The 57,671-nt window shown below is 62.2% G+C and carries 41 protein-coding genes (2 of these 41 cut by a window edge); 18 read left to right on the forward strand and 23 right to left on the reverse strand.

The window, feature by feature from the left end; translation table 11 throughout:
- A protein-coding gene (locus C0456_RS05745; protein WP_291049437.1) for a N,N-dimethylformamidase beta subunit family domain-containing protein crosses the window boundary here: on the forward strand, positions 1-822 show its 3' portion. It extends 717 nt beyond the left edge of the window; only the last 822 of its 1,539 coding nucleotides appear in the window; its start codon lies beyond the left edge, outside the window; its stop codon occupies positions 820-822.
- Between the two features lie 99 nt (positions 823-921).
- On the opposite strand, the gene C0456_RS05750 is transcribed toward C0456_RS05745, so the two are convergent.
- Together C0456_RS05750 and C0456_RS05755 are read right to left on the reverse strand one after the other, a co-directional pair.
- A complete protein-coding gene (locus C0456_RS05750; RefSeq protein WP_291049440.1) occupies positions 922-2,289 on the reverse strand; it encodes an MFS transporter in 1,368 nt (455 codons plus the stop codon).
- A gap of 52 nt (positions 2,290-2,341) precedes the next feature.
- Positions 2,342-4,597 (reverse strand): TonB-dependent receptor, encoded by a 2,256-nt coding sequence (locus C0456_RS05755; protein WP_291049443.1) that lies wholly within the window; start codon positions 4,595-4,597, stop codon positions 2,342-2,344.
- Positions 4,598-4,709: 112 nt separating this feature from the next.
- Here C0456_RS05755 and C0456_RS05760 point away from each other — a divergent pair, with 112 nt between their 5' ends.
- A complete protein-coding gene (locus C0456_RS05760; RefSeq protein WP_291049446.1) occupies positions 4,710-5,417 on the forward strand; it encodes a TetR/AcrR family transcriptional regulator in 708 nt (235 codons plus the stop codon).
- Between the two features lie 13 nt (positions 5,418-5,430).
- Here C0456_RS05760 and C0456_RS05765 read toward each other — a convergent pair whose 3' ends face one another.
- Genes C0456_RS05765 through C0456_RS05775 form a run of 3 tightly spaced genes read right to left on the reverse strand, consistent with a single transcriptional unit; the run spans position 5,431 to position 7,408 of the window.
- Positions 5,431-5,634: a DUF2892 domain-containing protein gene (locus tag C0456_RS05765; protein WP_291049449.1), complete on the reverse strand. Its 204-nt coding sequence runs from the start codon at positions 5,632-5,634 to the stop codon at positions 5,431-5,433.
- 22 nt (positions 5,635-5,656) lie between these two features.
- Positions 5,657-6,112, reverse strand: a complete 456-nt coding sequence (locus C0456_RS05770) for a thioredoxin domain-containing protein (protein WP_291049452.1) — start codon at positions 6,110-6,112, stop codon at positions 5,657-5,659.
- A gap of 24 nt (positions 6,113-6,136) precedes the next feature.
- A complete protein-coding gene (locus C0456_RS05775; RefSeq protein WP_291049455.1) occupies positions 6,137-7,408 on the reverse strand; it encodes an FAD/NAD(P)-binding oxidoreductase in 1,272 nt (423 codons plus the stop codon).
- Between the two features lie 137 nt (positions 7,409-7,545).
- Between C0456_RS05775 and C0456_RS05780 the strand changes: the two genes are divergently transcribed.
- The 6 genes from C0456_RS05780 to C0456_RS05805 all read left to right on the forward strand — a co-directional run bounded on the left by C0456_RS05780 (position 7,546) and on the right by C0456_RS05805 (position 15,255).
- Entirely contained in the window at positions 7,546-7,905 is a 360-nt protein-coding gene (locus C0456_RS05780; protein ID WP_291049457.1) for a rhodanese-like domain-containing protein, read from the forward strand.
- Between the two features lie 25 nt (positions 7,906-7,930).
- Complete coding sequence (locus C0456_RS05785) at positions 7,931-8,884, forward strand: efflux RND transporter periplasmic adaptor subunit (protein WP_291049459.1); 954 nt, start codon at positions 7,931-7,933, stop codon at positions 8,882-8,884.
- A 6-nt stretch (positions 8,885-8,890) separates the two neighbouring features.
- On the forward strand, positions 8,891-12,175 hold the full coding sequence (locus C0456_RS05790) for an efflux RND transporter permease subunit (protein WP_291049461.1): 3,285 nt from the start codon (positions 8,891-8,893) through the stop codon (positions 12,173-12,175).
- Positions 12,156-12,482 (forward strand): metalloregulator ArsR/SmtB family transcription factor, encoded by a 327-nt coding sequence (locus C0456_RS05795; RefSeq protein ID WP_291049463.1) that lies wholly within the window; start codon positions 12,156-12,158, stop codon positions 12,480-12,482. Before C0456_RS05790 ends, C0456_RS05795 begins: the two co-directional genes overlap by 20 nt.
- Positions 12,483-12,554: 72 nt before the next feature.
- Positions 12,555-14,195: an MFS transporter gene (locus C0456_RS05800; protein ID WP_291049465.1), complete on the forward strand. Its 1,641-nt coding sequence runs from the start codon at positions 12,555-12,557 to the stop codon at positions 14,193-14,195.
- Positions 14,196-14,274: 79 nt separating this feature from the next.
- Positions 14,275-15,255: an NADPH:quinone oxidoreductase family protein gene (locus C0456_RS05805; RefSeq protein ID WP_291049468.1), complete on the forward strand. Its 981-nt coding sequence runs from the start codon at positions 14,275-14,277 to the stop codon at positions 15,253-15,255.
- A gap of 32 nt (positions 15,256-15,287) precedes the next feature.
- Here the strand turns inward: C0456_RS05805 and C0456_RS05810 are convergent, their stop codons facing one another.
- Positions 15,288-16,124, reverse strand: a complete 837-nt coding sequence (locus tag C0456_RS05810; RefSeq protein ID WP_291049471.1) for a metal-dependent hydrolase — start codon at positions 16,122-16,124, stop codon at positions 15,288-15,290.
- 89 nt (positions 16,125-16,213) lie between these two features.
- Here C0456_RS05810 and C0456_RS05815 point away from each other — a divergent pair, with 89 nt between their 5' ends.
- Positions 16,214-16,807, forward strand: a complete 594-nt coding sequence (locus tag C0456_RS05815; RefSeq protein ID WP_291049473.1) for a TetR/AcrR family transcriptional regulator — start codon at positions 16,214-16,216, stop codon at positions 16,805-16,807.
- A 43-nt stretch (positions 16,808-16,850) separates the two neighbouring features.
- On the opposite strand, the gene C0456_RS05820 is transcribed toward C0456_RS05815, so the two are convergent.
- The 7 genes from C0456_RS05820 to C0456_RS05850 form a co-directional block, all read right to left on the reverse strand.
- Positions 16,851-18,110: an acyl-CoA dehydrogenase gene (locus C0456_RS05820; RefSeq protein WP_291049476.1), complete on the reverse strand. Its 1,260-nt coding sequence runs from the start codon at positions 18,108-18,110 to the stop codon at positions 16,851-16,853.
- A 15-nt stretch (positions 18,111-18,125) separates the two neighbouring features.
- Entirely contained in the window at positions 18,126-19,250 is a 1,125-nt protein-coding gene (locus tag C0456_RS05825; protein WP_291049479.1) for an acyl-CoA dehydrogenase family protein, read from the reverse strand.
- Between the two features lie 128 nt (positions 19,251-19,378).
- Positions 19,379-20,185: an enoyl-CoA hydratase/isomerase family protein gene (locus C0456_RS05830; protein WP_291049481.1), complete on the reverse strand. Its 807-nt coding sequence runs from the start codon at positions 20,183-20,185 to the stop codon at positions 19,379-19,381.
- 98 nt (positions 20,186-20,283) lie between these two features.
- The gene (gene bamA / locus C0456_RS05835) at positions 20,284-22,833 is read right to left on the reverse strand and encodes an outer membrane protein assembly factor BamA (protein ID WP_291049484.1); all 2,550 of its coding nucleotides are present in this window, start codon (positions 22,831-22,833) and stop codon (positions 20,284-20,286) included.
- Between the two features lie 153 nt (positions 22,834-22,986).
- Positions 22,987-24,483 carry a HAMP domain-containing sensor histidine kinase gene (locus C0456_RS05840; protein ID WP_291049486.1) on the reverse strand — a complete coding sequence of 499 codons (1,497 nt, stop codon included), beginning with the start codon at positions 24,481-24,483 and terminating at the stop codon, positions 22,987-22,989.
- Positions 24,480-25,223: a response regulator gene (locus C0456_RS05845; protein WP_291049490.1), complete on the reverse strand. Its 744-nt coding sequence runs from the start codon at positions 25,221-25,223 to the stop codon at positions 24,480-24,482. The genes C0456_RS05840 and C0456_RS05845 overlap by 4 nt, the downstream gene beginning before the upstream one ends.
- Positions 25,168-25,728 carry a DUF2141 domain-containing protein gene (locus C0456_RS05850; RefSeq protein ID WP_291049493.1) on the reverse strand — a complete coding sequence of 187 codons (561 nt, stop codon included), beginning with the start codon at positions 25,726-25,728 and terminating at the stop codon, positions 25,168-25,170. Before C0456_RS05850 ends, C0456_RS05845 begins: the two co-directional genes overlap by 56 nt.
- 465 nt (positions 25,729-26,193) lie before the next feature.
- On the opposite strand from C0456_RS05850, the gene C0456_RS05855 reads away from it, so the two are divergent.
- Positions 26,194-29,700 carry an autotransporter outer membrane beta-barrel domain-containing protein gene (locus tag C0456_RS05855; RefSeq protein WP_291049496.1) on the forward strand — a complete coding sequence of 1,169 codons (3,507 nt, stop codon included), beginning with the start codon at positions 26,194-26,196 and terminating at the stop codon, positions 29,698-29,700.
- Positions 29,701-29,808: 108 nt separating this feature from the next.
- Positions 29,809-31,503, forward strand: coding sequence for a class I adenylate-forming enzyme family protein (locus C0456_RS05860; protein ID WP_291049499.1), 1,695 nt, complete (start codon positions 29,809-29,811; stop codon positions 31,501-31,503).
- 146 nt (positions 31,504-31,649) lie between these two features.
- On the opposite strand, the gene C0456_RS20880 is transcribed toward C0456_RS05860, so the two are convergent.
- Positions 31,650-31,925 (reverse strand): HU family DNA-binding protein, encoded by a 276-nt coding sequence (locus C0456_RS20880; protein ID WP_035594862.1) that lies wholly within the window; start codon positions 31,923-31,925, stop codon positions 31,650-31,652.
- A 554-nt stretch (positions 31,926-32,479) separates the two neighbouring features.
- Between C0456_RS20880 and C0456_RS05870 the strand changes: the two genes are divergently transcribed.
- Complete coding sequence (locus C0456_RS05870) at positions 32,480-33,793, forward strand: ferredoxin reductase family protein (protein ID WP_291049504.1); 1,314 nt, start codon at positions 32,480-32,482, stop codon at positions 33,791-33,793.
- Between the two features lie 162 nt (positions 33,794-33,955).
- Here the strand turns inward: C0456_RS05870 and C0456_RS05875 are convergent, their stop codons facing one another.
- The gene (locus C0456_RS05875) at positions 33,956-35,497 is read right to left on the reverse strand and encodes an alkaline phosphatase D family protein (RefSeq protein WP_291049507.1); all 1,542 of its coding nucleotides are present in this window, start codon (positions 35,495-35,497) and stop codon (positions 33,956-33,958) included.
- Positions 35,498-35,614: 117 nt separating this feature from the next.
- Complete coding sequence (locus tag C0456_RS05880; RefSeq protein ID WP_291049509.1) at positions 35,615-38,248, reverse strand: TonB-dependent siderophore receptor; 2,634 nt, start codon at positions 38,246-38,248, stop codon at positions 35,615-35,617.
- A gap of 198 nt (positions 38,249-38,446) precedes the next feature.
- Here C0456_RS05880 and C0456_RS05885 point away from each other — a divergent pair, with 198 nt between their 5' ends.
- Entirely contained in the window at positions 38,447-39,214 is a 768-nt protein-coding gene (locus C0456_RS05885) for an HAD hydrolase-like protein (RefSeq protein WP_291049511.1), read from the forward strand.
- 5 nt (positions 39,215-39,219) lie between these two features.
- Here C0456_RS05885 and C0456_RS05890 read toward each other — a convergent pair whose 3' ends face one another.
- Complete coding sequence (locus C0456_RS05890) at positions 39,220-40,122, reverse strand: MurR/RpiR family transcriptional regulator (RefSeq protein ID WP_367179215.1); 903 nt, start codon at positions 40,120-40,122, stop codon at positions 39,220-39,222.
- 200 nt (positions 40,123-40,322) lie between these two features.
- On the opposite strand from C0456_RS05890, the gene C0456_RS05895 reads away from it, so the two are divergent.
- From C0456_RS05895 to phnE, 3 genes are read left to right on the forward strand one after another with little or no spacing between them, the layout of a single operon-like run.
- The gene (locus C0456_RS05895) at positions 40,323-41,246 is read left to right on the forward strand and encodes a phosphate/phosphite/phosphonate ABC transporter substrate-binding protein (protein ID WP_291049514.1); all 924 of its coding nucleotides are present in this window, start codon (positions 40,323-40,325) and stop codon (positions 41,244-41,246) included.
- Positions 41,243-42,028 (forward strand): phosphonate ABC transporter ATP-binding protein, encoded by a 786-nt coding sequence (locus C0456_RS05900; RefSeq protein ID WP_291049516.1) that lies wholly within the window; start codon positions 41,243-41,245, stop codon positions 42,026-42,028. Before C0456_RS05895 ends, C0456_RS05900 begins: the two co-directional genes overlap by 4 nt.
- Complete coding sequence (gene phnE / locus C0456_RS05905) at positions 42,025-43,032, forward strand: phosphonate ABC transporter, permease protein PhnE (protein ID WP_291049518.1); 1,008 nt, start codon at positions 42,025-42,027, stop codon at positions 43,030-43,032. Before C0456_RS05900 ends, phnE begins: the two co-directional genes overlap by 4 nt.
- A gap of 59 nt (positions 43,033-43,091) precedes the next feature.
- On the opposite strand, the gene C0456_RS05910 is transcribed toward phnE, so the two are convergent.
- From C0456_RS05910 to C0456_RS05935, 6 genes are all read right to left on the reverse strand, one after another.
- Positions 43,092-44,129, reverse strand: a complete 1,038-nt coding sequence (locus tag C0456_RS05910; protein WP_291049521.1) for a serine hydrolase — start codon at positions 44,127-44,129, stop codon at positions 43,092-43,094.
- A 19-nt stretch (positions 44,130-44,148) separates the two neighbouring features.
- A complete protein-coding gene (locus tag C0456_RS05915; RefSeq protein ID WP_291049524.1) occupies positions 44,149-45,759 on the reverse strand; it encodes an AMP-binding protein in 1,611 nt (536 codons plus the stop codon).
- The gene (locus C0456_RS05920; protein ID WP_291049527.1) at positions 45,756-47,399 is read right to left on the reverse strand and encodes a carboxylesterase family protein; all 1,644 of its coding nucleotides are present in this window, start codon (positions 47,397-47,399) and stop codon (positions 45,756-45,758) included. The genes C0456_RS05915 and C0456_RS05920 overlap by 4 nt, the downstream gene beginning before the upstream one ends.
- Positions 47,396-48,772: an MFS transporter gene (locus C0456_RS05925; protein ID WP_291049529.1), complete on the reverse strand. Its 1,377-nt coding sequence runs from the start codon at positions 48,770-48,772 to the stop codon at positions 47,396-47,398. The genes C0456_RS05920 and C0456_RS05925 overlap by 4 nt, the downstream gene beginning before the upstream one ends.
- A 4-nt stretch (positions 48,773-48,776) precedes the next feature.
- Entirely contained in the window at positions 48,777-51,053 is a 2,277-nt protein-coding gene (locus tag C0456_RS05930; RefSeq protein ID WP_291049532.1) for a TonB-dependent receptor, read from the reverse strand.
- 149 nt (positions 51,054-51,202) lie between these two features.
- A complete protein-coding gene (locus C0456_RS05935) occupies positions 51,203-51,835 on the reverse strand; it encodes a TetR/AcrR family transcriptional regulator (protein WP_291049535.1) in 633 nt (210 codons plus the stop codon).
- Positions 51,836-52,301: 466 nt separating this feature from the next.
- Here C0456_RS05935 and C0456_RS05940 point away from each other — a divergent pair, with 466 nt between their 5' ends.
- Both C0456_RS05940 and C0456_RS05945 read left to right on the forward strand, forming a co-directional pair.
- Positions 52,302-55,277 (forward strand): TonB-dependent receptor, encoded by a 2,976-nt coding sequence (locus C0456_RS05940; protein ID WP_291049538.1) that lies wholly within the window; start codon positions 52,302-52,304, stop codon positions 55,275-55,277.
- A 146-nt stretch (positions 55,278-55,423) separates the two neighbouring features.
- Positions 55,424-57,671, forward strand: the 5' portion of a protein-coding gene (locus tag C0456_RS05945; protein ID WP_291049540.1) for a TonB-dependent receptor. It continues 521 nt past the right edge of the window; 2,248 of the gene's 2,769 nt are visible here — the first part of the coding sequence; the start codon lies at positions 55,424-55,426; the stop codon falls past the right edge of the window.

A 57,671-nucleotide genomic window follows, 5' to 3' on the forward strand; every position in this document is an offset into this window, starting at 1 on the left:
ACGGACCCTGATCTGCTCTCGGCCTATACGTCTGCCTTCTTTGTGGGGCATTCGGAATACTGGTCGGGCAATCAGCGCGCGCAGGTGGAGCGGTTTGTGGATGGGGGCGGCTATGCCGCGATCCTCTCTGGCAACACCTGCTTCTGGAAGGTACGCTGGGAAGACGACGGCAAGACCTATGTATGCCACAAATGGAAGGGCTTTGAGGCGGAAGACGTGCCGGCAGAACTGGCAACGCATCTCTGGTCGCACCGTGCCTTCAAAGCGCCGGAAGCCGAGATCACGGGACTGAGCTTCAATTTCGGGGGCTATCATCGCCTCGGTATGTGCGTCTCGCGCGGCTCGGCGGGCTTTACCATCTACAATGACAAGCACTGGGCGCTGGAAGGCACAGACCTTTTCTATGGTGACATCCTTGGCGGAGACGTGCCGCTGATCGGATATGAGAGCGATGGCTGCCAGTTCGAATTTGGCGCCGATGGCCTGCCCAAGGCGATCCCGCTGGGCGGGGTTCCGGAAAACCTCGAAATTATCGGCATTGCGCCGGTGACGCTGGGCGAGGATTCGAGCAGCGGATATGCGCCGATGATCCCGCCGGAGAAGCTTGATGTGATTGCTGAGGTGATCCATGGCGACGGGTCGCCCGCGATGCAGCAGCGCGTGTTGCGCGGGCATGCGATGCTGGCGAGCTTCAGGCGCGGCAAGGGCGAAGTGTTCAACAGCGGAACGACGGAATGGGCGCATGGGCTGGCGGCGAAAGACCCGTTCGTCGAGACAATCACACGCAATGTGATGAAGCGCTTTGGCGTGACAACGGCCTGATCGACACTTATTCTGTATAGGAACAAAAATCGAAAGGCGCGGGAGGGACAGCCCCCGCGCCTTTCTTTTGGCCTGAATTCTTGATGGCTGGGAGGAAACTCAGGCCAGGTCGGGTTCCTTGCCGCCGCCCTTCACGAAGAAGAGGAGGATGAACCCTGCCGCAAACAGGAGGGTGACGGGGACGAAACCCGCCTGTTGCGAATGGAAGACGGCCGTGAAGATGCCAACCAGCATGGGCCCGAGCCAGCTGGTGGAGTTCCCGGCCAGAGCCGCGAGGCCGAAGAAGGCGCCCATCTGGGAAGCAGGCGCGAGACGCGTGAGCAGCGTGCGGCTGGAGGACCAGGCCGCAATCTGGAACACGAAGCCGGAAAAGCCGAAGAACACGAAGACAAGTTCCGGAAGCGTCGAGAACATCGGCGCATTCCAGACAGGCTGAGGATCCGCAACGGGCATGAAGAGGATCTGCGCAGGCGCCGCGCCAATGATCCCGATGAGGCCAACGACGGAGCCCGCAATCTCTATCTGGAAAGCGATCTTTGGGCCGAAGGTTTCATCGAGCCAGCCAGCCAGCACGCCGCCGATCAGGCCGGCCACGCAGCCAAGCAATCCGTAGACGAGCATTTCCGTGCCGCCCCAGCCCATGACACCGGCCGCATACACCCCGCAGAGGATGAGCAGCACGCCGCCGGCATCCTGCGCCAGTGTGCGGGCGAGCAGATAGATCATCGCATCGCGGTTCTGTTTCCAGTTGCGGATGAGGGAAATGAGCGCGCCAACGCCCACTCGCACCGAAGAGGCATCGGCCTTGCTGCCGGATTTTGCCGCATCCTTGCTGAACAGGAACAGCGGAATGGCGCAGATGGCGAAGGTGAGCGCCACCAGGATGGGCACCATCCGGTCTGGCTCGCTGGCTTCCTTCGAGAGGCCGAACAAGGGTTTGTCCGGAAGCATCAGCGCCATCAGGATGAAGACCAGCAGGATGATCGAGGTGACATTGCCGAGCGACAGCGCGAGGCCCGAAGCCATCGGCCGCATGCGCGGCGCGGCCGCGTAAGGCAGCATCGAGGAGAAGAGAACTTCCCCGCAGGAGAGGAGAATGGAGATCAGCCCCAGAATGGCGACCACCACCCAGGGCGAGAGGATCGCGCCGCCAGGCGCCGCGAACCAGAGCGACATCATCAGGGGAATGACCATCAGCGTGATCAAAGCCAGCCAGGGCTTGCGGGGACCGAGGGTGTCTACCGTTGCCCCGATGACCGGGGCAATGAAAGCAACCGTCAGACCCGAGATCATTCCCATCTGGGCGATCATCGCCTGCCCTTTCACGCCGTCGCCCACAACCAGAGTTGCGAAATACGGCGCAAAGAGGAAGCCATTGACGAGGCCGATATACGGGTCTCGCCCTGCCTGGTAGGTGGCCCAGGACCAGGCAGAACGATCCAGCTTGCGGGCGCCCGGCGCGGACACGGAGGGAGGCAGCGCCTCCTCCGGTCCGGCCGCTGTCGGCATCAGCGCCATATCAGTAGCGGTAGCGCAGGAAGAGGCCCGCGCTGCGTGGACGCGAATAGGTCAGCAGGTCAACGCCGAGGCTGTCGATGGGGTTGGCGGAGGTGAGATAGGCCTCATCCGTCAGGTTGCGGCCCCAGAGACCGGCTTCGATGCTGCCATCGGGTGACATCACCGAAAGCTCTGCGCCGACGAGCCATAGCTCCGGATCAGAGAGGCGCTCGCGCATGGTGCTGTCGAAATAGACTTTCGACCGGTAGGACACGTCGATGCTGGGCGTGATGACCACGCCGGTTTTCGTGTGGATGGCGTAGGCGGCGCGGCTGGTCAGGCTGAACTCAGGTGCCTGGGGCATCTGGTTGCCGGAATAGTCGTCACCCAGCGAGTTGTACTCGCCGTATTCGGCGTGGAGCCAGGCAAGGCCAAGCGAGAGATCGAGATTCTCGATCGGCATCACGGTGAACTCGGCTTCCGCGCCATACATTTCGGCGCCGGCGGCGTTGTCGAGCACCTGCACGGTAAGCCCGTTACGCTCCACCGTCGAATAGGCCTGGATGTCCTGATAGTCGTAATAGAAGCCAGAGAGGTTCATCCGCAGGCGGTTATCCCAGAGATCGCTCTTGGAGCCGATTTCGTAGGCGTTGACGGTTTCGTTCTCGTAGGGCGCGATCTGCTCCGGGCTGTCGGCATTGCCGCCGAAGAAGCCGCCGGATTTGTAGCCGCGGCTGTAGCTGGCATAGATGTTGGTCGTGTCTGTCAGGTCATATTTCAGGCCGACCTTGCCCGACCAATCGCTGAAAGTCTTGTCTGCCTGATAGCTGAAGACCGGCAGAACGCCTTCGGCAATCGTGGAATAGTCCATCGACTTTTCATCCGCCGACCAGCGCAGGCCGGCCGTGAGGATGAGACCCGGCGCAAGCTCGTAATCCGCCTGACCGAAGATGGCGTAGCTGTCGGTTTTTTGCGTGTACGGATAACCGAGATAGATGACCGAGTTCTCGGGGCTGACGCCCGTGGGGTTTTCCGGCGTGATGAACAGCGGGCGCAGGATGCGCAGGATGTCATAGGCGCTGTCGCTGGTGGTCGTGTCCTTCATGTAATAGCCGCCAACGACCCATTTCAGGCGCTCGCCATCGGAGGCAAGGCGCAGTTCCTGGGAGAACTGTTCCTGGGTGTTATTGTAGAAGGCTTCCAGCATCTGCAGCGGGCTGGAGTCGGTGTTCTCATGCGCGCTGCGCTCGACATCCTGATAGGCGGTGATCGAGGTGAGCGTGAGGTCGCCGATTTCGCGGTCGATGGTCAGCGCGGCGGACCAGAGGTCGACCTTGTCCTTGCCTTCGACATCTGCGGTGATGGTGTAGGGATCGCCGCTCGTATCGGCAAAGCCCAGGGCATCGGTGCAGAGGCCGCTGCGGAAGAAGGCCGGGGCGCAGACGCCGTCAGGGCCGGCGGCGGAAGGGTCAGCCGGAAAAAGCTGGCGGGATTTGGGCTGAACCGCGCCGCCCCGGTTTGAGAAGGTGTTCACGGTCAGCAAGATGTCGGTGAGGTCATCCGGCGTGTAGAGCAGCGAGCCGCGAACGGCGTAGCGCTCGGCATTGTTCACCTTGTTGCCGGTGACGGCATTGGTGCTGTAGCCGTCATCTTCGGCATACTGGCCGGCGATGCGGAAGGCGAGCTTGTCGCCGACGATCGGGCCGCCATAGGCCGCATTGAGCTCAACCGCGCCGAAATTGCCCGCTTCAATGGAGGCGTAGCCTTCCGGCGAGAAGGTCGGGCGTTTAGAGATGACGTTGATGGCGCCGCCGGTGGTGTTGCGCCCGTAGAGCGTGCCCTGGGGGCCGCGAAGAACTTCAACACGGTCAAGGTCGTAGAACGTCGAAAACTGGGCGAGCGGCGAGCCGATATAGACGCCATCCGCATACAGGCCGACGCCGCTGGAGGAGGTCGGGTTGAAGTCGTTGAGGCCAGCGCCGCGGATGAAGATCTTCGGGTTGGCCGCTGCATCCGCCGCCGCGATGCGCAGGCCGGGGACGAGGTTGTCGAGCGAGGTAACGTCGGTAACGCGTTGTTTTTCCAGCGTTGAGGAGGAAAGCGCGGTGATGGCGATCGGGACATCCTGAACGTCTTCAGCCCGTTTCTGCGCCGTTACGACAATGCTCTCCAGCCGGCGCGCGGAGGCCTCTTCCTGAGGCTCGGTTTCGGTCTGCGCGACAGCGCTGCCGGTCCAGAGAAGGGCGACCGCCCCGGTTCCGATCAAAAGAGATCTCATCGCAGAATCCTTTTCTTCCATCCCTATTCGGAGGCGATTGGATAGCGATCACTAGCACTTTTACAATAGCTTTAATTACCGTTTCATGATGTTTGGCCTATATGTGTGCAGAATGAGCACAGCCAGCGTGGGGAACGCCGAGGAAATGAGCAGCCCTAAGAAAACGACCTCCCGCAAGGTGGCCGAGCCCATGCAGGTGGAAACCGCAACCAAGCAGCAGCCCCAGCAGGCCCGCGCGCAGGATACGTTCGAGCTTATTCTCGACACTGCCGGCCGCCTGCTGGACGAGGTGGGGCTGGAGCGGCTGTCGACCAATCTGGTGTGCCGCCGGGCGGGAATTTCCCCGCCTGCCCTCTACCGCTACTTCCCGAACAAATATGCCATTCTCCGGGAACTCGGCGACCGCCTCATGGCGCTGCAGGACCAGGCCGTTCTGGAATGGATCGACGGGGGCGGGCTGGAAACCACGAGCTTTGAAGAGGAAGTGGCGAGCAATGTGCGCCTGCAGGAGCGGGTGAATGATATCACCCGGCAATTCCCCGGAAACATCTTTGTACTGAGGGCGCTGCGGGCCATCCCCATCCTGCGGGAAGTGCGCCTCGCCTCCAGCGATATGGTGGCCGAGCGCATTGCGGACGCCATGAAGGCGCGGGGCCACCCCGCCTCACGCGAGCGCCTGATTGCCAGCGCCCGTCTGACAACCGAACTGGCCTACAGCGCCATGGAGATGGTGCTGGAGGAGCCCCAGCGCGACGCGCATCAGATATGTACTGACGTCTCTAAAATGATCGCCAACCATTACAGGCAGCTGAAAGACTGAAAGCTGCCGGCGCCTATTTGAAGGCGCAGCCTTCCTTCACGCCGAACATCTTGAAGATCATCGCCGCCGGGCAAAAACCAGTGACGGAGGCCTGCAACATGTTAAGGCCGGCAAAGGCCGTCAGCAGGAACCAGTAAGGCGAGACGAAATATCCGAGCGCCAGGCTGGCAAGCACAACGCAGCCAGCAAAAGCGAGAACAGCACGATCAAGGTTCATTTGAAGTTGCTCCGTTGAGGGATCAGTTGGGGGATGGCGCCAGGCCAAACAGGCCACGCACCCAGCGCTCAAGCGCGCCGCCGCCGGGCGCGCCCGCCTGTTTGGAGATTTCCCGGCCGCCCTTCCAGGCAACCAACGTCGGCACGCCGCGAATATTGAGGCGAATGGCGGCATCGGGGTGACGGTCGGTGTTGATCTTGTAGAAGCGAACATCCCCTTGAAGATGTTCCGCCGCCGTCGCGTAATGCGGCGCCATCATCCGGCAGGGACCACACCAGGGCGCCCAGAGATCGACCACAAAGGCGCCGGTATCCTTCTTCTCAAGCATCTGCATCTGGTCGTTCGTGATATCCATCGGCTGGGGCGTTGCCAGCGCCTCCGAGCACCGGCCACATTTTGCCGCCGCGAGCGACTTGTCTTCCGGCACGCGGTTGACCGCATTGCACGCCAGACACACGATCATTCTGTCTTCCGCCATGTCTGCCTCTCCTTGAAGGCGCCTTCAGCCTTTCAGCTTGTAGGTCTTGATGAGGGCCAGAGCGGCGTTCTCATAGAACGTCTCCGCCTTTCCGGCCCTCACCTTCCCGATGAAGTATTTTTCGAATCCGACTTTTGCCGTGTGGACCCAGCCGCCCGAGCCAGACCAGTTCACATTGCGCGGCGGGATCTGGGGCTGAGCAATGAAGGCGACGCCCTTGTCGCCGAAATCTGCAAGGCAGATGGCGTTCCAGGTCGCTTCATGGGTCGGTTCCTTGCCATCCAGGATGTCGGCCAGATTCCGAGCGGTCGCGGTGACCATGGACTCGATCATGAAGCCTGTTTTCGGCACGCCCACCGGAACCGGCGTCTTGCCGACAGGCGGTATCGCGATGCAGACACCGAGCCCGAAGATTTCCGGATATTTCGGGTTGCGCTGATGCTTGTCCGTCAGGATGAAGCCGCGCGGATTGGTGAGCCCTTCAATGCCATGCACGGCTTTGACACCTCTGAAGGCGGGCAGCATCATCGAATATTTCATCGGCAGTTCGTGAACCTGCTTCACGCTGCCATCCTCATTGACTTCCTCGACCGTCATCTTGCCGGCCTCGGCCTTGACGACGCGCGCATTGGTGATCCACTTGATGTGGCGCTCACGCATCTCGCTTTCCAAGAGGCCCTTGGTGTCGCCAACCCCATCAAGACCGAGATGGCCGATATAGGGCTCGGAGGTGACGAAGGTCATCGGCACGCGGTCCCGGATCTTCCGTTTCCGGAGTTCCGTCTCGATGATCATCAGGGTTTCATAGGCCGGCCCATAGCAGGACGCGCCCTGCACCGCGCCGACGATGACCGGGCCGGGATCCTGGCAGAACTGCTCGAAAGCCGTGTGCGCGGCTGTGGCATGGTCGATATGGCAGACCGACTGGGTGAAGCCCTCAGGGCCAAGCCCCTCGATCTCGTCGAAGGCCAGCTCCGGACCTGTTGCGATGACGAGATAATCATAGTCGACAAACCGGCCGTCGCTCATGCGGACGCGCTTTGCCTCGGGCTCCACCCGCTCTGCCTTGCCGACAATGAGGTCAATGTTCCGCTTCTTCATGGGACCTGCGAGGTCTACCAGAATGTCCTCGCGCTCGCGCCAACCGACGAGAACCCACGGATTGGACGGAACAAACTGATAGAAATCCGTCTCGTTGATAACGGACACACTATTCTCCCGCCCGACCGCGTGGCGGATTTCGTAAGCGGCGATTACCCCGCCAAGGCCAGCCCCCAGAACGACGATTTTAGCCATTTTTCTGCGCTCCCATCTTGATCAGAAAGATAATTGTATTTTATTGTTTTATAAAATACGTATTATTGCTTATGGCTCAAGGGGGAAAATTGCGGTTGTGACAAACCATCCCGAAAGCCTGCTTACGGAGACCAATCATGAGCGACCCGAGAGACCTTGATCCCAAAGCTGTTTTTGACGCGCTGAAGCGCGGCGAATTGCTGCTGATCGATGTTCGCGAACCGGCGGAATTTGCAAACCAGCGCATTCACGGCGCCCTGCTCTATCCGCTGTCGACCTTCGACGCCCGGGCCATCCCGGCAAATCCGGGCCGGCGGATCGTTTTCCAGTGCGGATCGGGCAAACGTTCGCGCATGGCACTCGACAAGTTTCTGGCCGAGACCGGCGCAGAGGCCGCCCATATGGCAGGGGGCATCGGCGCGTGGAAATCCGCCGGCCTGCCTTGCGTTTCCATCAACCCAGCGACCGGCGCGGTCGAAGATCATGGCCGTTACTGAGATGCGAACACTTTTTGTTTCAGCCATGGCCGCACTGGCCATTTCGGGCCAGGCGAATGCCCAGATACTGACGGTCGAGGAGTCGATTGTCGTGGACTATCGCCCCGTAATCGCGCGCATCGAAGCGGGCGATACGGCGACGGCGCGCTCGCGCCTGCAGGGCGTGGTGACACGGCTGAACATCGTCGAGGGCCAGATCGTCAAGGCCGGCGAGGTCGTGGCGATCGTGACCGATGATACAATTTCACCGCAGCTCTCCTCGCTCAGTTCGCGGATAGAAGGGCTGAAGTCCCAGATCCGGCAGTCTGAAGAAGATCTGACGCGGAATGAGGGATTGCTCGCGCGCGGATTTTATCCGAAGGCACGGCTCGACGAGGAACGCACGACGCTGGATGTGCTGCGGCGCAGCCTGGCATCGACAGAAGCCGAACGCCGGGCCCTCTCGGCCCGCGAAGCGGAAGGACGCATCCTGGCGCCAGCCAACGCGCATGTGACGGCCGTAAATGTGGTGCAGGGCTCTGTGGTCTCGCCCGGCGAAATTCTTGCGAGCTTTGCGACCGTGAACGGGATCGTGCGGCTTGCCCTGCCCGAGCGCCATGCCGCCTCGATTGCCGAGGGCGAAACGATCTCGCTGCGCCTGCCTTCCCGCTCGGATGATATTCGCACCGCAACGATCATGAAAATCTATCCGGAACTCCGTCAGGGGTCGGTCATTGCCGATGCGACGGTTCAGGGCGGGCTCACGGCGCTGTTCGGGGAGCGGGTTGACGTGCTCGCACCGGTCGGAGAGCGGCGGGCCATCCGTATTCCGAAGGAATATGTCTCGACGCGCTTCGGGGTGGACTTTGTGCGCGTCGCCGTGGGTGAGCGCTTCGTGGACGCACCTGTGGCGCTGGCGGCCCCGCTGGTGGACGATACGGGACAGTATGAAATCCTCTCGGGCCTGCGGCCCGGCGATAAAATCCAGAAACCGGAATAGAAGCAGATGAAACCGGACCTTTCGGGCTCCATTACGCGGTCGACCATCCGGTCGCCGCTGACGCCGCTTTTCCTGCTGACCGCGCTGGCTGTCGGCCTGATCGCCCTGCTGACGATTCCGCGGGAAGAAGAACCGCAGATTTCCGTGCCGATGGTGGATATCCTGGTGTCTGCGCCGGGCCTCAAGGCCGCCGACGCCGTGGAACAGGTAACCAAGCCGCTGGAGAGCATCATCCTGGCACTGCCGGATGTGGACCATGTCTACTCCCAGACCCAGGATGACGCCGCGATGGTGACCGCGCGGTTCGATGTCGGCACCGATGCCGACAATGCGATCCTGCGTGTGCATGAAAAGATCCGGGCAAACCTCGATTCCATCCCTTATGACGTGCCGATGCCGCTGGTGGTGGGGCGCGGTATCAATGACGTTCCGATCGTGACGCTGACGATTTCTCCCGATGCGTGGACGGGCGATGTGTGGAACGACACGGCGCTGCGCATGCTGGCAGACGAGCTGCGCAATGAGCTGATGAAGGTTCCAGATGTCGGCATCACCGATGTGATCGGCGGGCGGCCTCTGGAATTGCGGGTCGAGCCGGATATCCAGGCGCTGTCGGCGCAGGGTGTTTCGCTGCAGACCCTGGTGCAAAGCGTACAGAACGCAGCCGCCGCCCTGCCGTCCGGCCGGGCCCATCAGGATGGCAACTCCCTGATCGTGCAGGCGGGTGACCGTATCAATGCCGTCCACGAACTGGAGCGGCTGCAGATCCGGGGCGCGGGCGGGCGCGTCGTGTATCTGAGTGATGTGGCGAATGTGAAGGTAACCGGCGCAGAAACGGACACGCGCGTGTGGACCATGCTGCATGGCGAGGATGGGAACTTCAGCGCCGCGCCGGCGGTGACCGTGTCGCTGGCCAAGCGGCCGGGCGCCAACGCCGTGGTCGTGTCGGAAGCAATCCTCCACCGGGTAGAGGCCCTGAAAGGCAATCTGATCCCGGAAGGCATTCATGTCGAGGTGACCCGCGATTATGGCGAAACGGCAAACCACAAAGCCAATGAACTGCTGTTCCACCTTGGCCTTGCGACCATTTCCATTGTCGTGCTGATCGCGTTCAGCATCGGCTGGCGCGAAGCGCTGGTGACGCTGATCGTCATTCCGACGACCATCCTGCTCACCCTCTTCGCCTCGCTGATGATGGGCTACACCATCAACCGGGTGAGCCTGTTTGCACTGATCTTCTCCATCGGCATCCTTGTGGATGATGCCATCGTGATCATCGAGAACATCGCCCGCCACTGGGCCATGAAGGACGGGCGCACCCGCATTCAGGCCGCCATTGAGGCGGTCTCCGAAGTTGGCAACCCCACCATCATCGCCACGCTGACCGTGATTGCCGCGCTCCTGCCGATGATGTTCGTGTCCGGACTGATGGGGCCCTACATGGCGCCCATCCCGGCGAACGCTTCGGCGGCAATGCTGTTCTCCTTCTTTGTGGCCGTGGGGATTGCGCCCTGGCTGATGATGAAGATTGCCGGCAAGGCGCCGCTGCACGGGGCGCATGATGGCGTGCACAGCGAAACGCGTCTCAGCCGGTTTTATGGCCGGGTGGCGGCGCCGATTGTGGCGTCGAAACGGAACGCCTGGATTTTCCTCGGCATTGTCGGGGTTGCGACGCTGCTGTCGCTGACGCTGTTTGCTACCAAGGCGGTGCCGGTAAAGCTGCTGCCGTTCGACAACAAATCCGAAATCCAGGTGATCGTGGACCTGCCAGAAAGTGCAACGCTGGAAGATACCGAGCGGGCGCTGTTTGCGCTGGCCGATGCCATTGGCCCGGTCGAGGAAATCACCACCATTCAAGCCTATGCCGGCACGGCAGCGCCGTTCAATTTCAACGGTCTGGTGCGCCACTATTTCCTGCGCGCAAGCCCCGAGCTGGGCGACCTTCAGGTGAACCTGACGGCCAAGGAACACCGCAAGCGGGCGAGCCATGACATTGCGCTTGACCTGCGCGAGCGGCTGCTGGCTGTGCCCCTGCCGGAGGGGGCGAAGGTGAAGGTGGTGGAAGTGCCGCCGGGCCCGCCAGTGATCTCTACCCTGATGGCGGAAATCTATGGCCCGACGCCGGAAGCGCGCCGCAAGACGGCGGCGATCATCGAGCGCTTCTTCGAGGAGACCGATTTCATCGTGGATGTGGACAACTCCATGGGTGACCGGGCCCCGCGCCTGACCTTCGGGATTGATGAGCCAGCCGCGGCAGATGCCGGGGTTCTGCAGCAGGATATTCTCGACGCCATCGGCATGGCGTTTGGCGGGCAGACCGTGGGCGTAAGCCCGCGCGGCGAAGGCCGGGATCCGCTGAATATCCGTGTCTATCTCCCCCGGTCTCAGCGCAGCTGGACCCAGGAGATGGCCGCCATTCCCATACCGCGCCGGCTGGCCGGGACAGATGCCGTCCCCATCGAACTCGGCGAACTGGTCGAGGTACGCGAAGAGGCTGGCTCCGCCACGATTTTTCGCCGGGACGGGCATTTTGCCGACATGGTGATGGGCGAACTGGCCGGGCGGTATGAGGCACCGATCTACGGAATGTTCGAGATTCAGGACCGGATAAAGGCGTTCGACTGGGCGTCCGAGGGCCTTGAGATGCCGGCGGTGAGCCTCTATGGGCAGCCGGCCGACGAGACGGGCACGACGGTTCTGTGGGATGGCGAATGGGAGGTGACGTATGTGACCTTCCGGGACATGGGCATGGCATTCGGTGTGGCGCTGCTGGGGATCTATATCCTGGTGGTGGGCCAGTTTGGCACCTTCCGGGTGCCGCTGATTATCCTTACCCCTGTCCCCCTCACCCTGATCGGCATCATGATCGGGCACTGGCTGTTTGGGGCCGCATTTACAGCGACTTCGATGATCGGCTTCATTGCGCTGGCCGGGATTATCGTCCGGAACTCCATCCTTCTGGTGGACTTTATCCGCCACACGACGGACGCCGAGAAGCCGCTGAAGGAGGTGCTGCTGGAGGCCGGGGCGATCCGCTTCAAGCCGATCGTGCTGACGGCGCTGGCCGCCATGATTGGGGCGGCGGTGATTTTGACAGACCCGATTTTTCAGGGGCTGGCGATTTCGCTGCTGTTCGGGCTCGCCTCGTCTACTGCCCTGACAGTATTGGTCATTCCGGCGATTTATATTGCCATTCGCGGGCCAGACTGGCGCCCGGCACGGACAGATGATGGACAAATCCGGACAGTTTCGGACACGGGAGAGACAGACGGTGCCCCTCAGCAGACGTAAAAAGGACGAGGCGCTGACCATCGTTTCGGCCCGCGTTCAGGAGGCGGCCGAAGTGATGAAGGCGATGGCGAGCGAGACCCGCCTTAAGATCATGTGTGCCCTCGCCGGGGGAGAGCTGCCGGTGAACCAGCTGGCTGACCTCACCGGGCAGAGCCAGTCGGCCGTCTCCCAGCATCTGGCCAAGCTGCGGGCGGCCGGGCTTGTCCAGAGCCGGCGGGACGCGCAGACGATCTACTATCGCTGCCGCCCCGGCATCGCGCAGGACATTATCGACACGCTGTGCGGGTTTTACGGCACGAAGGGCTGAGGGCCGGGCGCTGACCCTTGCGCCGGGGGGCAATCACTTCCACCATCGGGCAATTGTTCCAGATTGCTCCCGATGACTGACGCGCCGGCCCCCAACCCTTTCTCCATTCCCCTGTTCAAGCGCATCTGGGTGGCCAATATCGCCTCTCAGTTTGGCGGGCTGATCCAGAGCGTGGGGGCAGCCTGGCTGATGGTGCAGCTGGGCGGGAGCGAAACCCAGATCGCGCTGGTGCAGGCCTCCGTCACCCTGCCGATCATGATCCTGTCGCTGCTGTCGGGCGCGATCGCGGACAACTTCCCGCGCCGCACGGTGATGCTGGTTTCCCAGTTCTACATGTTTGCGGTGTCTGCGATCCTCTGCGTGTGCGCCTATCTCGGCGGGCTGAGCCCCTGGCTGCTGCTGACCTTCACTTTCCTGCTCGGCTGCGGGACGGCGTTGAACGCGCCCTCCTGGCAGGCGACAGTGGGCGATATTGTGCCCCGCCAGACGATTGCCGCCGCCGTGGCGATGAACAGCCTGGGCTTCAACATTGCGCGCACGGCCGGACCGGCGCTGGGCGGAGCGATCGTGGCAGCGGCGGGCGCCGCCGCCGCCTTCGCGGTGAATGTGCTGAGCTATGTCGGGATCATCTATGTGCTGCTGGCCTGGAAGCCGGAACGGCCCGCAAAGCCGGCGCTGAAGGAAGACCTGCGCACCGCCATCGGCGCAGGCGTGCGTTATGTGTCGATGTCGCCGCCGATCCGGCAGGTGATGGCGCGGGCGGCCCTGTTTGGCATTGCGGCGAGCGCGGCGCTCTCCCTGCTGCCGCTGGTGGCGCAGGATCTGGTGGGCGGGGGCGCGATCACCTTCGGCATCCTGTACGGCGCCTTCGGCATTGGCGCGGTGATCGGCGCGCTTTCCAACAGCCGGCTGCGCCGGAATTTCACCGCCGAGACCGTGCTGCGGATGACGATCTGCGCGATCATCACGGGCGTCGTCATCGTGGCGCTGAGCCGCTGGCTGCCGCTGACGGTGTTTGGCCTCGTGATCTGCGGATCGGGCTGGCTGCTGTCGATGGCGACGATGAATGTGACCGTGCAGATGGCGGCGCCGCGCTGGGTGGTGGGCCGGGCGCTGTCGCTCTACCAGATGTCTGTATTCGGGGCGATGGCAGTGGGAAGCTGGATCACCGGGCAGCTGGCCGAGAGCCATGGGGTATCGGCCGCGCTGCTGACCATGGCGGCGGTGCAGTCGATCAGCCTGTTTGCCGGACTGTTCCTGCGCCTGCCGCAGGTGGATGAACTCAACCTTGACCTGACGGGCCGCTGGCGCGCGCCGGAGACGCGGGTGCCGGTGGAGCCGCGCAGCGGGCCGGTGCATGTCTCGGCCAAATATCGCATCCGCGAGGCCGATATTCCGCGCTTTCTGGCGACCATGAATGAGCGCCGCCGCATTCACCTGCGCGATGGGGCGCGGGCCTGGTCTCTGGTGCGCGATCTGGGGGACCCGGAGATCTGGGTGGAGCAATACAGCTTTGCCCGGTGGCTCGACTATGTGCTGCACAATGAGCGGCGCACCCATGCCGATGATGTGAGCAACAACATCATCAAATCCCTGCATCAGGGCAGCTGGCCGCCGGAAGTCCACCGGATGCTGGAGCGGCAGGTGACCAGCGTGACCTATGATCCCGAGCTTGCCTCGCCGACTTCCAGCGATCCGACGCGGCCGCACTGAGGTTTCCCCTTCGTCGGGTATGGCCAATGCGCGCCCTGCCATGCTTTGACGGTGGCAGACCTGAAGGAGAGATTGACCGATGAAAGCTGCCGTCGCCGATACGCTGGACTCCCTGGAAAGCTACCGCCTGAAGGATGTGGACCTGCCGGTGGCGGGGCCAGGGCAGGTGTTGATCAAGGTGGCGGCCTGCGGGGTGGGCTATGTCGACTCGCTGGTGGCGCTGGGGCGGTATCAGGTGAAGCCGCCGGTGCCGCATACGCCGGGCCAGGAAGTGGCCGGCACGGCAGAAGCCGTTGGCGAGGGCGTTGCCCATGTGGCGCCGGGCGACCGCGTGATGACAATGACCGCGAAGGGATTTGCCGAATACGCCGTGGCCGCCGCGCCGATGGTGGTGAAGCTGCCAGAGGCCCTCAGTTTTGCCGAAGGGGCGAGCCTGCCGCTGAACTACATAACCGCGATGCACGCCCTGAAGGATCGCGGCGCGGTGGCAGACGGCGAGACGGTGCTGGTGTTCGGCGCAGCCGGCGGGGTGGGCTCTGCGGGCATTCAGGTGGCCAAGGCGCTGGGCGCGCGGGTGATCGCGGCGGCCTCCACCGAAGAGAAGCGGGCCTTTGCGCTGGCCCATGGCGCAGACCTGGCGATTGATACGTCCCCGGAGGGATGGCGCGACCGGCTGAAAGCGCTCACAGATGGCAAGGGGCCGAATGTGATCCTCGATCCGGTTTGCGGGCCGCTGTTCGAGCCGGCCTTCCGCTCGCTTGCCTGGCGCGGGCGGCATCTGGTGGTGGGCTTTGTCGGCGGGCCGATCCCTGCCCTGCCCTCAAACCTTACCCTGATGAAGGGCGCGGCCCTTCTGGGCGTGGATGTGCGCCAGTATCTGCAATATGAAACCAGGCGCGCGATTGGCGACCTGCACCAGCTGGCCGAATGGGCGAGCGAGGGCAAGATCAAGCCGCCGGTGGGCCGGGTTTATCCCTTTGCCGAATTTGGCGAGGCGATGGTGTTTGCCCTTTCCGGACAAGGCACCGGCAAGGTAGTGCTCGATGTTGCAAAAAGCTGATCCGGCGGGCCGCAGGCCCTCAGGCAAAGCCCTTATTCGGCGGCGACCAGATCGAACTCGCTGCGCCATTCGTCCATCAGGGCACGGTTGTCGTGATCCCAAGGATGGAAGCCCGGCTTGAACCAGCTGATCCAGATTTTCCAGCCGCGCGCGAAGAAGCCAGGCTTCTTCCAGAGGAAGTTCCTGACCGCCTTCTTCGCCTCTTCAGGCGTGTAACCGTCTGCTTCCAGCATCCAGGTTGAATAGGTGGCGATATTCCGGGTGAAGAAATAGCTGATGAGCGCCATGGCCATGCAGCGGCGGAAATAGCGCTTCACCGGCGACCAGCCCTTGGTGACTTCCATGAACACGTCATAGGTGACGGCCTTGTGCTCTGTCTCTTCCATCGCATGCCAGCGCCAGAGGCGTTCGATCTCGGGATCGGTCTTGCTGAACATGTCGGCGTGGAGGGCGCGCATGTCGGCGAGCATGGCGGTGAAATGCTCAAGGCAGATGGTGGCGATCAGCATCCGCATCGGGCCCGCAGAGCGAGAGAAGGCGATCCGCTCCCGGATCATCGCTTCGACGCGCTCGACGGGGTATTTGGTGCGGTCAATGGCCTTGTTCAGCAGGTGATGCTCGCGCGAGTGGATGGCTTCCTGGGCGATGAAATCCTTCACATCCTGGGCCAGCTTGCCATCAAGCCGGTCCTTGTAGGCGCGGACAGCATCAATGAAGAGGCGCTCGCCATCCGGGAAGGTCAGCGACAGCGTGTTCATGATGGCGGTGGCCACCGGGTCGCCGTCCATCCAGTAACCGGTCTTGGCAGCGTCCATATTGAAACGGATGTCGCGGGGGTTGATCGTCACATCTTCAGGAGAGCGTTTCATCAGTCTATCTCGCAAATATTGCTGACAGGAGCGGCAGTTAGCCCGTAAGCTTCGGCCTTGATGATGAAGAATGGCAATTACTGACAAAAATGTCAATAGATAAGACGAAGACGCCCCGAATCCGCCGTTCGCCAGAGGCCTCGCGGGAGAATATCCTGATCGCCGCCGAGCGCCTGCTGGTGGCGCAGGGGCCCCAATCGCTGCGGCTGGTCGATGTGGCGAAAGCGGCGGGCGTGGCCAATGCGACCGTGCTGCATCACTTCGGCACCATCGACGGCGTGCAGAGCGCGCTGATGGAGAAGATGATTGGCGAGCTGGTGAGCGGCCTCCTGGAGATGGACCTGCCGGCAGACCCGAAGGCGGCGCGGGGCATCGCGATCCAGAAACTGTTTGACGCGTTTGAGACCAAGGGCGCCGCGCGGCTGGCCGCCTGGCTGGAGCTGACGGACGAGTCCCGCAGGCTGCGGACGGTGCGCGAGGCGGTACAGACAATCATCCGCCAGAAGATCAATCAGCCGGAGCTTTCCGAAGCGCAGCTGGAGGATTCCATCCTCATCAGCGTGATCCTGGCGATCGGGGTGGGCCTGTTCGGGCCGACGCTGGGTGAGCTGCTGGGCAAACCCTCTGACCGCGCCCGGCAGATTGCCGTGAAACTTCTGGAGTCCGATTTCAGCAAGAGCTGACCGCCCCGCTAGCCACAAGGGCTGACGGGGGATCAGGAATGGCCTACTTCTTCTTGCGGCCGCTGGTCGGGATGTCCTTGAACGGAACATCCTTGTCGACGCGGATATCCCCTGGCAGGCCTAGGACGCGTTCGCCGATGATGTTGCGCAGGATCTCGTCCGAGCCGCCTTCGATGCGGGTGGCCGGAGAGCGCATCAGCATCGCCTGGAAGCGGCCCTGCTGCGGGCTTTCTTCATTCCAGAGCACGCCCGCTTCGCCCTGAAGGTCGAGCGCGAACATCGAGAGTTCCTGCATGGTGGCACCGGCAACAAGCTTGCCGATGGAGTTTTCCGGGCCGGGGATCTCGCCCTTCGACAGGGCGGAGATGGCGCGCATGCCGGTATATTTCAGGCCGCTCTGCTTGACCGCGAACTGGGCGAGCTTCGAGCGGACGCCCGAATCCTTCACCGCCGGTTCGCCATCGATTTCGGCTTCCATGCAGAAGCGGAAGAGTTCCGGGAAGCCGGTGGACATGCCCGAGCCAATCGACAGGCGCTCGTTCATCAGCGTGGTGAGCGAAACTTCCCAGCCCTGCCCCACTTCGCCGAGGCGCTGGGAATCGGGGATGCGGACGTCTGTGAAGTAAACCTCGTTGAAGCTCGACTGGCCATTGGCCTGCTTGATCGGGCGCACTTCCACGCCCAGGCTCTTCATGTCCAGGAAGAACATGGTGAGGCCCTTGTGCTTGGGCACATCGGGGTTGGTGCGGGTGATCAGGAGGCCCCAGTCGGAATACTGCGCGCCGCTGGTCCAGATTTTCTGGCCATTGATGATCCAGTCGCCTGAACCATCCTCAGCCTTCACCGCGCGGGTGCGCAGGCCGGCAAGGTCTGAGCCGCTGGCGGGCTCGGAGAAAAGCTGGCACCAGATGGTTTCGCCGCTGGCGAGCGGGGGCAGCAGCTTGCGCTTATGCTCTTCGCTGGCCCAGCTCATCACCGTGGGACCACACATGCCGTGGCCGATGGTGAAAACGCCGGTAAGGGCTGCATACGGACCTTCTTCCTGGCCCCAGATCACGCGCTCGATCGGCGAACGGGCGCCGCCGCCATATTCCTTTGGCCAATGGAGGCAGGCCCAGCCAGCGTCTGCCTTCTTCTTCTGCCAGGCCTTGCCGGCGGCGATGGGATCTTCGCTCACCACGCCGTTGGAGCCGAAGCTCGCCCGGTTAAGCTCCTCAAGCAGATGCTTGGGGGCGTTGGCATCGATCCAGGCGCGCACTTCGGCGCGGAAGGCGGCTTCTTCAGGTGTATCTTTGAAATCCATGTCTCTTTCCTCCCCTTATGCAGCCGTCTCGGCATTGCCGGCGCTCATGCGCTCGATCAGCTGGCTTTCCCAGCTCGACAGCGACCCGAGCGCAACGGCCAGGGCATTGGAGCGGCGGTAATAAAGGTGGCAGTCAAACGCCCATGTGAACCCCATCCCGCCATGCACCTGAATGTTGTTCTTGGCGCAGTGCTGGAACGCTGTGGTCGCCGACACGCGGGCCGTTGCCGCCGCCACCGGAAACTCTGCCGCGCCGGAGTTCAGCGCCCAGGCGCCGTAATAGCAGTTGGAGCGGGCGAGCGTCGCGGAGACGTACATGTCTGCGAGGATATGCTTGATCGCCTGGAACGAGCCGATGGGGCGGCCAAAGGCCATACGCTCCAGCGCATAGTCGCGGGCGATCTCAAGCGCGCGGTCGGCGCCGCCGACCTGTTCAAAGGCCATGAGCACGGCGGCGCGGTCCAGCACCTGGCTGGCAATGTGCCAGCCATCGCCTTCGCCGCCGAGGAGCTCTGCCGGGGCGCCGTCAAAGGTGAGGCGGGCCTGGCTGCGCGTGGGATCAATCGACTCCAGCGTTTCGCGGGAGACGCCCACCCCGGAAAGATCGATGAGATAGAGGGAAACCTGACCCTTCTCATTCTTCGCGGCGACGACGGCGACATCGGCCACATCGCCATCGGCGACGGGAGATTTGATGCCTTTCAGCCTGCCGCCGGAAACCGTGGCCTTGATCTTGGCGGGCGACATGCGGCCCTGCCCCTCGGCATAGGCGAAGGCGCCGATGGCTTCCCCAGCGGCAAGTTTCGGCAGCCAGGTTTCCTTCTGCTTTTCCGTGCCCGCAAGCATCAGGAATTCGGCCGTGAGGTAGATTGAGGAGGAGACCGGCACGGGCGCCAGCACGCGGCCAAGCTCCTCTGCGACCACACACAGCTCCAGATGGCCAAGGCCAACGCCGCCATATTCCTCGGGGATCGCCGCGCCCAGAACGCCAAGCTCGGCAAGGCCCTGATACAGTTTCTTGTCGTAGCTTTCCGGGCCTTCAAGAATGGCGCGGACAGTGTCGGATGTGCAGTTCTCGCTCAGGAAGCGGCGCACCTGTTCGCGCAATTGCTTCTGTTCGTCCGAGAAATCCAGGTTCACGAAGGGCCTCCAGTTTCTGACAGGCGCGGTCCATTAGGGACCCCCGCGCCTTCTCCCGTTTTTATGATTGGTGCGAGTTTCAGGACGGCCCCTGCGGCAGGTCAACCCATGCCGCAGAGAAAGGCGCGTCAGGAATAGTTCGGCTTGCGCTTCTCGAAGAAGGCGGCGATGCCTTCGGCGAAGTTGGGGTCGGTGGAGGTGAGGATCTGGTTGCGGTCCTCGATCGCCATCGCTGCTTCCAGCCCGCCAGCATCAACTGCCAGGTTCAGCCCGTCCTTGGTGAGGCGCAGGCCGAGGGGGGTGGCGTTCAGCATGTCTTCGGCAAACGCCTCGGCCTCCCTGCGCAGCTCCGTATGCGGCACGACGCGGTTGGCGAGGCCGATCTGCATCGCCCGCTCGGCGGTGATGAAGCGGCCTGTCAGCATGTATTCGCTCGCCAGCGATAGGCCGATCATGCGCGGCAGGAAATAGGAGACGCCCATATCGCAGGCAGACAGGCCGATGCGGATGAAGGCGGCGTTCATGCGCGCGTCTTCGCTGAGGATGCGGATGTCGGAGGCCAGCGCGAGGGCAAAGCCGCCACCCGCCGCCGAGCCCTGTACGATGGAGATGATCGGCTGCGGGCAGCGGCGCATGGCAACATAGATTTCGGCAATCGACCGCTGGCCGTCGAGCCCCTGTTCCGGCGTGCGCCGTGTGCCTCCCCCCTGGCGGCTGGAGGATTCCTTTAGGTCAAGGCCTGCGCAGAAGGCGCGGCCTGCCCCTTCCAGGATGACCACCCGGACCGAGCGGTCATAGTAAAGCTTCTGGAATGCCTCGCGCAGCTCGCTGACCATCTGGGTGTTGAGCGCGTTCAGCGCTTCGGGCCGGTTCATCGTGATGCGCAGCACGGCGCCCTGCTGATCGAGGATGAGCGTTTCGCGCGGCGTGGTCATGAGCCTGTCTCCCTTGCTGGTTCCGGGGAGAGTGAAGCGCCGCCCGCGCGCGGCGTCCAGACCGGACGCCGGGGAAGCATGCCGCTGTGGCAGCCTGCCTAGAAGCGCGTGGTGGTGGAGAAGCGGAAGGACTCCTTCTTGTCATAGTCTTCGGCGCGGAGCACCTGGGAGAAGTCAAAACGCAACGGCCCGAAGGGGGAGTCCCACATCACACTGAGCCCGGTAGCCGCCCGGAAGGCGGGGTCTGTTTCCGTATACTGAATGGCGTTGTAGCCGGTTGTGGAGTCGGTGTAGGCGATGGGCGCGACCACATCCTGATCGTAGAGGCCGCCCAGACCGCCGGCGTCAACAAAGAAGGCGCTCTTGATGCCATACTCCTCGGGCAGGAAGTTTGGCACCGTCAGTTCGAACGTGCCCTGATAGTAGAAATTCCCGCCAAGCGCTGAGCCGCGTTCCATGCCCACCTGTTCGCCCGTATCGGGATCAAAATAGCGCACGACCTGGCGCGGGCCGATGCCCGCCACATCAAAACCCCGGAAGTTGGAGCCGCCCCGGAAGAAGCGGTTATTGATCCGCACGGTCATGTCATCGCCCCAGGGCTGGATATGCCCGGCTGACAGGCGCAGCGATGCGCGCAGGGCGGGCGTGAGGCCGTAATAGCCGGTGGCGCTGGCCTCGGTGCGCAGCGTCTGCACATCGCCGCCAAAGCCGGCAACATCCTGGCTGAGCTGCAGGTTCATGCCGCGCGTCGGCTCGATCGGATCATTGGTGCCGTCCCATGTCAGCGAATAGCCGAGAATGGAGGAGATGCCTTCGGTCTCGCTGGTGCAGCTGGAACTGCGGAAGCGATAGCGGATGTCGCAGACATCAACCACCAGCTGGTTGGGATCGGTGATGTCGCCCGGCACCGGTGCGCGGACCGTACCGTCCGCATCGCGTACGGTCGTGGAGACCAGATTGCCCTCGTTATCGATGACGATGTTCTGGTCGGTGATGTTCACGCTGTCATATTGCAGCCGGTATCGCAGGCCGAGCTGCGTGCGGTCGGCCACCGGAAAGGCCATGTTGAGGCCCGCGCCATAGGAGGTCGATTCATAGGAGGATACGTCGGTATAGTCATAGCTCGACAGCCAGCCCATCAGACCGGCAGACATGGTGCGATCCATGAAACGCGGTTCGGTGAAGCGGAAGGAGGCGATCTGCTGGCGCTGGCTGAGCGACAGATCCAGCCCCGCCGAACGCCCCGTCCCCATCAGGTTGGCCTGCGAGAGGCCCACATCAAACAGGAAACTGTCCGTAGACGAAAAGCCTGCCGAGAAGGACAGCTCACCGGTAGACTGCTCCTCCACGGTGTAGGTCACTTCGGTCTTGTCTGGCGCGCTGCCGGGGGTTTCTTCAACCGTCACACTCTTGAAGAAGCCGAGCGCGCGGGCCCGGTTGCGCGAGCGGTCTATCAGTACCCGGTTGAAGGCATCTCCATCCGCGATGCGGAGTTCCCGGCGGATGATACGGTCCAGCGTCTGGGTGTTGCCAACGATATTGACGCGCTCGATATAGACGCGCGGGCCTTCATCCACGACGAAGGTGATGTCCACGCGCCGGGTTTCAGGATCGGCCTTCACAATGGGGCGGATATCCACGAAGGCATAGCCGGCAACACCGGCCGCATAGGTGAGCGTGTCGATCGTCTGCTCGATCATCTTGCCACGGAAGGGATCGGTGTCTGCCATCGGCACAAGCCGCTGCAGGGCGCCCGCATCGAGCTTTGCCAGCGAGGTTTCAACCTTGATCTCGCCGAACGTGTACGGCACGCCTTCGTCCACCGTATAGGTGATGAAGAAGTCATTTTTCCCCGGCGCCATTTCGGCCACAGCAGACGCGACGCGGAAATCATAATAGCCCTTGTCGAGATAGAATTCCCGCAACTTTTCCCGGTCATATTCCACGCGCGAGGAATCGTAATTGTCGTTGGAGCTGAAAAAGCGCCAGGGGCGGGACTGCCGGGTGACGATCTCGCTCCGCAGGCGGGCGTCTGAGAATTCCTTGTTGCCGATGAAGTTGATGCCGCGCACGCCGCTGGTCGGCCCCTCCTCAATCACGAACACAACATCCACCCGGTTCTGGGAAAGCGTCTTGTATTCAGGCCGGATGCGCGCGGAAAAGCGGCCGGAGCGCCGGTAGAGTTCGATCATTCGGTTAACGTCCGTACTCACCCTTGCGGCGGTGAACGGACTGCGCGGGGCGATCTGGATCTCTTCCCGCAACTTGTCTTCCTTGAGGGCCTTGTTGCCCTCAAACGAGATGCGGTTGACGATGGGGTTTTCCACAACCCGCACGACCACATCATTGCCCCGCCGGTCGATGGCAACATCGGCAAACAGGCCGGTGGCAAAGAGGGTCTTCAGCGAAAGGTCGAAGCGCTCGGCGTTGAAGGCATCGCCCGGCTCGAACAGAAGGTAGGACTGGATGGTGCGCGCCTCGATCCGCTGATTGCCCTCCACTAGGATCGTGCGGACCGTTCCTTCGAGCAGTTCTTCCTGCGCCGTGGCGGCCGGGAGGAGGATTGGCTGAAGAACAGCGCCGACGCTGAGAGAGGCAAGGAAAGGAACACGGCAAAGCGCCGTCAGGCTGAGAAGCTTGTTTTTCACGGGCAGTCAGTTCCTGGCTGGAAGCATATCCCTGCGGATCCGGAAAACCGGTATCGCCGGGCTGTCCGGCGTGCATATCCCGCCAGGGCTGGCCTGGTTTTGCCGCAGATGCGCCAGACTGTGGCAGCGCGCCACAATCTGGCTTTGCCCCCGTCAGGCCTTGCTGAGCGGCAGGGTTATCGTGGCGCGGCAGCCGCCTTCCGGGCGATTGGCAAGCGCGATATGCCCACCATGCGCGAGGACGATATTGCGGGAAATGTGAAGGCCGAGGCCATGCCCGCCGGTTGCCGTATTCCTTGACTTTTCAAGGCGCACCAGCGGCTCGAAGACAGCCTCCATCTGCGCCTCCGGAATGCCGGGGCCATCATCGTCGATGATCACCGCACATTCCCCTCCCCGATCCTCCAGCTGGATGCGGGCCCGCTCTCCATAACGCACGGCGTTCATTATAATGTTTCGTAAGGCGCGGGTGAGGTCTTCTGGCCAGGCGCGGACGACGAAGCGCTGGTCCGGCTCACTGAAGGTGACGGGCTGGCCGATGTCCTGCAGGTCTTCGCTGAGGCTTTCGACCAGCGCGCCGAGATCGGTCATCAGCTTTTCATCCGTGCGCAAGCTGGAGGTTCCAGCCTGCAGGGCCGCTTCGGTCAGGCTCTGGAGTTCATCCAGCGCCCGCTCCATCTTTTCGCGCTCGGCTTCGTCCTCGATCATCGCGGCGCGTATCCGCATGGCGGTCAGCGGCGTGCGCAGATCGTGCCCGATGGCGACGAGGACATCCTTCTGGGACTGCAGGGTCGCCTCCAGCCGGGTGGCCATGGTGTTGAACGCCTGCATCACATTGCGCAGGTCGCGCGGGCCGGAAACCGGCAGCGGCGTATGCTTTTCACCCCGCCCGAGCGCCCTGGACGCCCGCGCAAGATCTTCCAGCGGGCGATAGATCCAGCGGGCAGCGAAGCCTGCCGCGATGGCAACAGCCAGCAATGAAAGGGACAGCAAAAAGACAAATGGCTGAATGGGAGGGCCGCGATCCGCGCCGGAGGTCATCAGCACGTTGACCCACTGACCGGGCGTGTACTCCACCGACACATTCACCAGCCTTGACGGAAAGCGCAGCTCGTCACCCCCCCGGCCAAAGCCCATAGGCGGCCGGAACTCGTTACCGGGGCCTGGCTGCCTGCGAAACTGGCCTTCGGCGGGAGGCGGCGTGCGCGGAAATGCGGCCGGATCCGGCTTCTGACCGGCCGGTCTGGCTCCCTCCGGCAGGGGAAAGGTCATCGGAGATCCCCCATGCACACTACTGACGCGGAAGGAGGTTATCTGACCGGCATCCCGGCCCGAGGCGGCCCATCTGCGGCGCACTTCCGTGCCGGTCTCGTCTTCGGTATTCACGAAGGCGCGGGGTTCGCGGCGCACGAACAGCACATTGGCATGGGCTAAGGCTGCCTCGGCGAATGCGGCTTCATCGGGCTGCGCGCTGGCCAGCTTCATCAGATCGAGCGCAGCTTCCACCTGCGCCTTCTGCTGCATGGCGATGAAGACGTTCCGCGCGATAAGCGTGAAAGTGACGACGGCCAGAAGCTGGGCAACAATAAGCGCCGCCACCACGATCAGGATCGACCGGGTCAGCAGGGTATCGGCAAAGAGGCGTTTCATAGGCGGCGCACGTCAGCGTCGAGCATATAGCCGCCGCCCCAGACAGTGGTGATGATTTTCGGCTCGCGCGGGTCGATCTCGATCTTGCGGCGGAAGCGGCTGATCTGGCTGTCGACGCTGCGGTCGAACACGTCGGAATCGCTGATGCGGGTGAGATCAAGGATGCGCTCGCGCGAGAGGACGACGCGGGGATTCTTCAGGAACACCAGCAGGAGCTGGAACTCCGTGGCACTGAGGGGCACGACCATGCCGTCATCGCGGCGCAGGCGGCGTTTGGGAATGTCGAGGACCCAGCGGTCGAACTCGAAAAACTGTTTGCCTTCATCGCCAGACTGGACGCTCATGCTGGCTTCCAGCCGGCGCAGGACAGCGCGCACCCGGGCGAGCAGCTCGCGGGGGTGGAAGGGCTTGGCGATATAATCGTCCGCGCCGATTTCCAGGCCGATGATGCGGTCAATCTCCTCGGATTTGGCGCTGACGAGGATGATCGGGATGGTCTTGAGTTCGGCGATGCTGCGGCAGAGGCTGAGGCCGTCTTCGCCGGGCATCATGATGTCCAGGATAACCAGATCGGGGGCGCGGTCGTGGATCTTCCGGCGGGCGGCGACGGCGTTTTCGGCCACATCCGCCTCGAAGCCCTGGGACTGGAAGAAACGCTTCAGACTGTCGCGAATGTTCCAGTCATCATCGACGATGAGCAGGCGCGGCAGGTCGGTTGGCTGTTCCGGCGGGGTCTGCATTCTGTCTTGGTCTATGGTTGCGCTCATTGTTCTTATCCCCATTGTTGGTTCCGCCAAAGCTGAGTTCGGCATGTGCGAGCCTGAACTCGAGGATTGTGCTTTGGGTAATGCGCTGGGCGTAGTCGTCGAAACGCATGTTTCGCTGCCAGAGCATTGATCCGGAAAGGAAAACCGGCGCTGTGGGCCAGCCGAAAAGCGAGCGCCCCAGACGCCCTGTGCGATGCCTGCCGGCAAAGGCGGTGACCGCATAGCGGCCGGGGCGCAGGCCCATGAACACGACGGATTTCTCCCCGGCGGCCGGGTCGATCATGGCGGTCCGCCGGGCCAGCCGGGGGTGCCAGGGGAAGCCGTCAGCCCCCTCCCAGAGGCAGACGGCGATCCGGCCGCCCTGCCAGCCGCGGTCGCCATTGCGCACCAGCAGGCGGATGTCCCCGGCGCCGAAAACCTCCGGCGAAAGGGCATGCCCGCCAGCGAAAAGGATGGAGCCTCCGGAAGGGGTGTGCATGGTTCAGGCCTGTTCATCTGACCCTGCCTCTCTGGCGCCAAGAGGTGTCGGGAGTTTGCCGCGACGGGTCAAATTCGTGACACGGCCGGGTCAGGCGCAGGACAATTCCGGACACTTTCGGACAATTCCGGACATTTCCGGACACGCCGGCGGCGCTGGCTGACATTACAAAGCGTAAAGCTTGTCAGTCCTTTGCCCGGCCCCGGCGCCTTGCCGGACGAGTTGTGTCAGCCCGCCACAATCGGGCCTGCCGCCCCCGTTTCGCGGCACACATTTGCAGTGAGGCCGGGGGTAAGACCAAGGCTCAGACAGAGCGACTTCCCCACACTCCTCGTAGCCCTGTCTGATGTTCCCCTCGGAGGTTTTCGCCGTTCTGCACTCCTTCTCCCCCTGGAGCCACAGCCCGGCGTTTCCCCCCACACCCTCCGAGGGGAACCCCCTGAAATCCAACGGACCTGATTGTTGATGCCCCTGTTTCGCAAGATCCTTGTTCTCAGCGTTTCTTCGATTGCCATTATAGCCAGCGCCCGCGCGGCGGAGATCACGACAACCACGGCAGCGGCGGTGAAGACCTCCACCGCGAATGCCGGCGCCCCAGATGACCTGACGATTACCGAGAACGGCTCCATCAAGGTGGCTGACACACCCGGCTTTACCGCGGTGACCATCGACTCCGACAATGATGTGACCATCGACGGCACGATCCTGATCGAGGATTCCGACAATACGGCCGGGATCAGCATTCTGCCGGGCGTGCAGAGCAATCTTGCCATCAGCGGCACGGTGCAACTGATCGAGGACTATACCCGGGCCGACACGGATGGTGATGACGATGATGACGGCCCCCTTGCCATCGGCGCCAACCGGACCGGCATCCTGCTGGGCCAGGGGGCGGCGATGAACGGCTCCATCCATCTGCAGTCTGGCTCCTACGTGCAGGTCGAGGGCAACGACTCTGCCGGGCTGCTGCTCTTGAGCCCGCTGAATGGCAATCTCAGAACCCAGGGCAGCATCGCGGTTACCGGCGACAATGCCCAGGGCATCACGGCGACCGGCCGGGTGGACGGGGACGTGACCATTGGCGGGTCTGTCAGCGCCAAAGGAGAGAATGCGACCGGCGTGCGGCTGGATGACGGCGCCACGGGCGCTGTGGCCGTCAATGGCAGCGTCGTTTCGACCGGGTTCGTATATAGTTCGACCACGAATTATGTGGCGCCGGCGCTGGTGACGAGTTCCACAACGCCTCTGGAAGACCGCCTGGACGCAGACGAGCTTCTGACCGGGGGCCCGGCATTCGTGGTGGGCGGAAGCCTTGGCCGGGGCCTGCTGATCAATGGCGCCGCGCCCGATCCTGATCTCAGCGATGATGAAGACGATGACGACACCAAGGACACAATCGAGGACTTCAACGAGAACCGCTCTACCGGCAGCATCACGAGCTATGGCTCTGCCCCTGCCCTGCTGATCAGCGCCGACTGGAACGGCCCGGCAAGTGAAGACCTGGTTCTGGGGACCGTTCTGGAAACCGTTCGGGATACGCTGGACGATGACGATGATGACGACACGGACGAAATCCTGGCGCAGTTTGCCTATGACTATGGCCTGATCAATCGCGGGGCGATTACAGGCGCAGGCACCAATGTGGGCTTTGATGGCACAGCCGTGCTGGTCGAGGGCTCTGCCAGCACCGGCCATTCGGTGATCATCACGGGCGGCATCGAGAATACCGGCTCGATCAGCGCATCGGCTTATGAAGCCGATGCTACGGCCCTCCGCCTGGGGGCGAATGTCGTCACGCCCGTCTTAAACAATCAGGGCACCATTCAGGCGCTGATCTCAACGGAAACAGCGGCCAATGCGATTGCGCTGGATATCGGGGAAACCGCCAGCCTCACCTCGCTTGAGAACTCGGGCACATTGCTTGCGCGCTCCACGGGGGATGCCGGCGAGGTGATCACCGTGCGCGATCTTTCCGGAACACTGGGCACGATTACCAATACCGGAACGATCACGGCGACCTATCTGAATGACGGGGTGAGCCTGACCACCCGAAGCGATGCCACCGCCTTTGACCTGCGGGCGAACACCACAGGCGTGACGCTGCGCCAGTATGAGCGGGAAGCGACCTATGACGCCAATAGCGACGGCGCGATCAATTCGCTCGATACGCTCGATCCTTCGATCACCGGCAATATCTTTTTCGGCAGCGGCAACGACCTGTTGAAGCTGGAAGGGGGCAAACTGACCGGGGACGTCGATTTCGGCGCGGGATCGGACGAGTTCAATGCCAGCAATACAAAGATCACGGGCGATGTCAGCTTTGGGGGCGAGGACGCACTTGTCCGCCTGCTGAGCGGTTCAACGCTGACGGGCGGTATTGCTTTTGGCAATACCGGCGCGTCCGACTTCCTGATTGCGGGCGGATCGACCTATGCGGGCCTGATCTCCAATACGGCCAGCGACCTTTCCTTCACTCTGGACGCCTCCCGCGCGCAGCTGAGCAATGGGACGGCGCTGACCCTTTCCAACCTGGTGATGGGCAATGGGGCGACCCTCATTCTGGAGATTGACGATGCCGGCGTGCAGGCGGCGCCGGTGTTCACCGTGAACGGGACGGCGTCTCTGGAAAATGGCGTTCTGATTTCGCCCGTCTTTGCCGGCGTGTCGGATTCGGCGGGAACATTCACCATCGTCGATGCGGCCGGCATCCTTGCCGATCTTGCCTCGGGCGATGTGTCCCTGATCGCGGAGACGCCTTACATCTATCAGACCGATCTGGACCTGATCGAGGGCGTCCGCGACCAGCTGAACCTCGTCTATCGCCTGAAGACCACGGAGGAACTTGGCCTCGACATCAACCAGACGGCCGCCTTCGATGCCGTGCTGGAACTGTTTGGAAACTCCGCCACGCTGAGCGAAGCGTTTGCCGGTATCTTGAGCGAAGCGGCCTTCTTTCAGGCATATGACCAGCTGTTGCCCGCGCGGACGGATGCATCGACCCGTTTCCTGAGGGCCCAATCGACCTCTACCTTTGGCGCGATGGCCGACCAGATGAACCTGCTGGCCAACTCTCCGGGCAAGGGCCTCAAGGCCTGGGCGCAGGAAAGCGTTACCTTCACCGACATCAAGACCACCGCCAACATGCCTGGCTATAACGGCACAGGTTTCGCGTTTACGGGCGGCCTGGATATTCCGGTGCAGGCGCTCGACGCCTTCGGCGTGATGATGAGCTTCAATTCCGGGCGGTATGAAGAGAAGACCGGCGGCAACAATCCGGTCAACACGTCCAGCACGGGGCTCGGCGTGTATGGCCTGAAGAAATGGAACGCGACCTTCCTGCGCGGCGCGGCGCAGGCTTCCAGCGTAGACTTCAGCAGCCTTCGGGAGCTGAACATCATCTCCGGCGAGGCCGACAGCTTCCTGGATAGCGCAGACGTGCTGGACAAGCAGGACATTTCCGATTCCATGAGCGGGGACTGGGGCGGCTACAGCTTTGCCGGCACCGCCTCTGCCGGGCATCAGTTCAAGGCGGGCAGCTTCTATGCGCGGCCTGAAATCTCGGTCGACTATTTCCGCCTGCATCAGGACGGTTACAAGGAAAGCGCGCTGCGCAACACGTCGCTGGCGCTTGAGGTGGGCGAAGCCGATACCGAGCGGGCGTCCGCCTCTGCGATCCTGGCGATTGGCGCAGACTGGACCGTGCAGAACGGCCTCTACCGCATCTTCCCGGAAGCCCGCATCGGGGCGCGGCATGAACTGCTGGAGACGCCCTATGAAGCGACCGCGCGCTTCCTCAATGGGGAGCAGACTTTCCTCGTGCGGTCTGAGGAAGAGTTCGGAGACGCGCTGATTGCGGGGCTGTCGTTCAACAGCAGTTCCAGCATCTTCACGGCGCGGGCCTCCTATGATGTGGAACTCTCCGAAGCGGGGGCCATCCACTATATCGGGGCGTCGGGTGTCCTGCGGTTCTGATGGCCTGCGGGGGGCTGAGCAGCCCTTCCCGTCGCGTCAATGTTCCTTCGGTTTTCGGAGTGTGTATGATCCCCCAAAACGATCAAAACAGGATTTTGGGGAGAGACCATGCATTATGCCGAGCTGCTGAAGGCGCGTGAAGAACTGACCGGCCCCGGAGGCGCGTTCGAGATCATCGAGGCGGATATCCTCGGCAATCGTATCCGCGCCTACAAGAATGCCCCGCCCAGCGTGCGCGAAGTCTGGCTCTCTACCCTGCAATTTTCCGACCGCCCTTACCTCGTCTATCAGGACGAGCGGCTGACCTATGGCGAGGCGCACGCGATCGCAAACTCCACGGCCAACTGGCTGCTGGCGCAGGGCGTGAAGCCCGGCGACCGGGTGGCCATTGCCATGCGCAACTATCCCGAATGGATGCTGATCTACTGGGCGTGCCTGGCGGTGGGCATCACGGTGGTCGGCATGAATGCCTGGTGGACGGCCGAAGAGATGGCCTATGGCCTTTCGGACTCTGCGCCCAAGGTGCTGTTCCTCGACGCCGAGCGTCTGGCGCGCGTTCAGGAAAAGCCGGACATGGTGCAGGGAATGCAGCTGGTGGGCGTGCGCATTCCGGACATGCCGGCGGGGATGGTCGACTGGTCTGTGGTGGCCGCACATGGCGGCGCGCTGCCGGAGGTGACGGTTGACCCGGATTCGGACGCCTGCATCTTCTACACGTCGGGCACGACAGGTTTTCCGAAAGGCGCGCAGCTGACCCATCGGGGCTGCGTCTCGAACCTCTTCAACATGCTGTTTGCCGGTGCCTCTTCGGCGCTGGCCGTGGAGCGGGCGACGGGCGTTTCGCCGCCGGCCGAGCCGCCGATCCCGGTGACGCTGATCACGACGCCCCTCTTCCATGTGACCGCCAACAATTGCGGCGCCTATGCCACCACGGCGGCGGGCGGCAAGCTGGTGCTGATGTATCGCTGGGAAGCGGGCGAGGCGCTGCGCATCATCGAGAAGGAACGCGTCAGCAGCATGAGCGGCGTGCCGGTGATGGCGCGTGAACTGATCAACCATCCGGATTTCGAGAAGACCGATACGTCCAGCCTGCTGGCGCTGGCCGGGGGCGGCGCGCAGGTGCCGCCGGACCTGGTGCTGAAGATCGAGAAGCAGGTGGCCACGGCGCGCCCCTCCACCGGCTATGGCATGACCGAGACCTGCGGGATCATCACATCGGTTTCCGGCGACTTCTTCGTCGACAAGCCTGACAGCGCCGGGCCGGCGATGCCGAGCTTTGAGGCCAAATGCGTGGACGACAATGGCAACACCGTTGGCCCCGGCGAAGTGGGCGAGCTGTGGGTACGCGGATCCTCCGTCATCAAGGGCTATATCAACCGGCCTGAGGCGACCGCCGCGAGCATTACCGATGGCTGGCTGCATACCGGCGACGTGGCGCGTATCGACGAGGATGGGTTCATCTTCATCGTGGACCGCAAGAAGGACATGGTGCTGCGCGGCGGCGAGAACATCTACTGCGCCGAGGTGGAATCCTCGATCTACCGCCACAACGGCGTGGCCGAGTGCTGCGTGTTCGGCGTGCCCGATGACCGGCTGGGCGAGGAAGTGGGCGTGGCCGTGGTGGCCAAGCCCGGCGAAGCGCTGAGCGCCGAGGCCGTGCGCGAGCATTGCGCAGCGATCATGGCGAAACACAAGGTGCCCCGTTATATCTGGATGCTGGACGAACCCCTGCCCCGCAATGCCAGTGGCAAGTTCCTCAAGCGGGAATTGCGCGACAAGCTGGCCCCGAAAGTTTCCGCCTGAGCGGCGGCCGCCTGTCAACGGGCGGCCAGGACTGCCTGTTCAGCGTCGGTTCGGATTACTCCGCTTACGGCGGTTACAGCGCCCAAAACGAAAACGCCCGGCCTGCACAAGCGGACCGGGCGTTTCAGTTCAGAACAGGCCGCTGCTTAGAGAACGCGGTCTTTCAGATCTTTCGACGGGCGGAAAGCAACTTTCTTCGACGCCTTGATCTTGATGGTTTCGCCGGTGGCCGGGTTGCGGCCCTTGCGCGCCGGGCGAGCGCGGACCTGCAGAATGCCGAGGCCCGAGATGCGCAGCTTCTTGCCCTTTTTCAGGTAGCCGCCCATACGGTCGATGAAGTCGCTGACAACGAGTTCAGCCTGCTTTTTCGGCATTTCATGCGCTTCGGAAAGCTCTGCAGCGATGTGCTTCAGGGTCAGCACTTCAGGCGTAGCCGCCTTCTTTGCAACCGGTTTTTTCGCCGGGGCAGCCTTGGGAGCAGCCTTCGGGGCGGCTTTTACGGCAGGCTTCTTGACCGCCGTGGCTTTTTTGGCGGGAGCTTTTTTCACCGCGACTTTGGCAGCCGGGGCTTTCTTGGCAGTGGTCGGTTTAACGGCCATTTCGGTTTCCTTCAGTAAGTTGGGGGTTGATACAGCAGCAGCCTTAACACGGGGTTTTCGTCTGCTTTGAACTCTTTCAGATACACATGATTCGACGTGGATTGATCGCATATCGCCACCGCAAGAACTGCGCAAGTGGCGCAAATCTGCTGGTTTTCGCACATTATTGCACAAAACTGCCCTGGAACAGAGCCCCCCAGGATTACCATTGGGCGAGATAACACCCGCCTGCAGCCGGCGCCCTCAGCGGAACTTGATCCCCAGACGGACTATCGAGCGCCCGGCGCGCATGAGGTATCCATGAAGCCTGCCTTCCATGGAACCATCGGCGGCGCAGCGCGTTTGGCACTGATGATGCCAGACACTTCCATGCCTTCATGAAAAAGCGCGCTGCCTTCTGGGTCATCGCAGCCTTCTGTGTTCTGGCCGTTCCCTTCCTTATACTGATTTCCGGTCAGCGCGCTCCCGGAACCAATCTGTTATGGGATTTCTCCAAGGGGCTCGGCTTTGGCGCGCTGGCGGTGGCGGGCCTGCAATTTGTTCTGACCGCGCGTTTCCGCGGCATGGCGCAGCCTTTCGGCATTGATATTGTCTATCTGTTTCACCGCTACATGGCGATGGGCGCCCTGGCCCTGATGCTGGCCCATTTCGGCATTCTCTACATCTGGTTTGAGCCTGCGCTGGGCGACCTTAATCCGCTCACGGCGCGCTGGGAGCTTACGGTGGGGCGCGTGGCGCTGGTGGCGTTTGCCCTTCTGGTGATCACATCGGAATTCCGCAAGCGGCTGGGCATCGAGTATGGCTGGTGGCGCACGATGCATGTGACCCTCGCGATCATCGCCTTTGCCGCTGCAATCGCCCATGTCCTCGGCGTTGGCCATTTCACGGCGGCCGCAGACAAGCGCGCGATGATCTTTGGCGTGAGCGCGGGCTGGCTTCTGCTGCTGGTCTGGGTGCGCGTGATCCGGCCCTGGCGGCAGACGCGGAACCCCTGGCAGGTCGCCGAGAACATCCCCGAGCGCGGCGGCGTCCATACGCTGGTGCTGGAGCCACGCGGCAAAGCCCTCAAGGGCTGGATGCCGGGGCAGTTTGCCTGGCTGACTGTGGGCAATTCGCCCTTTGGCCTGCGGGAGCATCCGTTCACGATTTCCAATGCCCCGGAAGACGGACCGGCTGTCTCGCTCTCGATCAAGCCGCTGGGAGATTTCACAGGAGACGTGATCAAGGCCGAGCCCGGAACGCCCGCATGGGTTGATGGGCCCTACGGCGCATTTTCCATAGACATGGAAGCGGAAACCGGAGGCTTTGTGATGATTGCCGGCGGGATCGGGATTACGCCCATGATTGCCAATCTGAGGTCCATGAAGGCGCGCGGGGACACACGCCCGGCGATCCTGTTCTACGCCAACAAGGCGTGGGATGAGGTGACCTTCCGGGAAGAACTGGAGGCGCTGGCGCGCGACATGGACCTGAAGGTTGTCCATGTGCTGGAAACACCGCCGAACGACTGGGACGGCGAAAGCGGCTTCCTGGACCGGAACATGCTGGAGCGCCATCTGAATGACGAGACGCGCAGCTGGGCGCACATGTTGTGTGGCCCGCCGCCGATGACAGATGCAGCCCGGACTGCTCTCCTGAACATGGGCGTGCCGCTGTGGCGCATCGATTCTGAAATCTTTGATCTGGTGTGAAGCATGCGCCCCCTCCTGGCTACCCTGATTGCCGCCCTCCTCCTTGTCTGGACCGTCCTGCTGGCCCTGCTGTTTGCCTTTGCGGTCAACTGACATCGCATGCAAAGAAAAAGGCTGGCCGGATATGTTCCGGCCAGCCCTCCCCCCGTATTTCGGAATAGATCAGATGTCCCGGGTACGGATTTCCACGTCCGTATACACACGAGATTCCGCGCGGCCGGCATCTTCGACGACCCGGAAATCGCCGGTGCAATCCTTTTTGCTGACCGTTACACGCAGATATCCGCGCTGTTTGCCATTCAGATGCGACACGTGAGGGTTCGCCTCGCGCATCACTTCCATATCGCGCGCCCAGGGGCAGCCTGAGGAGATGGAGCTGCCGACAAGCTCATGGCCAATCCGCTTCGACCGGGTGTCGAAGGGCGTCTGGTAGAGGGTCGACGCCATGGCGGTATGCCAGTCACCGGTGAGGAAAACCGGGTTCTTCACGCCGGTGGCCAGCATGTCCGCCAGGCGCTGACGCGCAAGCGGATAGCCATCCCAGCTGTCAAGATTGGTGACGGGCGCTTCGGGCGGGGCGTTGTAGCGATAGGGCGTGAACCAGACCTGCGTGGCGATCAGGTTGAACGCGGCGCCGGAGCGTTTCAGTTCCGAATGCAGCCATTCTTCCTGCGCCTTGCCCATCATGGTCTGGGCGGGATCATTGGCTTCCTCACAATAGGCCTTGCGGCCATCGCCGCAGGGCTGGTCGGTGCGGAACTGGCGCGTGTCGAGCAGGTGGACCTGCGCCGGGCCGAGGCGGAAAGCGCCATGCATCAGAAGACCGGACTCGGTGCCCTTGACCCAGGGCGGCGTCTCAATCGGCATGTGCTCATAATAGGCCTGGAACGCGGCCAGCTTGCGCACGCGGAACTCCAGATCCGTCTGCTTTTCGGGATCCTGAGGAATGGAACCGGCCCAGTTATTGTCGATCTCATGGTCGTCCATGGCGACAATCCAGGGCGCGATGGCATGGGCGGCCTGCAGGTGCGGATCGGTTTTGTAGAGGGCGTAGCGGTTGCGGTAGTCCCAGAGCGTGACGATTTCCGGCCCGTTATGGAGGCGCACGGTTTCAAACAGGCGGCGCTCGCCGGCGCCCACGTCCCGCATGTAGGAGCCGAGCGTGCCGACGCCGCCCTCATAGATATAGTCGCCCGTGTGAATGACGAGATCGGGCACCCATTCGGCAAGATCGCGATAGGCCGCGTAAAAGCCGGCTTCATAATGCTGGCAGTAGGCCAGCGCAATGCGGGCCTTGTCATCATTGGGGCTTGTCGTCCGTGTCCGGCCTATGACGGTATCTTCATCATTGTAGCTGAACTGATACCAGTATTCCCGGCCAGGCTCGAGCCCTTCGCATTTGTAGTGAACCGAGTGGGCCTTTGCATCGGATGTGGAAACCATCTCGTCACGGATGACATCGCGCATGGCCGGATCACGGGCCACGCGCACGCGGACTTCGGCGCGGCCGGGCGGCATACCGCCGCCTCTCAGGGGATCGGGCGCAAGCCGCGTCCAGAGGATGACACTCTCTGGCCGCGGGGTGCCCGAGGCGATACCGAGGGTGAAATATGTAGCTGAGCTGTCAGCGAAGCTGCGCTGCGACGCCATGGCGGCGGCAGCAGCAGCGCCGGTAAGCGCAATGAACGACCTGCGGGAAAACATGCGTGATTTCTCCTGAATGGAAGATGAGCGAGCAGAGGACCGGCCAGCAGCTCCGGGGGAAGCCACTGGCCGGTAACAGCGGATGGCGGCGCGACATGATCGCCGCCATCACGCAGATCAGAAGCGGTACTCGTACTGTATCCAGGCAGAACGCGGTTTCCCGTTCCAGCCATACTGGCGGTAGTAAGCGCTGTCATTGACACCAACCTCACCACGGACCACGGCGCGGTCCAGCGTCAGGCCGGCGCCGCCGGAGTAGCGCTCGTAATAGTTCTCATCGAGGAGGTTCACGCCGCGGATGAGAATGCGGTGTTCATGGTCCTTGCCGAAGAAGTACTGGATGGACCCGTTGAGGACGAAATAGTTGCCGAAGTTGACGTCATCGACCACACGGTTGCCATTGGCATCCACCAGGCGGGCGGCTGTCGTCGGCGCATAGGCCCATTCCGGACCCTGAAGGCGCGGGTTGAGCGCGAAGATCCACTGATCCGTCGGCTTGTAGGTCAACAGGGCAGAGACGGTCCATTCCGGGCGTTCGCCGGACTGGCGTTTCTCCTGAGATCCTGCCGGACCAGGCGTCACGAAGCCCAGGTTTGCCGTGGTCCCATCCAGACGGGCCGGCAGACCAAATACCGGGTTGGGCTCAAGGGAGTCCATCATGGTGTAGGAGACGTCGCCGGAGAACGGGCCGTAATCGAAGGCGACGTCGAGCGTGAAGCCTTCGATTTCCTGGATCGCCAGGGTGTTGACGGCCACCACTTCCGATCCGTCGAGGCCACGGCTCGCCGCCGTTGCGCAGAAGGAGTCAGGCGGCACGATGCTTTCCCGGTTGCGGTTGATGATGTCGAGCCCAAAGGGATTGCCGGCATATTGGGGGCAAACCGATTCAACCGACCGCGTACCAAACTGGTTCTTGATGTCGGTCTTGAAGTATCCAAACTCGATGTTGAAGGTGCCGCCCCGGAAAGAGCCGTCCATGCCGATACCGGCGTTGAAGGCCTCAACCGATTGCGGCTCAAGGCCGGGGTTGAGGTTCTGGTTGGCCCCGTAGGCACCGATCTCGTCGATCTTGGGGGCCGAGTAGGATGTGCCACCGCTGGCGCGGGCATAGATGCCGGCGGGCAGGTTCTGACGAAGACCGATCTTGTAGATCATCTCATCGTCAAATCCCTCATTGAAATCCTGACGGACGGCGAAGGAGCCATTGAGGCCCTCCAGAACCGGCAGGCTTAGGCGCAGGTCGCCATAGAGACCCGTTGACGTGACCTTCACATCCTTGACCCCGAAGGAGTCGTCGGACGCATCTTCATAGGCGGTGTACTGAACACCACCAACCAGTTCGACCAGGTCGTTGAGGCGGTATGTGCCGCGGGCATTGATCCCGTAGTCGATATAGCCGGAACGGCGGTTGTCCGTTGTCCCCCAGCCCTTGACGGGCGTGTTGTCCCCGAAGGACGTGGTCGTCTCGATCACGTATCCGATAGGCGCGCCGATCGGGAACGGGTTCTGGATGGTGCCATAGGGCTGACCGAAATAGGGGCTGGCCGGGTCCTGGTTCACCATCCAGCCATTCTTCGCGCTGGTGGCCGCGCCGCTTGTCGTTCCATAGGGATTTGTGACACAGCCGGCCGGAAGGTTCGGAACGGTGGCCGCAAAGGCTTCGTATTGCGCGGCCGTTGTGAAGCTGGTGATCCCTTGCGCCGATGCAATCGCGCGCACATCTGCCGGCAGATCCTGCAGGCGAGGCGTGCGGCAGACGCGGGCCAGCACTTCGTGGTTCTTCAGCTGCGGCTTCTGCCAGTGAGAATCGACCTCGATCCGGAAATTGTCCGAGAACGACTTCTTGTAGTTCGCCGTGTAGATCGGGAACTCGGTGAAGTTGGGCGTGTAGATGGTCGAGTTCGGGAAGGAGTCGTGGAAGTCGATGGTGGAGAAACTTGCGCCCAGGCGCAGTTCCGAGCTCGCATCGATCTGCCAGAGATACTTCGCGCCAATGCTGTTGAAGTCATACGGGTAAGGCTGGAAACCGCCGAGGGCGAGGACGTTATCGCCATACGCGGAGACATCGAAAAGCTCGTGCGCGTCAGAGTGGTAGGACCGGCCATATACCAGGAAGCTGTGCTTGCCTTCGGAGTCGACCGGCATTGACACATTGCCATAGATTTCGCGGGTCTTGAACGAGCCGGCATAGACGCCGATCTGGCCTTTTTTGGTGCCGTCAGGCTCTTTCGTCTTTACGCTGACCACACCGAGGCCACCGTTTGACCCGAAATAAAGCGATTGGCCGCCGCGATAGATTTCAACGCTCTGGATCATCCGTGGATCAATGGCAGTTGCCGGCCACAGATCTTCCGACGGGCTGGAGCGGTCGAAGTAAGGAACGCCATCTACCAGAAGCAGCGTGTCACGGTCCGTACCGCCGTCGATGCGGATGGTGAACTCGCCTTCATCGGGCGAATAACCAATGTTTGCGCCGCGGATCAGACCCGCAGCCGCCTCACCAAAGTTCGTGAAGCCGCCCGTTTCAATCTTCTGGGCATCGATCAGCTGGACCTGGTTGCCGAACTGTACAAGGTCAATCGCCATCGGCGTTGCCTGGTCCACACGGCGGCCTTCGACCAGCACCGTGCTGAGGCGGGCCTCATCTTCTTCCGCAGCCTCGGACTGCGCCATCGCAGGCGCCGCGAAGCTGGCCGAGACCAATACGGCCCCGACACTCAACAACAGTCTCTTTCTCAGATCGTATTTCACCGTCACCCCTCCGAGGTTCAGATTGCGCCGGCCTGACCGGGCAACCGCAATAGCTGTGCGCGCAATCAGTTCTGCGCAGGGCTCGGGTAGCGGGTGAATGTGACGCGTCGGTGAAGTTTGTGTAATTCAAATATAAAATTTACTCATCTCAAATTTTCTATCTTTTGAATTATTTTCATTTCGTCTAAGCCGCCGCCCATGAAAAATGTTATTCCCCTTGAAGAGCTGCGCAGCCGGGACCCCAAATCACTCATAAAGTCCGCCGACGGATTTCTTCTGGATTGGGATGGGTGCTGCGCGATTGACAATGTTCTCGTGCCTGAAGCCGCAGCATTTCTGCGCGCCCATCAGAACCGGCTGGCAATTGTGTCGAACAATTCCACCCATACCCCGGATGAAATGCGCGCCATTCTGGACAAGTCCGGCATTGAATTGCCCCCGGAGCGCATCCTGCTGGCCGGCATGTTCGCCATAAGGCGGGCGCGGGATCTGGGGCTCAAGCGGGCCATGATCATCGGAAGCCCCGCCATGAAGGCGCTGGCTCAACGTTCCGGTATCGAGGTGGTGCGGGAAGAGGCTCAGGTCGTTATCCTGATGCGGGACACGCGAGTGACCTATGCCGCGCTGGAGCGCGCCGCAAACTGCCTGGCTGGCGGCGCAAAACTGATCGTCGCCAACCCTGACGGCTCACACCGGGGCGCCAATGCGCGCATCCGGCTTGAGACCGGGGCCTTTCACGCCGCCCTTGAAGCGGCAGTCGATCTGTCTCAGGCCGAAACCGAGATCATCGGCAAGCCGAGCGAGGGCTTCTTCCGCGAAGCATGCCGGATTATCGGCACTTCCCCTCACCGGACCGTGATGCTGGGGGATAATCCGGATACCGATATTGAAGGGGCAATCCGGGTGGGGATGCCCTGCCTTCTGGTAGCGCCAAGCCCACAGGAATTCTTCGCCAGGCTGATCTGAAACCCTCAGAAACGCTTGATCGACAGCACATCAAAGGTTTCGCGAAGTGTCTCGGTCGCGTGGTCGTAATCAGCCATGGCGAGGGCGGCGATCAGCGTGTCAATCACGCAAAGTTGGGCAATCCGGCTGGTCATGGCTTCGGTGCGAAAGCGGGTTTCCTTCGACATCGTATAGAGCTTGATGTCGGCATAGGCCTGGATGGGAGAGTTGGCGAAATTCGTGATGACAATGGTTTTGGCGCCAGCCTCATGCGCCAGGCGGGTGGCGGAAAGGGTTTCATGCGTTGCGCCGGAATGCGAGATGGTCAGTACCGCAACATTCGGGCCAGTACGTGAGGCGCTGATGGCCTGAATGTGGCTATCCACCACAACCCGCGCATCGATGCCGATCCGCAGCATACGGTATTGTGCATCCTCCGCTATGGGCGCGGACGATCCGATTCCATAGATCTCTATCCGGTCAGCCGCCCGGATGGCCTGTACGGCCTGATCAATCGCATCGGCGTCCACCACCGAGAGCGTATCGCGCAACGCCTGAATGCCGGCATGGAAGATTTTCCGGCATATGGTGCTGGTATCGTCGCCCCGTTGGAGGTCTTCCTGAATGAACTGGACGGGCTGGACAGTATCCTGCGCCAGGCTGAGCTTCAGCTGCTGAAAGCCGGTCAGACCCAACTGGCGGCAGAAATTGACGACGCTGCCGTCGCTCGCCCCTGTCTCAGTAGCGAGTTCGGTGACGGACATGCCGACGACGCGGCGAGGGTTGTTGAGCACGAACTCGGCAATGGAACTCGTACTGGGCCCCAGAGACGCCTGCCGGATGCGGATGCGGCTGAGGACATTGCTGACAACGGCCGTATCTTTCCTCACGCCGGGAGCGCTTTTGGACTGCGTCTCTTTTTTCTTCATTGCCTGATCCCTGAACACACTCTGATTGCCGGGCGCTTCCCTGCCCAACGGGCTCCCTCTGCCTTACTTTGAGGGAAAATAAAATCTAGCACAGGCAGAATTGAATAAAATTCACAAACAACCCTGAAATTTCCGCTCCGCGTCACATTAGTGTTGCGGCGGCCCGCTAGCCTATCGGCGGACATTAAAAGGGGTCAGCCATGCGTATCATTGCGGCTTTGCTATGCATCTGGATGCTGGGGGCATTGCCCGCAATGGCGCAGACGAGAGATGGCAGCGCGAGCCAACCGCTGGAGGTGATCCTGATACCGGCCGATGGCGGCACGGAAGACGGCACCAAGGCAGATTTCGTTCCCTTGTTCAATGCGCTGACCAAGACAAGCGGCCTGCATTTCCGTGTACGTGTGGGGCAGAGCTATGCGGCCGCCATCGAGGCGGTCTGCACGGGGCTTGCAGATGTCGCGTGGCTTGGCCCAACCTCCTATCGGGAGGCCCGCGATCGCGGATGCGCCGAGTTGCTGGCCGTGGAATCCACCAATGGCAGCGCGACCTATTATGCGGGAATTTTTGCGCTGAAAGACAGTGGCATTTCCAGCGTGCAGGATCTGCGCGGGCGGTCCGTGGCATTCGGCCCGCCGCAATCGGCAAGCAGCTTTGTGTTTCCAATCGGCATTCTACTGGATGCCGGCATTGATCCGCGAAAGGATCTTTCTCAGGTCCGCATCGGGGATAGCCATACCAGCGGGCTTGTTGCCCTGGACAATGGCCTGGTGGATGGGGCTGCTGCGTCCTTTGTATCCTTCGAGCGCGCGGCCAATTCCGGCGCAATTGACGCCTCCCGCTTCCGGATCGTGGGGCGCTCAGCCCCTATTCCCAATCCGCCGATGGTGTCGGCCAAAGCGCTGCCGCAAAGCGTGAAGTCCAGACTGCGCGCCGCGCTGGGGGCGCTGCACAAGCAGCCCGGCGTATCCGCCGATGACATTCGCGGCTATGGCGGCAAGCGGGTTGACCGCTATGATATTACGATCACGGACGATGATTTTGAAACGGCCTTTCGCCCGGTCTCGGGGGTGGATGGCGCCTTTACGGCGGCGCTGGTGCGGCGCGCGGGCACTTACCGGTGACGGACGCGCGACATACCGGCCCCAGCCTGCAACCGGTCATCCTTTCTCTTTCAGGCGTAGGCGCTGCCTATAACGGCATGATGGCGCTTGAAGGGATAGATCTGGACCTCTACGCGGGTGAGTTCTGTGTCATTCTCGGCCCGTCTGGATCGGGAAAGTCCACCCTGTTGCGGCTGATTTCCGGACTGGTGCCGGCTTCTTCCGGCAAGATCGTGTTCCAGGGCATCCAGTTCTCTGCGGCCACACGCCGGCAGATCCAGCGCAAACTGGGAATGGTGCATCAGGACCATGGGCTGATTGACCGGCTGAGCGTCGTGCAGAATGTCATGGCTGGCCTCGCCGGCGAGTTGCCGCTCTGGCGGCTGATCCTGCGGCTCTATCCGCCCGCCGTGAAAGCCGAAGCCTGCCGGCTTCTGGCTGAAGTGGGCCTTGATGAAAGTCATGCGAACCGCCGGGCGCGGGAGCTATCCGGCGGTCAGCGGCAGCGAGTAGGCATCGCCAGGGCATTGATGGGAAATCCCGCCGTCATCCTCGCGGATGAACCCGTCGCGAGCCTTGATCCGGCAACCTCGCGCGACATCATCGGCCTTCTGCGGCGGACGGCGAAAGAACGCGGCGTGCCGGTGCTGTGTTCACTGCATCAGACCGACCTGGCGCTGGAATTCGCAGACCGTATTGTGGTCATCAGGGCCGGCCGCAAAGAGTTCGACGGGACGCCGCACGCACTTTCTGCCAGCAGCCACGCTCCAGAACCGATCCTTAAGCGGAGCGTTACCGCATGAGGCAGAATACTGCAGAGGGTGTTCGTCCGCCAGAGGCCTGGCGATTGAAGCCTGTCTATGGCAGCCGGACACTGCTGGCCGTTCTGGCGTGCTTTGTGTTTCTCGTATGGTCGGCGCCGCGCGTGGAACTGAACGTCCTTGTACGAAATGTGCAGGAATATGTGGCAAGTTTCGGCGCGGGGTCTGACAGCTCCCAGATCGGGAGGGGGCTTGCCTCGATTGAGGACAAGATGTTCCCGCTGGTGATGGATGAGCGGACGCTGCTCGAAGCGGGCGGTGAAGCGCGCGCCTGGCCTTCGCGCATTGAAGAGGTGACGCGGCAGGAAACGGCGCTGAACCCCGAAACGCTGGAAATCGAGACGCGTGAGATCATCGAGCGGTATCGGGTACAGCCCTTTGGCTACCTGCTCTATGTCTGCGGAAAGATGCTTCAGTCCATAGAGATGGCAATCTGGGCGAGCCTTTTTGCAATGCTCGTCAGCCTCGGCCTGATGCCACTTGCCGCGCGCAACTTTACACCGCACCCCTTGGTCCGCACGGCGGCGCGCTCCCTGGTATCGCTTTTGCGCACCATCCCGGAACTCGTGAGCGCCCTGTTTCTGGTGCTTCTGTTCGGCTTTGGCCCTGTGGCGGGCATTCTTGCGCTGACCCTTCACAGCATCGGGTTCCTGGGAAAATTCTATGCCGATGACGTGGAGACTGCGGACGTACGCCCGCAGGAAGCCCTGACCGCACTCGGAGCAAGCCGGCTGACCGTTCTTCGTCTCGCGGTTCTACCGAATGTCGTCCCTTCCTTCGTGGCGCTGACCCTTTATGTGGTGGACCGGAATATCCGTATGGCGACAGTCATTGGCATCGTTGGCGCCGGCGGCATCGGGCAGGAGTTGAAAGGCCGGTTTGACATGCTGCAATATGGGCATGTGGGAACCATACTGCTGGTGATCTTTGCCACCGTCCTCGCCCTGGACGCTTTCGCCAGCCAGGTTCGCCGCCATCTGATCTGAAGGTGACGTGACGAGTACTCAATCGAGGGGCTTCGGGAAACCAATCTCCCTGCCTTGACCTAGGTCTTCCCAAGCAGAAGGCTGAGAAACTCTGTGTCCCTCCATTCCGAACTCCGCCCTGCACGGATGGCGTCAAGGTCGAGGTCCGCCTGTCGCACGATCACCAGGCCGCGCGACGGGATGAGATAAAGGCGCTGCCCGCCCGCACCCGAGGCGAGGACCAGATCAGTTGGCAACCGGTCAAGGTTCTGGCGAATATCTGACCCGCGCGTCACCGGATCAGGCGAGGGCGAAGGCCGGGCGAGCCACCAGGTCAGGCCGTAGGCCGGGTTGGCTTCGCTCCCCTCAAACATCTGGGCGAAGGCCTCTGGAGAAACAAGCTGCGTTCCGTCCGGGCCGCGTCCGCCCCGCAGAATAAATTCGCCGAACACGGACCATTCGCGCGCAGACATCAGCGCGCCCTGCGGCATCAGCGGATATCCGTCAGTGCCCTGTCTCCACCGATAGCCGGTTATGCCGATGGGCCTGAGGATGCGCCGGTCAAAGTAAGCCAGCGGATCGGCGTGGAGCCCCGCAGCAGCGAGCTTGCGGCGCAGGATCTCACCGAAAAGCTGCATGGGGACAGGGCCATACTGAAACTGCGCGCCCGGCGCCGCGTTGAACGCGACTTCGACCGCGCCGGCATATCCGGGCGGATTCCCGATCTCACTGGGCTGCCCCTCCACCATCCAGAGGATTTGCCGGAGCGTGACGCGCGACTTCACCGGGTCATCGGACCATTCCGCCAGTGTATCCGCGGCAAGTTCATCAAGGGTCAACAATCCATCCTGAACCGCCGCCGCCGCCATGACACCCACGAAACTCTTCGTGCCGGACCAGAGCTCATAGGGCGTTTCAATGCTCGCGGCGCCAGTGCTGCAGACGAGTTCTCCATTCTGCAGCACAAGGACGGAAAGGCCGCGATGGGCTTGCGAATAGGCGATGGCCTCGGAGCAGCCGGGAAGTGTGTCCGGAAGTGTACTCTCGATGAGGTTGGCCGGGCGGGTGGTGCAGGCGGCCAGCAGAAGGGCGGCCGCGATGTGGGAGATGACTTTCATCGGCCAGGCTCCTTTGCCTCTAGTCAGCCTGCAAGACTCCGAAGTCTGCCCTGAGCTTCTGTTTGTCAATCTTGCCGGTAGCGGCCAGCGGCATTGAGGAAAGGCGGATCACGGTGTCCGGAATCCACCAGTTCGCAACTTTTCCTTCCAGCGGCGCCAGCAGGGTATCATCGTCAATCTGCTGCTCGCCGCGCAGTTCAACGATGAGATGCGGACGCTCGCCCCATTTGGGATGGGGCTGACCGATCACCGCGGCGAGAGACACCTCCGGCAGCGCGCTGATGATTGCCTCTATTTCAGCTGGATTGATCCACTCCCCGCCAGACTTGATGAGATCCTTGGCCCGGCCGGTGATGATGAGGTGGCCTTCTTCATCAATCCGCGCCAGATCTCCCGTCGGGAACCATCCGTCTGCATTGGCAGCAGGCTGATCCTGCCCAAGATACCGTTCGACTACGGACGGGCCTCGCACCTTGAGATGCCCTTCGGCGCCACGTTGTTGCGGCAGAGGATTTCCGCCAGCATCCGTAAGGAGCAGGTCCATGCCAATGGCGGGGCGGCCAGAGAATTCCGGAGACCGCACCGGCGCGCCGGGCGGCATGATCACGCCCAGGGGAGAAAGCTCCGTCATCCCCCAGCTCGTCTGCACGATTGCGCCAAGGCCCTGCTCCAGCCGCTGCATCAGCGCAGGTGGCATGGGCGCGCCGCCCACAATGATCCGCTTCAGTGAGGGGATCTGAAGCCCCGTTTCGTCCAGATAATCCATCAGGCCGAGCCAGACGGTGGGCACACCGACCGCGATGGTGACATTCTCTTCGCGGATGAGCCGGGCGAGGCTCGCCCCATCGCTGCGCCGCCCCGGCAGGACGAGTTTGGCGCCCACCGCCGGGGCCGCGAAAGGCAGGCCCCAGGCATTGGCATGAAACATCGGAACCACTGCGAGCACCGCGTCCAGCGCCGTTATGGCCATGACATCGGCCTGCAGGGCACGGAGCGTGTGAAGATAGCTTGAGCGGTGAGTATAGGCGACGCCTTTGGGCGCCCCGGTTGTTCCGGAAGTAAAGCAGAGGCCCGACAGGGCCGTTTCCGGAAAGTTGCCCCAGGCGACCGGGTCGCCCGCACCTTCGGCCAACAAAGTCTCCAAGGATTCAACAGCCGCGCCCCCTGCCCCCGAACCTCGCTCCGCTTCAGGAGTATTGATGACGAGTATCTGCCTGATGCCAGGCGCCTCTTCCGCCACCTGTCTGGCCAGCGGCAGAAGATCGGCGTCTACGATCACGATCCGCGCTTCAGACTGGGTAACCATCGCGGCAAGATGCTCGGCGGTAAGGCGCGGGTTCAGCGTGTGGCACACAGCCCCCATTCCCATGACGCCATACCATGCCTCGACATGGGCGCGGGTATTCCAGGCAAGCGTTGCCACCCGGTCTCCGGGCTTGACGCTCCGGCGAGACAATAGGCCCGAGACCGCCCGGCACCGCGTTTCCAGCGCCGCATAGCCGATCCTGTCACTCGATGCATCTGGTGCGTCTCCGGCCGTGACAAGATCCGTGTACGGATGCCATTTGGCGGCATGGGTCAGGAACTTGTCAAGGGTCAGATCATAAGTCTGCATGCTGGCTAAATTCATGGGCAGCCATTTCCTGCGGGCGGAATGACCGGTGCCTTTACCCCGATATTCCAGCTCCAGAGTTGCAGGCCTTCGGCGCGTTGGCGGCACATGACTGTCTCATGCAGGTCAAACATGCCTGGGTCTAGATCGCTGGCGGGCTGCGGCGTGCCGGCAAAGCTCATATAAGCATTGCCGGGCGCAAAGGGGCGCCATTGCGGGGCGCCCGCTACTGCCGGCCGGCCATCGCGCGCGAACGAAACCCAATAGCCAAGCATGGCATCGGAGAGCGCCTGTTCTTCTGCGGTGTCCGGTATTTCTGGCCAGAAGCGCGGCTTGTTCCGCAGATTTCCGAACGCGTACGGTATCTCGGCTGCATGAAACCCCTTGAGGTCAAGCGCCGCTGCGGCCGGATAGGTATGATCGAAATGATAGAGATAGGCCGCTTCGCCGAGCGCGGCCTGATCCCGCACGAGCCTCGTTGCTGTCCAGCCATAAAGGGCATCGCGGGGCGCCGCGAGGGCAGATTCCACAAGATCTGACGACGGATAAAGCCGGAGATATTCCTCCGCGATATCCCCATACCGCTCACGGATGGCCTCTTCATAAGCCGCTTCGCTTTCCGGAACGGGCAGCATCAGGAAGCGCATGGAGCGGATTTCCCCGCTGTTGAAGCCCGCAAGGATCGGCACGGCAGCCTGCGCGCCGGCATCAAACGTGTCCACGAGTTGCCGTGGCAGGGTCTTGCCGTCCACTGTGCCCCAGGGCGCGTAGCCTGCCGCTGCGGCGGCGGCCGTCAGGGTTTCCCCATCCATGGCGCGCAGACCGGCAAGCGTGTTTGCGCCGGTAGCCTGGGCGATGTAGCTGCCCACATCCTCCGCCGCGAAGTGGCCATTCCGCGCTGCTTTCAGCTCCGGCGTCGGAATAAGATACGCGCTCTGGGCAATCGCCTTGTGGAAAAGCCCCCGCGCATCGGGCGCGGCCATGAGATACATCACGCTCAGCGCCCCGGCGGACTCGCCGGCAAGCGTGACATTCTCCGGGTTCCCGCCGAAGGCTGCAATATTGCGCTGGACCCAGCGCAGCGCCTCGATCTGGTCGAGCAGGCCGTAATTGCCGGACACACCGCCGGGCGACTCGGCGCTGAGTTCCGGATGGGCAAGATAGCCCAGCACGCCCAGCCGGTAGTTGATCGACACCAGCACCACGCCCGCCTTGGCCAGCGCTGTCCCGTCATAGAGGGGTTCGCCCGAATAGCCTGCCGTGAGAGAGCCGCCATGTATCCACACCATCACCGGCGCAGATGCGGCGTCCACCGGCGCCCAGATGTTGAGGGTCAGGCAGTCTTCACTCACTGATTCCGGCGGATTGGCGTAGATACTGCCTTCTCTGGGGCGCGGCTGAACACAGGCTGGGCCGAAATCAGAGGCGGAAAACACGGCCTCCAACGGGGCGGCGGGAACGGGCGGCTTCCAGCGGAGATCTCCGACGGGCGCCTCCGCATACGGAATGCCCTTGAAGACATTAACTTCGCCCACAGCGACGCCGGCAATCCTGCCAGCCGGAGAGCTGATGAGAGGGGCACTACCCTCTGCCTGCGTTGCACACGCGGCCAGCAGCAAACCCGCCAGGCCTGTAAGAATAGCACTCTTCCGTGTCATGACTTTGCCCTCTCTGCTTCTTCTTTCCGGATTGCGTGGGCCAGCCAGAGAAAGAGGAGAACCGCCACGCCGTAGAAAGGCGTCAGCGTATAGAATGCGAGTTGGAGCGAGTTTTCCGGATTTGCCGCCCGGAACATGTCACTGGCCATGCCGAGATAGGTCGGGCCAAGGCCAAGGCCGATCAGGTTCATGATCAGCAGGAGCAGCGCGCCGGCCAGCACGCGTTGATCCGGACGAACTTCTTCCTGCACCAGGGTGACGGCGGGCGAGAGATAGAAATAGTTGAAGAAGGTCGGCCCGATCAGGAACAGGAGCGCCAGCGGCCAGCCGGGCGCCCAGACGAAACCGAGGAAGAAAGGGATGGCCGCCGCCAAGCCGATAGCGGGCACCAGCGCATAGGCAACCTTTGACCTCTGGCCAAACCGGTCCACCAGCCAGCCGGACACATACATGCCCGCAGCAACCCCGACGCCGAGCAGGATCGAATAGTAGAGCGCCAGCTCCTGCAACGTCATGTCCTTCTCGCGCATCAGGAACAGCGTCGTGAAGTTCAACGTGGCATAGGTGACAAACTGGATGGCGCCGCTGGCCAGCGCCGTGAGGATCAGAACCGGCCGCATAAAGAACATCCGCATCGTGCCCCAAAAGCCAGAGCCGGATGAAGGAATCTTCCCTGCAGATGGCTCAAGGGAGGGCATGGGACCAACCGGCGCAGGTGTATCAAGCCTTCCCTTTTCCGGTTCAGGTACGAAGAAATAGACAAAGAGCGCTGTGGTTATTCCCACGATGCCGAGCGAGATGAAGGCTATGCGCCAGTCAAACGCCGCGGCCATGGAGGCCCCGAACGCAACCCCAAGCGCCATTCCAATGGGAGGGCCGAAATTGAACAGGGCGAGCGCCGTTCCGCGCCGCCCCGGAGGGAAGTAATCGGAGATGATAGCATAGGATGGCGGCACGCCGCCCGCCTCCCCAACGCCGACCGCCAGGCGGCCCACCACGAGTTGCGGATAGCTGCGCGCAAGGCCGCAGAAAAGCGTCGCCGCGCTCCAGATGGCGCAGGCAACCGATAGCACCTTCACCCGGTTCGTGCGGTCGGCAATCCAGGCGACGGGGATGCCCAGGATGCAATAGACCAGCGCAAAATAAAGGCCGGTGATCCGGCCGAGTTGGCCATCGGTGATACCAAGCTCATCCTGGATGGGCTTGGCGAGGATGGAGATGATCTGCCGGTCCAGAAAGTTCAGTACATAGACAAAACACAGAATGGCGAGAACGAACCAGGCCTTCCCATCCGGCCGCGCATAGGGCGCGGCCGGCGGGACAGCGGTTCCGGGCGGGGAGGCGGCCTGTACCGCGCTGTCTGGGCTGGGCATCGGCTCAGAACTCGTAGCTCAGCCGGACACCGACCGTCCGGGGACGGAGCCTGGCATAGCGCCCGTCAAGGAAGGCTTCCGGGTGGACATAGGTGATGGAACTGTCGTCCAGCAGGTTCTCGACATAGGCAACTGCTTTCCACTGGTCGCGCGACGCCCCGGCCTGAAGGTTCACGACCGTGTAGGCATCCGTGTAGTCGAAGGTGGGTGCGACGAGGTTCGGATTACCCGGCACGTTCGGGAACATGCCCGGGAAGTCGCCGACATAGGCTGCGGTTGCCGCAGCGAACGCATCGGTTTCGCCGCCCATCTTCCAGTCATAGCGGACGGTGGCCGACCCCTGGAAGGTCGGGAAGGAAAGCGAGATGCCTTCTTCGGCGCCCGACATGGCGGCCTCTGTCGGCGTCACGTCGGTGACTTCGGAATCGTTCAGCGATCCGTTGAGGAAGAAGCTGAAATTCTTCGCCGGATAAGCCGCGATTTCAAACTCGAGACCCTTGCTGACCGCGCCGCCGATATTGGTGGCGAACTGGACCTGGTCCGACAAGCGGTTTGCCTGCACCTGAATGTCCTGCCAGTCGATATAGTAGGCCGCGACATTTGCCGACAGCTTGCCGTTCAGCCAGTAGCCTTTCGCGCCGATTTCATAATTCGTCAGCGAATCGGAGTCTGCACCATTTGGAATGACGAGGTCATTCGGGTTGACGATACTGACAGCGCCGGCGCGTGCGTTGGCCACCGGGGAGCGGAAGCCGGTCGAAATAGAAGCATAAGTCGTGACATTCTCGACCGGCTTGTAGGACGCGCTGAGCTTGTAGGAGAACTTGTCCCCTTCGACCTTCAGGCCTTCCACCGCGGCGACAGGAAATACCGTGATCGGAGCATTTGTGACCCCGCCAAGGGCAAGCGCCAGATAGTTGCTGTTATAGCCGCCTTCATTGGTGAAGCTCTGCACGGAAGTCGTGGTGTAGCGCGCGCCGCCGGTTACCCAGAACCTGTCCGAGAAGCGATAGGTCAACTCGCCGAAGCCCGCCGTTTCGAACTGGTCGAAATAGCTGGTGAAGCGGAGGTAATATTCATCCGGCAGGCCGGTAAGACCGCGCGTATCGAGGAACTCCTGAGACGAGCGGTAGTCATAGGTGATGTCGCGGCGCTTGTTGAAATAGAAGCCGCCGATGATCCAGTCCCAGTTGCCACCATCTGCCGAAGCAAGGCGCACTTCCTGCACGAACGTCTCATCATAGCCGACGGCATCCAGAGCGAAGGGGATCAGCTGGCCGAACGTGCCGGCGAGGTCGACGATAAACTTTCCGTCGATGTTCGAGTAGGTCGACGAGCTGGTGAAATTGGCGAAGCCGAGATCATAGTCGAGCGCGAAGTTGTAGGTGGTGAAGTCAGACTGGAAGAGGTCCGGCCGGTCCGTCAGACGGACAAACTTGCCGCGGTTCGGATTGGTCAGCCCGGAATCATCGGGCTGGCTGTTTTCATGGATAACCATCAGCTGCATATCGAGCGCGTCGGTCGGTTCCCAGCGCAGGATGGCGCGGCCGCCATAGGAGGTCAGCGAGTTGGCGCCTTCGATGCCGGTGCCGATATTGTCCACCCAGCCTTCTTCGTCGCGGTAGAAGCCGACGACGCGCAGTCCCAGCTTGTCTTCAGCCAGCGGAATGTTGACCATGCCGTTATAGCGCTGGCGGAAAGCGTCGCCATCGACCAGGCCGTAATCAACCAGGGCGGAGGCTTCGAATTTGCGGGTGTTGGGCTTTTTCGTCAGGATACGGACAGCGCCGGACAGGGAGTTCGCGCCGAACAGCGTGCCCTGCGGGCCGCGCAGGATTTCCACACGCTCCACATCATAGAGGGTCGGGTCAAGGATGGTCGAGTTGCCGTTCGATGAAATCGGCAGTTCATCGATATAGATGGCGGTCGCCGCCTGGAGATTGGCGCCATAACCATTGGTGGCGATGCCGCGGGTCGTGAAATTGTTGAAGTTGGCGGTCGGCTGGTTGATCACGACGCCCGGCGTTTCGCGGGCAAGACCATCATAGCTGACAATCCCCTTCTCGGTCAGCGCTTCCTGCTGGTAGGCCGTGACGCTGAGCGGCACATCCTGGAGGCTTTCCTCGCGCCGGGTGGCGGTGACCACTACCTTGTCGAGGCTGCGCTGAGCCTCCTGCTCTTCTGGCCGGGCCGGCGCCTGCCCGGTTTCCTGGGCGCTGGCGCCTCCGAGCATGGAAAGAACGGCCGCCGCGCTCGCGGAAGCGAGAATTCTGATCTTCATGATGATCCTCCCTGAGGCGCCTCGTTGATGGGCGCTTGGGAGTTTGGTGAGCCATTCCGGCCTCGCTGTCAATATTCACTCACCCGTGAGTGAATATTATTTTCGAGCCATCGCCGATTCGCACGTCCGGCGGGCGCCCATCCACGCCCTCAGCTGCGCGAGGCGGCCGACTGTTTGCAGATATCGATGAAGCCGGCCGCCATGAACCGGGCCATGCGCTCCTTCACGGCCTCGAAATCATCCGACTTGCACAGCCCGCCCGACAAGCGGTCAATCCGGCCGGTGCGGGCCAGCGTGAGCATCAATCCGCCGGTGACGAAATGATAGCCCCAGAAAAGATCCACATCTTCGCATTCCGGCAGGGCCTGCTTCAGAATGCCCACCAGACGCAGAACCAGTTCGTCGAAATGCTCATCGAACATTTCGGCGCCGAGCGGCGTATTGGCCACCTGCGCGCCGAGGCTTGCAAAATTCCGCCAGCCTTCCCCGCCCTGGATGTAGAGATCGAGGTCGGTATCGAGAAACGCCCGCAGCGCGCCCTCCACGGTCGGCTTTCCGCCGCACGATGCCTCGTATTCCTCGAGCGCCTTCATGCGCAGCGACCGTGTCACTTCCGCGCGCCGTTTGAAAACCTCGTCGAACAGCTCCCGCTTGTCGGTGAAGTAGTAGTTCAGCAGGCTGTGGTGAACGCCGACCCGTTTGGCGACATCCCGAAGCGTGACACCGTGCAGGCCGTTAATGGAAAACAGATACTCGGCAGCGTCGAGAATCTGTTCGGTCATCTCCGCTCTCTGCTCGGCCTTCTTCGACCGTCTGGGTGGCTTTTTCGTTTCGGATGTCATGCCTTCTCCGGCGTCGGTTCAACAGGGACAGGGGCCGCCCGGCTGTCTCGTCCGACAGGGCTGCACCTGCACGCATCAGGTTTCTCGATCTGATTACCCACGTATCCTTAAGGAAAATCAACCGGGTCTATGTTGTAGCGGGTTTGCGAAAACACACCTCCCAAGCCCAAGATTTGCCGGGCCGCACGGTCAGGCTCAAAGGAGGCGTATCTCTCCTGGCTCATAGCTTGCGGGAGGTTTGCCCCTTCTTTCAGTGCGCCTGAGGGGGTCGCGAGCAGGCCGGCAGCAGGGCAAACGAATAAAACAGAGCCGTGAATCCGTCATGTACTGGCGTTAAGGAGAGGATTTTACGCCCCCACTCCTGACTTTCCCGGCAAGGCCTTATGAACTCTTCGCTTCTGGAAGCATGTGGAAAGCGCTCGAGCCCCTCTTGTCAGGGCCAGAGCGCGGCAGGTTCTGCTCGCGCCAGGCGGAACGCCCGGTCGATGATGGCATGAGATATGTCAGTTCCCTCCTGCTGGGCGCCGCCGCGCTCTGGACGCCAGCCGCAATGGCAGAGCCGCCCGCAGCAGGCCATCAGAGACAGGCGCTGGCCACAGTCGACATCCCTCAGCAGCCGCTCTCCTCGGCGCTCAGCGCTTTCGGCGCCCAAACCGGCGAAGTGCTCGTCATCCTGACACCGCCGGGAATGCTTGCTGGAAAAAGGGCGCCTGCGCTGAGCGCAACGGCGCCCGTGGACGATCTGCTGCGCGCGCTCCTGCTCGATACGGGCGTTCACTTTGAACGCGACCCGGCCAACGCCATTGTCATCAGCGAGGCTCCGGCAGCGCCCGCGCCTGCCCCCAATGGCGAACCCTTTGGCTTTGAAGCCCCCCGCTATCTCGCCCCGGTCGTCGTCTCCGGCAGCTATTTTGCCAGCCTCACCTCCGCCATTCTGCGGGAGCGCGCTGCCGGCAGCCTGATGGAAGCGATAGACGCCACCGATATTGGAAGTTTTCCGGCGCAGAACGCGGCCGAAGCCTTGCTGCGGGTGCCCGGCGTCAGCGTCTCCCGGGATCGCGGCGAAGCCCTGTTTGTCGGCGTCCGGGGCCTGCCCGCCAGTTTCCAGAGTGTCGCCCTCAACGGTGTGCCGCTGGCGGTTAACGAGAATGTACGCGACAGCAATCAGGATGGCCGGCAATTCCGGTTCGATATCCTGCCCACAGAGATCATTGCCGGAATTGACGTCATCAAGGCGCCCACCGCCGCCATGGATGAAGGCGCCATCGGCGCGGCGATCAATGTCCGCACGTTCCGGCCGCTGGACCTGCCAGAGGCCACCCGCGTGTTCACGGCGTCCGCGAGCCATACAGACCTGCCAGGCAGCACGGAGCCCAGGCTGTCAGGGATCGGCAGCTGGCAACATGCAAGCGGCAAGGCGGGCCTCATCGGCGCCCTCACCTACAGTGAGCGGAGCGTTCGCCAGGACCGGATTACTTTCGGAACCTGGGAGGAGATCGACCTGCCGGGCGAGACGGGCAAGGTTCTCGCGCCGACCTCCTTCCGCCCAACGCTGGAGCGGGAAGACCGCGAGCGCCTCGGGCTGAACACAGTTGTTCAGATTGAACCCCGCGCCGGGCTGAGCTTCGATGCCGAAGCCTTTTATGTGCGGCTCGACGGGCGCTACCGGGAGCTGACCTACTCTGCCGACCTCGATCCGGCGACGGTTGAGCCCGATAGTCTCCTCTTCCGGTCCGGCGTGGTGGTAGGGTTGACCGGGCGGGCCGCCAGCCAGATCGGCTATGAAGAGTCCTGGCTCACCCATGACAACCTGTTTCTGACGAGCGGGGTGCGCGTCGAAAACGGCAACCAGGAAATCAGTGCCCGGATCGCCTATGCCGAAGCGGGCAGCCAGACCAGGGCGCCCATTACTCGCACGCGCATTAACAGTCCGGATGTGGGCCGGGTGAGTTTTGAAGTCCCGGCGCTGTTTGAAGGCGTACCGGATATCCGCTTCCTCGACGGAGATCTGGAAGACCCCGGCCTGCTTGCCTTCCGCCGCATCGAATATCGGAACCAGGAAAGTCTGGATACCGACCAGTCCGCCCAGATTGACCTGCACAGCACCGTGGACCGCGGTGTCTGGAGCGATCTGCGGGCTGGCCTGAAATACCGCCTCCGGGAACGCGATTACCGCCGGCGGGACCGGCTGTTTACCCAGAACAGCGGGTCATTTTTCCCTGCATCCTTCTACCTCCCCTTTCCGGCCGGCAATTTCCTTGGCGGGGAAGCCGGTGAACTGCCCCGCCGCTGGCTGCTGCCAGACGCTTCGGCCTTTGCCGATGCGGCCAACTTCATCCCCAACTTCGAGGCGCCTTCCGGCGCCGACCTGCGCAACTCCTACAGCATCTCTGAGCAGATCTGGGCCGCCTATCTCATGGGGGAGTTTTCTGCCGATCCCGGCTTTGCCCGCATAAGCGGTAATGCCGGCATCCGTTTCAGCCACACCCATCAGGTATCGGAAGGTCACGCCTTGTCCGGCCAGACCCCAATCGCCGTGTCAGCCGAAGCCGATTATTCAGATGTCCTTCCGGCCGCCAATCTCCTCGTCAGCTTTGACCGGGGCCTTGATCTGCGGGCCTCAGCAGCGCGCGTGATCACGCGCCCATCCCTTGCCGACCTCGCCCCGCGTCTGACCCTCAATTCTTCAGGCCAGATCTTCGAGGCAGTCGGCGGCAACCCCGCGCTCAAACGCTATGAGGCCTGGCAGGGAGACCTGACCGCAACCTATTTCCCTTCAGAGAACAGCCGGCTGCACGCCGGGGTGTTCTTCAAAAAATTCGATACATTTGTATTTAATCAGACAACTGATATAGAGATCGATGGGCGTATCTATGCGCTGACGGCACCGGCGAATGGCGGAGACGCGCTGATCTACGGAACGGAACTTGCCCTGTCCCACCGGTTTGCGGATTTGCCCGCGCCTTGGAATGGTCTTGGCCTTGAGGCAAACTATACAAGGGCCCGCAGCAAGGCCACCTATGCGCCAGGCCTGTCAGACAGTCTTGAGAATGTGGCGGGCGAAAGTTTCTCGATCAGTGGCATCTACGAACAGGGGCCGCTTCAGGCCCGGCTGGTGTTCAACGCCCTCGGCGAAATTCCACAAGCGGTGGGAACAAATGATCCACTGGCCGCAAACACCGAAGGCTTCCGCACCCTTGACGGCATCCTCGGCTGGCGCGTGACCGGCAAGGTCGAGGTGTCGCTTGAGGCCCAGAACCTGACAGATGAAGCCCAGTATTTCAGTTCCAGGGGCGACCTGTTCAGCGGCTACACCCGCTATGGGCGCACCTTCGCCCTGACGGTCCGCTACAGAACAGATGCCGGACAAAGTCCTCATTAAACTTCTGAAATCTGCACCCTCGATGAACCTTTCATGAAGAATGCGCGCCGCGCGCAAAACTGCCCCGGCCCGCCCGTCTCCCCTCTGAACTTGCGGCGAACAATGCCGCGGGAAACCGGCCCGCGCCGGACAACAGGAGATGGACAATGTCGTTTGGAAAGTTCAACTGGTCGGGCTCTGCGCTGATCGCCAGCGTCTCAGGCGTGGCGCTGATCATCTCGGGGGCAGCGCATGCTCAGACAGCTGAGGATGAGCGCGTTCTTGAGGCGGTCATCGTTCAGGGCAGCCTCTCTGATGGCCTCAACCGCGCTCTGGACGTCAAACGCAACGCTGACTCCATTGCCGATGCCGTGGTCGCCGCCGATATCGGCAAACTGCCCGCTGTCAACGTCGCAGAGGCCCTGCAACGGGTTCCGGGCGTCACGATCGTGCGCGAAGCCGGCGAAGGCCAGTTCATCAGCGTCCGCGGTCTCGGACCCAACTTCCAGTCGGTTACCCTCAACGGCATGCCGATGGCCTATAACGAAAACATCCGCAATTCCGGCCAGTCCGGGCGCCAGTTCCGTCTGCAGGTGTTGCCGTCTGATCTGATCGACGGAATTGTGGTCACCAAGACGCCGACGGCCGATCTGGTTGAAGGCGGCATCGGGTCTTCGGTGGATATCCGCCTGCTCAATCCTCTGGAGCGCGACACATTCCTGAGCGTGAGTGGTTACGCTGGCTATGAAGAACGCACCGACAAGGTAAAGCCCAACGGCTCGATCGCCGCCGGCTGGAAGAATCCCGCCAACACGTTCGGCGTCATGGGCGGCCTGTCCTATTCGGCGCGCGATGTGCAGTTTGACCGTCTCCGGACGGGCTGGACGGACGCGACCATTGAGGGCCTCGGAACGGTCCGTATTCCCGGCGACGTCCAGCCCTATCTGGAACTCGAAAACCGCGAGCGGATCAGTGCCGTTGGCGGCATGCAGTGGCGCCCGACGGATGACCTCGAACTGGGCATCGACGGCTTCTACTCCCTGTTCAACAACGAGACGACTGAACGCCGGCTGACCTACTATATCCCCAGCCAGATTTCGCGGCTCGACCTGTCATCGGCTGTGGTGGAAGATGGCCGGCTGGTCGCTGGCACCATCAACGGCGCCCGCATCCGGAACTATGCCGAGTATCTCGATCAGGCGCATGAAAACACCCAGATCAACGCAAAGGCCTCCTATGACATCGCAGGCTGGACGCTCCAGCCGCGTTTCAGCTATGCCAGCGCAAAGAGCGATCTGGAAACGCCGATTCTCCGCGTCCAGTATCGCACGGCAAACGGGGCCGGCGGCAACCTCACCTTCGATTTCCGCGGGGATCCGGTTGGCGACGCGAAAATCCGTGCACTGTATACGGATCTGGACCTCACCGACCCCTCTGCAATGATCTTCGAGAGCCTCGCGGTTCGCCCGATCAATTCCGAGGATGAAGACAAGACCTTCACCTTTGACGCCACCCGCGATCTTGATTTCAGCCTTGCCGGGGTCAACGTCACCCGCTTCAAGGCGGGCGTTCAGGCTTCCGAGCGCTTCCGTGACTACCAACGCCGCGACCGCTCCAACACGGTTCTGCGTGACGGCGTAACGCGCACCGGGGCATTCCTCGGCGCGCCCGTTCCATCGAACGCCTTCGACCAGTCGATCGGTACGTTCCAGCCCTGGACGAATGTCGACTGGGATCTCTTCCGTTCGTCCTATGTGATCGCGGGCGAGTTTGACGGCGTAAACCCCAGCGCCAGCGCGCTGGCGGCCACCAGCGCTGACCTGCAGAACTCCTATTTCATCGAAGAGGATATCAAGGCCGCCTATGCGCGCTTTGACTTCACCTCCCAGGTGCAGGGCACACCGCTGCGCGGCAATTTCGGGGTGCGCTATGTGACGACCGACACGATGGTTGAAGGAACGATCGTTGCGCCGGTTGTGAATTCCCAGGGCAATGTGGTTACCCAGGTCACGCCGAGCCGTACGAGCGGCAGCTATGAGGAAATCCTGCCCAGCCTGAACCTCACCTTCGATCTTTCCGACAACTTCCTGTTCCGCCTCGGCGCGGCCAAGACGATGACACGCCCTTCGCTGTCGGAACTACGCAACTCCATCAACACCAACAGCGTCACCGTCACCAACATCTTCCGTCTCGGCGCCGCCGCGCTGGAAGATCCCACCCTCAACCTCAACGCCAGCGCCGGCAATCCGGAGCTGAGCCCCTACACCTCCTGGAATCTTGACGCCTCGCTGGAGTGGTACTTCGACAATTTCGGTGCGTTCACCGTCGCAGCCTTCCACAAAGACATTTCCGACTATATCGCCAACGACTTCCAGACCCGGACGCTCGCCTTCGCCGTGAATGATGGCAGCACGC

It is taken from the genome of Hyphomonas sp. (genome assembly GCF_013823385.1).
Taxonomy (GTDB): domain Bacteria; phylum Pseudomonadota; class Alphaproteobacteria; order Caulobacterales; family Hyphomonadaceae; genus Hyphomonas.

Excerpts from the sequence above, each read along its gene's own strand:
- C0456_RS05930 (WP_291049532.1), bottom strand. The coding sequence starts at position 51,053 with ATGAAGATCAGAATTCTCGCTTCCGCGAGCGCGGCGGCCGTTCTTTCC.
- C0456_RS05925 (WP_291049529.1), bottom strand. The coding sequence starts at position 48,772 with ATGCCCAGCCCAGACAGCGCGGTACAGGCCGCCTCCCCGCCCGGAACC.
- C0456_RS05760 (WP_291049446.1), top strand. The coding sequence starts at position 4,710 with ATGAGCACAGCCAGCGTGGGGAACGCCGAGGAAATGAGCAGCCCTAAG.
- C0456_RS05890 (WP_367179215.1), bottom strand. The coding sequence starts at position 40,122 with ATGAAGAAAAAAGAGACGCAGTCCAAAAGCGCTCCCGGCGTGAGGAAA.
- C0456_RS05840 (WP_291049486.1), bottom strand. The coding sequence starts at position 24,483 with ATGAAACGCCTCTTTGCCGATACCCTGCTGACCCGGTCGATCCTGATC.
- C0456_RS05765 (WP_291049449.1), bottom strand. The coding sequence starts at position 5,634 with ATGAACCTTGATCGTGCTGTTCTCGCTTTTGCTGGCTGCGTTGTGCTT.
- C0456_RS05810 (WP_291049471.1), bottom strand. The coding sequence starts at position 16,124 with ATGAAACGCTCTCCTGAAGATGTGACGATCAACCCCCGCGACATCCGT.
- C0456_RS05780 (WP_291049457.1), top strand. The coding sequence starts at position 7,546 with ATGAGCGACCCGAGAGACCTTGATCCCAAAGCTGTTTTTGACGCGCTG.
- C0456_RS05910 (WP_291049521.1), bottom strand. The coding sequence starts at position 44,129 with ATGAAAGTCATCTCCCACATCGCGGCCGCCCTTCTGCTGGCCGCCTGC.
- C0456_RS05815 (WP_291049473.1), top strand. The coding sequence starts at position 16,214 with ATGTCAATAGATAAGACGAAGACGCCCCGAATCCGCCGTTCGCCAGAG.
- C0456_RS05775 (WP_291049455.1), bottom strand. The coding sequence starts at position 7,408 with ATGGCTAAAATCGTCGTTCTGGGGGCTGGCCTTGGCGGGGTAATCGCC.
- C0456_RS05820 (WP_291049476.1), bottom strand. The coding sequence starts at position 18,110 with ATGGATTTCAAAGATACACCTGAAGAAGCCGCCTTCCGCGCCGAAGTG.
- phnE (WP_291049518.1), top strand. The coding sequence starts at position 42,025 with ATGAGGCAGAATACTGCAGAGGGTGTTCGTCCGCCAGAGGCCTGGCGA.
- C0456_RS05845 (WP_291049490.1), bottom strand. The coding sequence starts at position 25,223 with ATGCAGACCCCGCCGGAACAGCCAACCGACCTGCCGCGCCTGCTCATC.
- C0456_RS05860 (WP_291049499.1), top strand. The coding sequence starts at position 29,809 with ATGCATTATGCCGAGCTGCTGAAGGCGCGTGAAGAACTGACCGGCCCC.
- C0456_RS05920 (WP_291049527.1), bottom strand. The coding sequence starts at position 47,399 with ATGACACGGAAGAGTGCTATTCTTACAGGCCTGGCGGGTTTGCTGCTG.
- C0456_RS05935 (WP_291049535.1), bottom strand. The coding sequence starts at position 51,835 with ATGACCGAACAGATTCTCGACGCTGCCGAGTATCTGTTTTCCATTAAC.
- C0456_RS05785 (WP_291049459.1), top strand. The coding sequence starts at position 7,931 with ATGGCCGCACTGGCCATTTCGGGCCAGGCGAATGCCCAGATACTGACG.
- C0456_RS05885 (WP_291049511.1), top strand. The coding sequence starts at position 38,447 with ATGAAAAATGTTATTCCCCTTGAAGAGCTGCGCAGCCGGGACCCCAAA.
- C0456_RS05855 (WP_291049496.1), top strand. The coding sequence starts at position 26,194 with ATGCCCCTGTTTCGCAAGATCCTTGTTCTCAGCGTTTCTTCGATTGCC.
- C0456_RS05940 (WP_291049538.1), top strand. The coding sequence starts at position 52,302 with ATGTGGAAAGCGCTCGAGCCCCTCTTGTCAGGGCCAGAGCGCGGCAGG.
- C0456_RS05915 (WP_291049524.1), bottom strand. The coding sequence starts at position 45,759 with ATGAATTTAGCCAGCATGCAGACTTATGATCTGACCCTTGACAAGTTC.
- C0456_RS05895 (WP_291049514.1), top strand. The coding sequence starts at position 40,323 with ATGCGTATCATTGCGGCTTTGCTATGCATCTGGATGCTGGGGGCATTG.
- C0456_RS05850 (WP_291049493.1), bottom strand. The coding sequence starts at position 25,728 with ATGCACACCCCTTCCGGAGGCTCCATCCTTTTCGCTGGCGGGCATGCC.
- C0456_RS05875 (WP_291049507.1), bottom strand. The coding sequence starts at position 35,497 with ATGTTTTCCCGCAGGTCGTTCATTGCGCTTACCGGCGCTGCTGCTGCC.
- C0456_RS05870 (WP_291049504.1), top strand. The coding sequence starts at position 32,480 with ATGAAAAAGCGCGCTGCCTTCTGGGTCATCGCAGCCTTCTGTGTTCTG.
- C0456_RS05770 (WP_291049452.1), bottom strand. The coding sequence starts at position 6,112 with ATGGCGGAAGACAGAATGATCGTGTGTCTGGCGTGCAATGCGGTCAAC.
- C0456_RS05755 (WP_291049443.1), bottom strand. The coding sequence starts at position 4,597 with ATGAGATCTCTTTTGATCGGAACCGGGGCGGTCGCCCTTCTCTGGACC.
- C0456_RS05800 (WP_291049465.1), top strand. The coding sequence starts at position 12,555 with ATGACTGACGCGCCGGCCCCCAACCCTTTCTCCATTCCCCTGTTCAAG.
- C0456_RS05805 (WP_291049468.1), top strand. The coding sequence starts at position 14,275 with ATGAAAGCTGCCGTCGCCGATACGCTGGACTCCCTGGAAAGCTACCGC.
- C0456_RS05830 (WP_291049481.1), bottom strand. The coding sequence starts at position 20,185 with ATGACCACGCCGCGCGAAACGCTCATCCTCGATCAGCAGGGCGCCGTG.
- C0456_RS05790 (WP_291049461.1), top strand. The coding sequence starts at position 8,891 with ATGAAACCGGACCTTTCGGGCTCCATTACGCGGTCGACCATCCGGTCG.